This window comes from Thioalkalivibrio sp. ALE30, assembly GCF_000377465.1.
Classification (GTDB): Bacteria; Pseudomonadota; Gammaproteobacteria; order Ectothiorhodospirales; family Ectothiorhodospiraceae; genus Thioalkalivibrio.
The window spans coordinates 217171-273975 of the sequence record NZ_KB898169.1; the positions used below are offsets into that span (position 1 = coordinate 217171).

Below are 56805 nucleotides of genomic sequence, written 5' to 3' on the forward strand. Positions count from 1 at the left end.
ATGCGGGCGCTGGGTTTCCCCAATCCGAGTGTCACGCATGCGACGGCGCTGACCACTCGCACGATGCGCCAGTACGACTATGTATGCGGATGCGGTCCCCAGCCCCTGAGCGCTCGCCGACACTTTCTCATTAGCAAGCGCGGCTATCGGTACCAATGCCGCCAATGCGGCCAGTGGCTGCGACGCTCCGGCAGCGGTTGCAGCTGATACCGCGCGCACCCCCGATCAAGCACACGCATCCGGGCGCGCCGGGATCATATGAAAACCCGGCACCCCGCCGTCATCATCCCGGGAAGGAATGTCGGTTCAGATACTCCAGTAAACGCGCCGTTGCACCCTGATTCTCTGCAATAAAAACGGTTGCGCGCTGCCGAATAATCTCGCGTCGGGACTCATCCTCCCCCAGCCACGCAGCCATCCGCGCGACCGCCTCCTCGGCATTCCTTGAACGCCATAGCAGATCCGCGGCCTCCATGCGTTCCACCAGAAGTTCAAAGTTGTCGACATGCGGCCCCATGACGACCGGACAATTCCACAATGCGGCCTCCAGCGGGTTGTGGCCGCCAACACCGACCAGTGACCCCCCAACAAAGGCGACATCGGCCAGGCCAAAGAAACGTTTCAACTCCCCCAGCGTGTCCAGCAGCCAGAAATGCGTGGCGGCATCCGGCACACCTTCGCTACGGCGAACGAAGCTTTGCCCGGAACGTTCCAGCAAGTCTGCCACTTCGGGAAACCGCTGCGGATGGCGTGGTGCCACGATCACCAGAAGGCGTGGATACTCGGCGCGCAAGGCGTTCAGCCCCGGCAGCAATTGGGCCTCTTCGTCGGCATGGGTACTGGCGAGAATCACCACCGGGCGCCCGTCAACCACCGGACGCAGAGACCGGACCTCCTGGCGATCGTCCTCCTCGATGTGGATGTCGAACTTGATATCGCCATTGACCGTCACGCGATCGGGCACGGCCCCAAGGGCGACGAAGCGCTCCCGGTCCAGCGCATTGCGACAGGCAATCCAGTCAAATCCGCTCATGGCCGGCGCGATCAGCCGCGGGATCCGGGCATAGCGTCGGGCCGAACGTCCGGACATCCGGGCGTTCGCCAGCACGACCGGCACCGCGGCACGCCGCGCCTCCGCCAGCATGTTCGGCCAGATCTCGGTCTCCATGACCACGATGGCGCGCGGTCGCACGGCACGCAGGAATCGGCGCTGCAGCCAGGGCAGGTCCAGTGGCAGGAACCGATGCATGACCTGACCACCGAGCCGCTCCGCCAGCATGGCGGCCCCGGTCGGCGTCGTGGTCGTCACCAGGATGCGCCGCGGCCCGGCGTCCAGCAGCCGGCGAATCAGGGGTTCCGCCGCCAGCACCTCGCCGACCGATACCGCATGAATCCAGATCTCGGCCGGCTCCGGCGCGCGCGCCCAGCCCATGACCTCGCCCAGCCGGACACGCACCGAAGCCCGACGGCTGCGCAAGCCGTGGCGGATCAGCAACAAGGGGGTCAGCAACGCAAGCAGCGCCGTGTAGACTACGCGGGTCATTCGCAGGGAGACTCCGATCCGTGACGGCACGGCCCGAACCATCGAGCGCGACCGAACGCCCACCCCGCGGTCCCACCACCTGGCCCATGTGGGCGGTCATCGGCCTGGCACGGCTGGTCATCCGGCTGCCCATCCGCTGGCAGCAGGCACTCGGCCGCGGCATCGGGCGACTGTTCTACCGCTTCGGCCGCGAGCGTCGTGCGATCGCCCGCACCAACCTCGAACTGTGCTTTCCCGACCAGTCCACCGAGCAGCGCGAACAGTGGCTGCACGAGCACTTCGAGGCGGCCGGAATGGGGATCCTCGAGATGGCCATGGCCTGGTGGGGACGCGACACGCAACTCAAGGGACATTACACAATCCACGGGCTGGAACATCTGGACAGGGCACTGGAGCAGGGCAAAGGGGCCCTGCTGGTCAGCGCCCATTTCACCACACTCGAGCTCTGCGGGCGCCTGCTGGGCCTGCACCGGGACTTTGCCGCGATGTACCGGCCCAGCGAGCGCCCGCTGATCAATTACCTGTTCAAGGTCAACCGCGACCGGCACACGGCGGGCGTGATCGCCCGCGACGACGTGAAGGGCCTGCTGCGCACCCTGCGCAACAACATGCCCGTGTGGTACGCGCCCGACCAGGCCACCAGCGGGCGCCAGACCGAACTGGTCCCGTTCTTCGGCGAACCCGCGAACACGCAAACGGCCACCCATCGCATCGCCCGGGTCAGCGGCGCCCCGGTCCTGCCCTTCTTCGGCTACCGCCGGGACGACGGCCACTATGTCGTGACCATCCACCCCCCGGTGGAGGACTTCCCCACCGAGGACGCCTACGCCGACACCCTGCGCATCAACCACATCATCGAAGAAGCCGTGATGGACGCCCCGGGCCAGTACTTCTGGACCCACAAGCGCTTCAAGAAGCGCGCGGGCATGCCCGACCCTTACGCGGGCTGAGGCTCGCGCGCGATCAGTCTTCCAGACCCAATTCGCGGCGGATATGCGCAGCCACCTTCGGCGTGTCGTTGACCGGCGCGTAGGACCACTGATCGAGCGCCCCGGTGAACGGTCGGGTCACGCCTTCCGCCTCCAGGGCAGAGTGAAAGGCCTGCAGGCGACGGCCGAGCGGCCCCAGGGCCACCGTGTATACGGGGACACCGGTCGCCGCCGCCTCCGAGACCATTGACACGGAATCGGCACTGACCACGATATGGTCGGCTGTTGCCAGCATTTCCATAAAGGGGTTCTCGCCCTGCCCGTCCCAGACAAACCCGGGAACATCCGCCAGCCCCTCGACCAGTCGTCGCGTACTGGCCGCGCCCGTCCGCCGCGAGGGCGTGACCAGCACACTCCCCCCGGAGGCTTCTGCGGCCGAACGCAGGTCACGGATCAGGGCATCCAGTCGCTCCTGCCCCAGGTCACCGCGTTGGGTCGCGCCCCCGATCAGCACCGCGATCCAGGGCCGTGGAAACGCCGCCCATGCGGCCCCCAGATCCGTGCGCGCCGACTCCAGCCGCTCGATCGTCACCCGGTGCAGGGCGCCACGCGTCGCAATCACGTTGGGGCCGGCCAACCCATCGTGACGCGGCGGCACCACCCAGTCGAAATGGCGCGGAGAGATCTGCGGGTCCTGCACATGCACAGTCATGATGGCGCCACGACTGGCGCGCTTGAGGGCGACGGCAACCGTGGCGCTCCGCCGCCCGCAAGAGATCAGCAGGCGTGGCCAGGGGGGCTCCAGAGCATCACTGCCAGCGGTCAGGCCCCGCAGCACACCGGGGGCAAAGGAGCCGGGCATCCAGCGCCAGGGGCGTCGCAGCCCCACCGTCTTGTGCTCGTAGGGCAGCCCGACGGCCTCGGCCAGGCCACGGACCTGACTGGTCATCCCGGCCTCGCCGGTGGTCAGGGTCCAGCACGAGATCTCGTTCACAGCCAAGCGGCCCGCGTCCGGCTTTCGCTCAAGCGGGCACACCCCGCTGCACAGGGGTATCCGGCGAGGCCAGTTCATGGCGATTGCGCCACTCTTCGGTGACGTAGTTGATGATCAGGGACCGGCGTACACCTTCAAGCGGGCGCCGATGATAGCCGTGCCAAGTGTTGTCGGCCGGCACAAATACCAAGGCGCTGTTATACGTACCGGGGGCGGTCTCGTAGTGCGTCTCGGCGTCCACGTACACATCCGTGCCCCAGTTCTCGTAGCCCGGATCGGTGGACAGGTACAGCAGCATGGTGAATTTCTTCACACCCAGGTCCGTATGCGGTGCCAGCCAGAAACCCTCGGTATCCAGGCAGTGCTCGATACGCAAGTAGTTGCCGCTCACGTCCACGCCGCACACCTCAAAGATCGCATCCAGCACCTGCGGACTCTCGAAGGCCGCCGCAACGCTCTCGCAGACCTCGAAGGCCTTCCGATTCTCGGCGTCGAAGAAGCGCCGGGAACTGTTGTGCGTCTCGCGCTTGCCTTCGGTATCGCCGATCGCCGGCGGCTCGAACGGCAGCGCCTCCACCGCTCGCGCAGCCGCCTCCGGCAACACCGCCTGCGGATACCAACGCCGGTACGGGTATCCCTCCGACGATGCCCGCCGCAGCGATGCCTCGACCTGCTCTGCCACCTCTGCGACCGGGCTCATGCCTTTCCTCAAAAAATTCGGTATTAGAACTAGCGATTGTAAAGCAACGGGTACAGCAGCCAAAACTTCTGAACGTCCGAGCTGCTAGAATTCAGAGTCTTTACAAGCCGCCCACGCCGTGATGCGTGGCGCCCCGGACAAGGCGATCCATGACATCCAGACCCGACCCGAAGCCCTTCGCATTCGGCAACCATCGGCCCGAAAAGCGGGCGCTTCCATTCCTCTGGATCGTTCGCATCGGACTCGCTCGCGGCGAACTTTCGCGCGGGTTGCGCAGGTTGTGGATGCGCTGGTTCGACCACGTGGTAGATGTCGAGGCGAGGGGGATTCGCTATCGCCTGAACATCGGGGACAACGTTACCGATGCCAAGATCCTCCTGTCTTCCAAAAAATACGATCAGACCGAACTCGAGCATCTTGCGCGCGCATGTTCGGGGGGCACATTCGTCGATATAGGTGCCAACACGGGTTACTACAGCCTGCAGGTTGCTGCTTCCGGGGCACGGCAGGTCCTTGCAATCGAGCCCAACCCGCCCACCTTCGAGCGCCTGGCATTCAACATCAACTGCAATCCATTCGCGAAGACAGTTCGCGCCCTCAAACTTGCCATTGGGCCCAAGGGGCGTGCAGCCCTGCATCAGACGCAAACGCTCGGATCGGCCTCATTGATAAAGATGGATCCCCACGAAACGGGCGCGACCGAGGTCGAATCCAGCCCACTCCTCGATGTCCTCGGAGCCGAAGGCATCACCCAGATCGACGGGTTGAAGATCGACATCGAAGGATACGAATACCAGGCGCTCGAGCCCTTCTTCAGGGACGCGCCCCGCTCGCTGTACCCGCGCTGCATGGTCGTGGAAAAGTGCCACGAGCATACCTGGGAGCAGGACGTCATCGACCTTCTCCGGGCCCACGGCTACACGGTCACTGCACAGACGCGCTCCAACGCGATCCTGCACCGAGAAGAATCCAGCCCCACCAATGACTGACCCCAGGGCACGCCAGCACAGCAAATGATGCGTTCAATCCTGCAAGTAGTTCCGGCCCTTGAATCAGGAGGTGTCGAGCGCGGCACCCTGGAGATCGCCCGGGCAATCCACGCCGCTGGTCATCGGTCCATAGTGATGTCTGGGGGTGGACGACTTGTAACATCGCTGGAATCACAGGGAAGCGAACACATTACATGGCCCGTTGGCAGAAAATCGCTACGATCCCTCCGCCTCGTGCGGCCATTACGCAACTTCATACGCGCGCAACGCATTGATCTGATTCATGCTCGTTCCCGCGTTCCCGCCTGGATTGTCTGGCGAGCATTACAGGGGATGCGGCCTGATGAACGCCCCGCGTTTGTTACAACCTTCCATGGATTTTACAGCCCAGGACGCTACAGCTCGGTCATGACGCGAGGGGACGGCGTAATAGCAGTCTCCAACAGCATCTCGGAATACATCCGCAACAATTATCCGGCCTGCCCGCCGGAATGCGTTCACGTAATCCATCGTGGGGTCGACCCAACGGAATTCCCCCATGGTTATACACCTACAGACGATTGGAAGAATACATTTCTTCAGTCGCTTCCAGCGAACGCCAGAAACCAGGCATTAATCACCCTTCCCGGGCGCATCACTCGATGGAAAGGGCAACTGGATTTCATAGACGTGATGGACGGGCTCATACGAGAGGGCCATCCCGTACATGGCATCCTCGTTGGCGGGACCGAAGCACGCCGGCGGCGCTACGAACTAGAGATCCGTAGAGAAATATCGGAAAGGCAGCTTGATAGCCATATTACATGGCTGGGGCAACGCTCAGATTTGCGCGAAATCATGTCCGTTTCATTCGCCGTACTATCCCTCTCCCGAGACCCTGAAGCCTTCGGCCGGGTCTCCCTTGAAGCGTTGTCCCTCGGCCGGCCCGTCGCTGCCTATGCTCACGGAGGTGTTGGTGAGCAGATGTCAGCCCTGTTCCCGCAGGGCAGCGTCCCACCCCGCCATCCCAAAGAAGCTGTTCGCATACTGTCCGGCTGGCTGACGAATGCTCCGCCACCAACCCCGGCCCCACTAACCCGCTTCACCCTGCAGCAGATGCAACAGGAAACTCTCGGCGTGTACGCCAGCTTGCTGGCTCCAGAATAACACCGGCCGGGCGCCCACACCCGGATGAAACAGCACATCAAGAGGGCCGCCCCCGAACAACTTCCCGATGGTTTCCGTGTATTAGCGGCGCCAGGGCAAGTGCTAACACAAGCCAGAGAACCGCCGCGGTATACGAGCTATAGACTGTCCAATGGACATTCACTGGATTGAGAGCGGAAAAAATGGCTACCCCCGCAGTCACCAGCAGCGGAACATTCACCTCGGTGGCTCTAGCGTTACGCCACAACGCGAGGAGAACGCCGAGCAAGGCCGTCAAATAGGCAACAAGCCCAACCAAACCCGTGGAAACCCATACATCTAGAAAATACAGATGGACGTGCGAGAAGGGCATATCGGCATACCCCCTCTCTTTCGCAACTGGCTCCACGCCACGCACCCCCACCCCAAGTAGCGGCTCATCTTTGACCACCCGCCAGGAAGCCAGCCAGATGGTGCCCCGCTGAGCGGTCGCCGCATCCAGTCCCTCAACGCTCAGATCCGCCATGCCGGAGATCACGCCCAGACGATCACGGGTTTCGGGAGAAGCCCAAAGGGCGGCTGCCACACCTAGGGCCAGAGCCGCTAGCAACGCGAAAATCGTGCGCACTCGCAGGCGATAAAACCAGACCAGAAAAACTCCGTACGCAGACAGCGTAATAACCGCCGCCAACATGCTTGCGCGCGACCCCGAAAGCAGGATGGCGATCACGACCACCAGAGGCAGAAACGCTGCGAGCCGGTTGGACGAGGACAGCCGTCGAGACGCCTCCAGAACAAATGGCAGGAGATGTGCCAGCACAATCCCCAAGCGCATATTCGGATGGAACAGACCGTCAATGCGACGACCGTCGTATGGGTAGCCGAAGATGTTACTGCCTGAAAGGAATTGAAGAATCCCATCCAGGGACCAGAAAACCGCAAGTGCCAGCACTGCGTACAGAAGCGTGTTCGTCAAGTCGCAGCGGCGAGCCACCCAAAGGAGCGGGATGATGGAAATTGCAAAGAGGGGGTAAGTCATTGCGGTGCGCATAGCGCGATCAAAATCAACCGCAACAGTCAAAGCGAGTAACTGAGGTACCCAAAGAGCCAGCAAAAGCACCAGCGCCCATCGGACCCATCGATCCCGCCATAGCGCCCCAAGGTGCGTAACAAGCAGCCCCATGCCCGCAAGAGCAAGGATGGCCAGAGGAACAAATACCCCGGTACCAAACGGCAAAAGGAAAAATGCCAGCGCCACAAGTCCAACCACAGACACGAGGCGCCAGTCGCGCTGCCCAACTACTCCGTCCATACCCCGCGCATCCTTAGTCCAATCTGCAGGCAGCGACACACCATACCGGAAGATCCCCCATCCATCCTCTTGAAGGGCCTGACACCTAGCGGTCTTTAGGCGACAATTCGTGGCTGGACCTCACGAGCGGCAACAGCATAATCACTCGTCCCACAAGGATTTCCAATCCATGGAACAGAAAAGCCGAAGCCCCGATCCCTCCGCATCGCGCCCCAGACAGGTGCTCTGCATGAAATGGGGGACTATGTACGGCCCTGAATACGTAAACCGGCTGTATGCGAGTGTGCGTCGACAGGTGAGCGGCCCTCTGCGTTTCGTTTGCCTTACAGACGATTCGGAGGGCATACGCGAAGAGATCGAGACGCACCCGTGCCCCGAGATCGAAATTCCGGAACCATGGCGCAATACGACGTGGCGAAAAATGGCGCTTTACCTCGAGCCCGCGTCGCTCTCAGGTCTGGAAGGGGAGTGGTTATTCCTCGATCTGGATGTCGTTGTGACCGGGAGGCTCGACCCGTTGTTCGACTACGAAGCTGATCACCCGTTCGTGGTCATGCAAAACTGGACCCAGCGCGGCAAGGGCATCGGAAACACCTCGGTTTTTCGGTTCCGGATGAACACCCACGGCTATTTGCTCGAGAGGCTTCTTGACGACTTTCCACACTATCTCGAGCGTTACCGTAACGAGCAGACCTTCATCAGCCGCGAGATCGACTCGCTGCAGTTCTGGCCGGATGCCTGGTGTGTCCTGTTCAAGGTGCATTGCGTACCGGCCTGGCCCATGCGCCTTTGGCGCACGCCCGCGATCCCCGAAGGCGCAAGGGTGGTTGCATTCCCCGGTTCGCCGAACCCACCGGACGCGCTCCAGGGCAAGTGGCCAGAAAAGCGCTGGAGAAAAAGGCTCTACAAGAAGATTCGACCAGCCAGCTGGATCGACACCTACTGGACCCGGTCAGAAGAGCTCCTGGCCCAAGAATCCAGGGAATCGACTGAAGACTGACCACTAACCAAGGTGCGGCCCGGGTTTACGGCGCGCTTTTAGGCGAGGTCAATCGCCCGCCCTCATTCCAGCAGCCAGGCGACTGGATCAACCTGCCTGGGCGGCGCTTCGCCCGCGCGCTCGATAAATAGCCTGGACCAGATCGCGAACTGCACGAGCGCAGCCAGAGGCTCAACCAGTCGTCTGTCGAGCGGCCCCGGGACTTTCAGGCTGGATGCCAGGGCCTCGGGATCCAGTAGCGGCTGCAGAGCGACTGACCGGGTCAGGGCCTGCAGTAGCTGCTTACGATCCAGGGACTGCACCCAATCCACGACGGGCACCGAGAACCCCCGCTTGCGCCCCATCGAGTTCACGCCCGCGTGTGCCTGTAGCCAGGCACGGGGCACCTGCTTGCCGATACGCCTCTGAATCTTCATAGAGGCCGGCAGGGACAAACCGAACAAGACCAGCTCGTGGTCCAGGAAAGGTACGCGGCCCTCTACACCCTGCGCCATCAACATCCGGTCGGCCTTGGTAAGCAGATCGTCGGCCAGCCACGTCTGCATATCGGTGAGCTGCCGCTTTTGCAGGTCATCAAACCCCGGCGTCTCCCGCCACGCTTGCTTAAAAGGTGCTCGCCAGGATTTGTTCATCCGCCGCCCCCAGCCCTGCCTCAGCAAGGCCGCTGGCAACGCCTTGTCAAATCGCCCGCGTGTGCGAAAGCCGCCGCTTCCCGGGGCGCGAAGCGAATACAGCCAGCGCTGCAAGCGCGGCATCCGGTAGCGCCCATAGCCTGCGAAGACTTCATCCCCGCCTTCTCCGGTCAGCACAACCTTGTGTGACGACGAAGCCGCTTCGGCCGCCAGAAGCAAGGTCGGCAGGGAGGCGAAATCGCCCATCAGCTCGTCCGCCGCCCAGGTCGCGTACACCAGATGGTCGAACAGGGCGATCGGGTTCGCACGGACCAGCTTCAGCTCGATGCCGCAGGTCTGCGCGATTTCCATCGCGGCGACCGCCTCATCCTGTACCGACTGGGTCTCGAACCCCATGCTCCAGGCCTTCGGCCGACCGGCCTGAGCGGGCTGCCGCGCTAGCTGCATCGCCAGGATACTGGAATCGACACCCCCTGACAGAAACAGACCGACGGGAACGTCTGCACGCAAGTGCTCGGTCACAGCACGATGCATCAACTGGTCAAAGCACTCGACGGCATCGGTGAGTTGTCCGGTGAATGCAGACTGGAGAGCAACCTCGTCCGCCAGGCGCCACCAGGCCGAGAGCGCAACCTTCCCGTGGGAATCGACAGTCAGGCGCCCACCCGGGGGGACGCGCTTGATCCTGCGGAATGCGGTCTGGTCCCCACTTGCGAAGTTGACCTGAAGAAACCGCCCAACCGCGGGATCCTCGACTTCCGGAGCGCGCCCCAGCAGCGGCAAGAGGGCTTTCGTTTCCGAAGCAAACGCGATGCCGCCCGGCACCTCCATGTAGTACAAAGGCTTGATACCGAAACGATCCCTCACCAGCGTCAGACAGCGGGCCGTCTGATCAAACAACGCCAGCGCAAACATGCCTTTCAGGTGAGTGGCGAAGCCCTCCGGGTCTCGCTCGGCCAGCGGCAGAATCACCTCACAATCGGACTGGGTGGAAAACCTTACCCCTTCGGAACACAGAGACCGGCGTAGCTCCGGGTGGTTGTAGACCTCGCCATTGGCCACCAGGATGCGCTCGCGGCTCTGGCTGAACAGCGGCTGCCTGCCCTGTTCCAGATCGATGATCGACAAGCGCGCATGCAGCAGCGCGACATCCTTGTCGACAAAGTGGCCCTGCCCGTCGGGGCCTCGGTGCGCCAATGCCTGCAACATCGGCATGACAGCAGGCAACGAGACCGGACGACCTGGCGTATACACCCCGGCGATGCCACACATTCAGCGAAATTTCTCCAATAGCTTCTGATACAGGCCCCGATAGGCCTGCACAACGGCCCGTTCGCTAAAGCGCGTATCCAGCGTACGCAGGCCCTGCGCGATCAGCCCCTCACGCTGCGCAGGCGCAGCCTGCAAGAGGGTCTGCATTTGCGCGGTCATCTGCTCGGGATCGTCGATATCGCACAGCAGGCCAGAAACCCCGTCCTCGATGAGCTCCAGCGCACCATGGGTCCGGGTTGAGACGACCGGACAACGATGTGCCCAGGCCTCCAGCAGAACATTCCCCAGCGGCTCATGCCGCGAGGGGCACACCAAAAGATCCGCCAGATAAAAATAGGGGCTCGGATTTTGTTGCCAGCCCAGCCAATGGATCCGGCTGGCCGCCCCGGAATCTCTGGCCTGGGTCTGCAGTTCGGTCCTCAATGGCCCATCGCCCGCCAGCAACAGGTGAACCGGCCGCCCAGCCGCGGCGGACGGGAGACGTTCGATGGCACGAATGAGCGTATCGAAGCCCTTGTTTTCGTGCAGGCGACCAAGAGAAAACACAATCAGCGCATCAGCCGGAATACCCAGCTCGCGCCGCAACGCCAGCGACTGGGACTCACTGATCGGGGGAGGCATGGTCACGAAATTGCCAATGCAAGAGACCCGTGACGCCGGGATACCTGACTCGACCAGAAAATCACAGATCGCCCGGGTATTCCCGACGAGCGCGTGGGCATGACGGTATCGGTTCGGCTCGTAAAATCCGCCAAGCCGGGCCACATGCACGGGGAGCCGAGAAGGTTTCAGGCGCACGGACCGGGTCGCACGCCCCATCCAGGTCTGCACGACATCCGGCCGGGAACGCCGAATCAGACGCGCCAGGGCCAGGCGGGAAAAGGGGTCGTAGACGCTGCGCATGGCGCTGGTCTCGGCCGGAGGCGTCAAGCTCGCATTCAACGCACTGGCCGGGGGCGTGACCGCAACAGAAGACAGACCTGGGGCGCGATTGAAGGCATCATGCAAACGGATGAAAAACCCTTCCGCGCCGCCCAGCTTCTTACTGCCAATGATTTGCAGTGTGCGGATTTCCTGCATCGCCACGCAGCCTCATGCCGGTAGTGCCGCCATCCGAATGCCTCACGGAAACGAGCACCAGAAAATCTTACCTTTTGGTGTGCGAGCGCCAGACCGAAAAAATCACGGCAGCTACATCCATACCCTCGGGAGCGAGACAAACCCGGAGGGAGTGGAACAGTCACCAACGCTGGACAGGGGCAGACTCGTGATACGCACGCACCAACTGCGGCGCATTGCGCCGGCCCCAATCAGAACAGGACCCCACAGGCCGGCACCGGAGAATGAGCGCCTGAAATCTACTACGCACCAAACGGTACGCAACCGGCAACCGGTGGCTCAATCGTCCTTCAGGATGAACTGGGTGCCGCAGTAGGGGCACTGGAAGCGGCCGTCCGGAGTCTCGTCGATCGGGAGGAAGACACGCGGGTGCGAGGCCCACAGGGCCATCTTGGGCGTGGGGCAGTGCAGCGGCAGGTCCTTGCGCGTGACCGTGATCTCGGTCTGCGCGTTCGGTGTCTGGTACTGGTCCTGATGGTGGGCGGTATCGGGATTCACCATGATTCTTCTCGCTTCCGGTTGACGGAAAATTCGGGCGCCTCAGACGAAGGTCAGCCAGCCCTCGTGGCGGCTGTCGCGCCCCTGCACCACGTCGAAGTAGCGTGACTGCAGGCGCTCGGTGATCGGGCCGCGGGTGCCGGTGCCGATCGGGCGATCGTCGACCTCGCGGATCGGGGTCACCTCGGCGGCGGTGCCAGTGAAAAAGGCCTCGTCGGCAATGTACACCTCGTCGCGGGTGATTCGCTTCTCAATGACCTCCAGCCCCTCCTCACGCGCCAGCTCGATCACCGTGCGGCGGGTGATGCCGTCCAGCGCGGAGGTCAGGTCCGGGGTAAACAGCACGCCGTCGTGCACGATGAAGATGTTCTCGCCACTGCCCTCGGCCACGAAGCCCTCGGTATCCAGCAGCATGGCCTCGTCGTAGCCGCAGCGGGTGGCCTCCTGCAGGGCCATCATGGAGTTCATGTAGTTGCCGTTGGCCTTGGCCTTGCACATGGTCACGTTCACGTGGTGGCGGCTGTAGGAAGAGGTGCGGATGCGGATTCCCTTCTCGATCCCCTCGTCGCCCAGGTAGCTGCCCCAGTGCCAGGCCGCGACCATCGCGTGCACCAGCAGGTTGTCGGCGCGCAGCCCCATGCCCTCGGAGCCGAGAAAACACATCGGCCGCAGGTAGGCGCTTTCCAGTCCGTTGTCGCGCACGGACGCGATCTGCGCCTCGTTCAGCGCCTCGGCGGTGTAGGGGATGGTCATCCCGACGATCTTGGCCGAGTTGAACAGCCGTCGGGTGTGATCCTGCAGGCGGAAGATCGCCGGGCCCCGCGCGGTCTTGTAGGCGCGCACGCCCTCGAACACCCCCATGCCGTAGTGCAGGGTGTGGGTCAGTACGTGGGTCTGCGCCTCGCGCCAGGGCACCATCTGCCCGTCCAGCCAGATCACCCCGTCGCGGTCGGCCATCGACATCGTCTTGTTCCTCTATGCGTTCTGGTTCGCGGCCGTTTGCGGCTCGCCGAACAGGTCATTCCAGGCTTCGATCACGCGATCGCGCACGGCGCAGAGCGCGTCGTCGGGCGCCTCGACTCGGGCATCCGACCCCGCCAGCGTGAGGCGGTGGATGCGATTGCGCAGATCCCGGTAGGCATCCGCCAGCGCCGCGCTCAGGCTCGCGTCGATCACACCCTCGCGCCCGAGCGCCTCCAGCGTGCGGATCTTGTCCGGCCAGTCGCAGACGGCGGGGTGCTCGTGCGCGGATACCAAAACCCAGTATTGAACCATGAATTCAATATCAGTGATACCGCCACGGTCGCGCTTGAGATGGAAGCCCTGGCCCTTCTTCGAGGCGTGTTCCGCCAGCATGCGATCGCGCATCTCGACGACCTCGGCCCGCAGCGCCCCGGCGTCGCGCTCGCGGGTCAGGACCTCGCGGCGCAGGGCGTGAAAGCGCTCGCCCAGCTCGGCATCGCCGGTCACGAAGCGGGCCCGCACCAGCGCCTGGTGTTCCCAGGTCCAGGCGGACTCGTCCTGGTAGCGCCGGAACGCCTGCAGGCCACTGACCAGCAATCCCGCCGTGCCACTGGGCCGCAGCCGGGTATCCACCTCGTACAGGCGGCCCGCCGGGGTAAAGGCCCCCAGCAGGTGCACCACCCGCTGGGCCACCCGCGCGAAGAACTCGGTGTTGTCGATCACCTTCGGGCCCGCCGTCTGCGCTTCGTCCCCTTCACTGTCGTGCAGGAACACCACGTCCAGATCCGAACCGTAGCCCAGCTCGAAGCCGCCCAGCTTGCCGTAGCCAATCACCGCGAAGCGCGCCACCCGCCGCGCGTCCGACGCCCCGCACTGCGGCTCGCCGTGGCGCTCGACCATCTTCTCCCACGCCAGTTGCAGCACCCGCTCCAGCAGGACCTCGGCAAGCCAGGTCAGGTGATCGGAGACCTTCATCAGCGGCAGGAAGCCCATGATGTCGGCGGCCGCCACGCGCAGCGTCTGCACCTGCTTGAACTGCCGCAGGCGGTCCAGCATCTGTTCGTGGTCCTGCTCGGGAAACTGCGCCAGTTCGGCCTCCAGCTCCTCGCGCAGCCCGTCGCGATCCGGCGGTGCGTAGAGCGCACGCGGATCCAGCAGCTCGTCCAGCAGCACCGGATGCCGGGTCAGCTGTTCGTTGATCCACGGGCTGGCGGCCACCAGCTTCACCAACTGGGACAGCGCCAGCGGGTTTTCCACCAGCAGCGACAGGTAGACCGAACGCCGGGCAATGGTGCGCACCATCTGCAGGGCCCGGGGCAGCACCGCATCCGGGGCCTCCATCTCCGCGATGGCCCCGATCAGCAGCGGCATCAGGCGGTCCAGCCGCTGGCGCCCGGTCACGCTCATCGCACGCACGCCCGGGCTCTCGCGTAGATCGGCGATGCCGCGCAGGGCCTCGTCCGCATGCTGGAAGTCCATCGTCTCCAGTACCGCGCGGGCGTCATCCTCCGGGAGCGCGCCCTGCCAGAGACGATTCAGCTGCTGCTCGCGATCCGCCTCCGGCGAGGCCTCCATGGCCGCCCCGTCCGCGCGCTGCGGGGCGCTGAAGACCTGCTCGAAGTGGGCATGCACCCGCCGCTGCTCGCGCAGCAGCGCCATCTCGAACGCGGCCTCGTCGTCGAAACCCAGCGACAGCGCCAGGCGGTGGCGGTCATCCCCGTTGGAGGGCAGGCGGTGCGTCTGCTGATCATTCAGCATCTGCAGGCGATTCTCCACGCGGCGCAGGAAGCGATAGGAACGCTCCAGCTGCTCGACCGCGTAGGCCGGCAGGAGCTCGCGCTCGCGCAGCACCCCCATCACGCCCAGCAGGTCGCGACGCTGCAGCGCCTGGTCGCGTCCGCCCCGGATCAGCTGGAACGACTGCGCGATGAACTCGACCTCACGGATCCCGCCCTCGCCGTGCTTCACGTCCTCGAACCGGCCGCGCCGCGCCGACTCGTCGTTGATCATCTGCTTCAGCTCGCGCAGGTTGGCGAGGGTGCCGTAGTCCAGGTAACGCCGATAGATGAACGGGCGCAGCCGCCGCATCAGCCGCGCGCCGGCCTCGGGGTCGCCCGCCAGCGGGCTGGCCTTGATCAGGGCGTAGCGCTCCCACTCGCGCCCGTGTGCCTGGTAGTAGTCCTCCATGGCGTCGAAGTGCATCACCAGCGGGCCGGAATCGCCGAAGGGACGCAGGCGCATGTCCACGCGATAGCAGAAGCCATCCGCGGTCACATCCGACAGCACCGCGATCAACTGCCGCCCCAGGCGCTGGAAAAACGCCTGGTTCTCGATCACCCGTTCGCCATCGGTCTCGCCCGCCTCCTCGAAGGCGAAGATCAGATCGATGTCGGAGGAGAAATTGAGCTCGCCGCCCCCCAGCTTGCCCAGCCCCAGGACCACCATGGACTGGGCCTCGCCCGCCGGCCCGCGGGGCTGGCCGTAACGCTCCTGCAAGTGCCGGTCCAGCCACTGCAGCCCGCCCTCGATCAGGGATCGGGCCAGCCGGCTCAGGTCGTGCATCACCTCGTCGAGGCCTGCCTGGCCCGACAGATCGCGCCAGGCCACGCGGATCATCTCGCGATGCCGGGTCTCGCGCAGCACATGCCGCAGCGCGGCCTCGTCGGCGGCACCCTCCAGTCGCGCCTGGAGGGTGCGTTCGAAAGCGGCATCGTCACAGGCCGCCACCCGGCCCTCCGGGTCCAGGGCCTCGAGCAGGTATTCCGGGTGCTGGCGCACCGTCTGCGCCAGGTAATGGCTGAAGGCCAGCGCCACGGGCGTCGCCGCGAGGAAGGTATCCGGCCAGGCGCATTTCTCATCCAGCTCGGCCAGCAGGTCGCGAACCTCCTGCTGCAACGACGCGGGCAGGGACGCGGGGGATTCGGGCAGAGGCTTGTCCATGTGCCAAGCCTATCAGCGTTGCACCCGATTGGGTGCCCGGCCCAGCGCGCCGCCGACCCAATGGGTATTGACACGGGATGAGAACACAAATAACAATCGTTCTCGTCTACTAGATACCAATACCTGACCATTGTTCAATGAGGAACCGCACCATGACGCTTCGTCCACTTGCCTGGCTGATCGGCACCGCCGCGGCCATCGCCGTCAGCATGCCGCTGGTCGGCTGCAGCCCCGCCGATCAGGACGAGGTCAACCTCTATTCGGCGCGCCAGGAGAACCTGATCAAGCCGCTGCTCGACGACTTCACCGATCAGACCGGCATTCAGGTCAACCTGGTGACCGGCGGTGCGGACAGCCTGCTCCAGCGCCTGCGCCACGAGGGCCGCAACTCCCCGGCCGATGTCTTCATCACCGTGGATGCGGCGCGCCTGCATCAGGCCCGCGAGGCCGGCGTGCTGCAGGGAATCGAGTCCGAGGTGCTGCACGAGAACATCCCCGAACGTTATCGCGACCCCGACGGGCTGTGGTTCGGCCTGTCCTCGCGGGCCCGCCCGATCCTTTATCACAAGGATCGCGTCGACCCCTCCGAGCTGTCGACCTACGAGGCCCTGACCGATAGCCAATGGGAAGGCCGCATCTGCATCCGTTCCTCCAGCAACGTCTACAACCAGTCGCTGGTGGCCGCGATGATCGCGACCGAGGGCACCGACGCCGCCCAGGAGTGGGCCAACGGAATCGTCGCCAACATGGCGCGCCAGCCGCAGGGCGGAGATCGCGACCAGATCCGCGCGGTGGCCGACGGGGTCTGCGACATCGCGATCGCCAACACCTACTACCTGGGCCTGATGCTGGACGGCGAAGGGCGTGACCGCGAAGTCGCCGAACAGATCGGCGTCTTCTGGCCCAACCAGGACGACCGCGGTACGCACGTCAACATCAGCGGCGCCGGTGTCACCGCGCACGCCCCGAACCGGGACAACGCGATCCGCCTGCTGGAGTTCCTCTCCGCCACCGAGGCCCAGGAGTGGTACGCCGAGGTCAACCAGGAGTACCCGATCCGCGACGACGTCCCGGCGAGCGAGATCCTTCAGGGATTCGGCGACTTCAAGGCCGACAACATCGAGCTCTACCGGCTGGGCAACCACAACGCCGAGGCCGTGCGCGTGATGGATCGGGCCCGCTGGCGCTGAGTCTGCCCCATCACACTATGTACCCCCACTCGCCCCCGGCCCTCCGGGGGCGTTTTGTTTGCACTCCGGAAGACATCGGAGACTCGGATGCAAAGAGCCCGCCATCGCGCCGGCGTTAATCCGCCAGTCCTGAAGCGGCCATAGTGGTATTCGAAACAAGAACCTTTACTATTCGCACTCCATGAGCGCACAGACGACCAGTACGGCCGCCCCAGCGGCACCCCACGCGACCCGCCGGCGCCTGCCGTCGAGTCCGTGGACGGCGATTGCCCTCGTCGTGGCGCTGACCCTCGCCCTGCCGATCCTGGTCATCTTCGGGCACGTATTCATCCCCGCCGGGGAGGTCTGGACCCATCTGCGCGAGACTGTCCTCGCGGATTACGTGTTCAATTCCCTGGCGCTGCTGATCGGGGTCGGTATCGGGGTCCTGCTGATCGGGGTGCCGGTGGCCTGGCTGGTCAGCGTCTGCGACTTTCCCGGGCGCGGCATCTTCCAGTGGGCGCTGATGCTGCCGCTGGCCATGCCGGCCTACATCATTGCCTATACCTATACCGGCATGCTGGATTTCAGCGGCCCGGTACAGGTGCTGATCCGCGACCTGACCGGCCTGGGCTACGGCGAATACTGGTTCCCCGAGATCCGCTCGCTCGGCGGCGCCATGGCCATGCTCACACTGGTGCTGTACCCCTATGTCTACCTGCTCAGCCGGGCCGCCTTCCTGGAACAGTCGGTGTGCGTTCTGGAGGTCTCCCGCACCCTGGGCGCCGGCCCGTTCGGCGGTTTTCGCCGGGTCGCCCTGCCGCTCGCGCGCCCGGCCATCATCGCCGGACTGACCCTCGCCCTGATGGAGGTCCTGGCCGACTACGGCACGGTCGCCTACTTCGGCGTCAGCACCTTCACCACCGGGATCTTCCGCACCTGGTACGGCCTGGGCGACCCGGCCGCCGCCGCCCAGCTGTCGGCCGTACTGCTGACCTTCGTCTTCGTGCTGATCGTGCTGGAACGCTGGTCCCGGGCTCGGGCACGCTTCCATCACACCAGCCGCCGCTACTCCACCCTTCCGCGCTATCAACTGCGCGGCTGGAAGGGGGCCGCGGCCTTCGTCGGCTGCCTGCTGCCAGTGCTGCTGGGCTTCCTGCTGCCGGCCCTCCAGCTCGGCCTGTGGACCATGCAGACCACCGACCACTGGATGAACCCGGCCTTCGGGCGCCTGGTCTTCAACAGCTTCTGGCTGGCGATCGCGGCTGCCGTGATCGCCGTCGCCCTGGCCCTGCTCCTTGCCTATGCCCGGCGCATGGAAGGCGGTCGTTTCACGAACGCCGCTGTACGCGTCGCCGGGATGGGCTATGCGGTGCCCGGCATCGTGATCGCGATCGGGGTGATGATCCCGTTCGCCGCGTTCGACAACGCCCTGGACGGCTTCATGCGCGACACCTTCGGGCTGTCCACCGGATTGCTGCTGTCGGGTACCGTCTTCGCCCTGCTGTTCGCCTACACCGTGCGCTTCCTGGCGGTCTCGCTGCAGACGGTCGAGGCGGGGCTGGGCAAGATCCAGCCGAGCATGGATGACGCCGCCCGCTCGCTCGGGATGCGCCCCCTGCAGACCCTGACGCGGGTGCACCTGCCGATCATGCGCGGCACCCTGCTGACCGCGCTGCTGCTGGTGTTCGTCGACGTACTCAAGGAGCTGCCCGCCACGCTGATCCTGCGCCCGTTCGACTTCAACACCCTCGCGGTGCGCGCCTTCGAGCTGGCCGGCGACGAACGCCTGGCCGAATCCTCCTCCGCCGCACTGGCGATCGTGCTGGTGGGCCTGGTTCCCGTTATCCTGCTGTCCGTGACCATCGGCCGCTCGCGCCCCGGCCAGCAGGGCCCGACCCGCGCGGCGGACGAACAGCCGCCGCAGAAACCCCTCGCCATGCCCGCAGGCACGACGAATTCCCCATGACCCAGCCCGCCATGACCCAGCCCATCGACACCAGCCTGCAGGTGCCTCACACGCCGCTGATCGCCCTCGATCAGGTGGACATCGGCTACGACGGCACCGCCGTGGTACACCAGGTATCGCTGGCCCTGCCCAAGGGCCAGATCGGGTGCCTGCTGGGCCCCTCCGGCTGCGGCAAGACCACGCTCCTGCGCGCCATCGCCGGGTTCGAGCCGCTGATGGCCGGCAGCATCCAGCTGGACGGGCGCAGCGTCAGCGACGCCCGGGGCACGGTGCCGCCGGAGAAGCGCGGGGTCGGCATGGTGTTCCAGGACTTCGCCCTGTTCCCGCACTTGAGCGTGGCCGACAACATCGCCTTCGGCATTCGCCACTGGGGCCGCGAGGATCGCGACGAGCGCATCCGCTCGCTGCTCAAGCTGGTGGGCCTGTCGGGCTATGGCGAGTCCTTCCCGCATGCCCTGTCCGGCGGCCAGCAGCAGCGCATCGCGCTGGCCCGGGCCCTGGCCCCGCGGCCCAAACTGCTGTTGCTGGACGAGCCCTTCTCCAGCATGGACGTGGAGCTGCGCAGCGAGCTCGCGCGCGAAGTGCGGCGTATCCTGCGCGCGGAGAACACCACCGCCATCCTGGTCACCCATGACCAGCACGAGGCCTTCGCCTTCGCCGACCGCATCGCGGTCATCCACCAGGGCCGCGTGGCCCAGTGGGATACCGCCTACAACCTCTACCACCGCCCGGCGGATCGCTTCGTCGCCGACTTCGTCGGCGAGGGCACGCTGATCCCCGGCATGGTCTGCGCCGAGCATGTGGTGGATACCGCCTTCGGCGAGATCGAGGGGACTCTGTCGGAGCAGCTGCCGCCCGGCACGGCCGTGGATGTCCTGGTCCGCCCGGACGACATCGCGATCGACAACGAGGCCGGCACCATCCGCACCGAGATCCTCGACAAGGCCTTCCGCGGAGCGGACTTCCTCTACACCCTGCGTCTGCCGGACGGGCTCAGCGTGCTGTGCATGGCCCCGTCCCACGACAACTTCGTGATCGGCGAACACGTACGCCTGCGTCTCGATTTCACCCACCTGGTGGTGTTCTCGCGGGGCAGCGGGGTGGACTGCCCGGCGACCTGATCCGCCGCCGGCGTAACGCAACGGCCGGTCGGGCGGGCGGGAACTCGCGTGAGTTGGCGCGTTCCGATCCTCACACGCGCCCCGCTTCGCAACCGCTATCATCGTTCCATGACCCGTCTCCGCGCCCTGTTCATTCGCCGGTTAGCCCTGTCGCGCGTCGGCGGGGTCGCACTGGTAATGCTGGCGCTCGCGGGCCTGGCAAGCCCGGCCGCCGCCGAGAATGGCGCCACCCCGGGTCTGCAGATCGAGGGCGGAACCGACGCCCAGCGCGAGAACATCCGCAACAGCATCAACCTGGCGCGGCACCCCTGCGACCTGCCGGGGTTTCGCGAACGCCGGGTCCTGCGCGACACCGAGGAACGCGCCCGCAACGCCCTGCGCGCCATCGGCTTCTACGACGCCGAGCTGGAGCTGGACTTCGAGAGCGGCGAGGACTGCTGGGACGTCCGTATCACCCTGGACCCCGGGCCACCCACCACGGTCGAGCGGATCGATATCCAGATCACTGGCGAGGGGGCCGACGACCTGGGCTTCGAGGCCGTGCGCAGCCAGACCGAGATCCGCGTGGGTGACACCCTGCGCCACGACCGCTACGAGGCCCTGCGTAACCGCATGACGCGGATCGCCGCCGATCGCGGCTACTTCGACGCCGATCTCCACACCCGGCGCCTCGAGGTAGACCGCGACGCGCGCGCCGCCACCATCCGCCTGCACATGGAGACCGGGGATCGCTACCGCATGGGCCAGGTCCGTATCGATCAGGACATCCTCGCCGACGACTTCGTCCAGCGCATGGTGCCCTTCGAGGCCGGCGACCCGTACAGCTCGGCGCAGATCATCGCACTGCAACGCAACCTGAACGACAGCGGCTACTTCGGCGGCGTCCGCGTGCGCCCGCAGCGCGATGCGGCGGACGGGCTGGAAGTCCCGATCCTCGCGGAGCTGGAACCACGCAAACGCCACAGCTACGAGGCCGGCATCGGCTACTCCACCGATATCGGACCGCGCATCCGCCTGCGCTACGAACATCGCTACGCCAACACCCGGGGCCACCGCTACCAGGCCGAGATCGAGGCGTCCCCGGTGCGATCCGGCATCGGCTATAACTACGAGATCCCGCTGCGCGACCCGCTGCGTGAACGCCTGAACCTGTTCACCACCTACCGCACGGAAAAGACGGACACCCAGGAATCCGACCGCTTCCAGATCGGGGCCAACCGTATCCTGCAGCGCCGCAGTGGCTGGCAGACCACCGAGGGGCTGCGCTACGAATACGAGGACTACACCGCCGGCGAGGACGACAGCGGCCGCAGCCAGCTGCTGATCCCGTCCTACCGCATCAGCCGCATGGATGCGGACGATCCGATGACCCCGCGGCGCGGCTACCGCTTCGAGGCCACCGTGCAGGGCGCGCGCGAGGAGATCCTGTCCAGTACCTCGTTTGCGCAGGTACTGGCCAGCGGCAAGATCGTGCGCGGCCTCGGCCCCGGACGGGTACTGGCGCGCGCGGACGCCGGTTTCACCGAGGTCGACGCGGTGCAGGAGCTCCCCAGCTCCCTGCGCTTCTACGCCGGCGGTGACGCCAGTATCCGCGGCTACGGCTATCAGCGGGTCGGCCCGCGCAACGAGGACGGCGATGTGATCGGCGGGCGCCACAAGGTGGTTGGAAGCCTGGAGTACGACTACCCGGTCGTCGGCAACTGGAGCGCCGCGGCCTTCGTGGACGCCGGCAACGTGGTCAACGAGTGGGACGAATTCGACCCGGTCTACGGGGTCGGGATCGGCGTGCGCTGGCGCTCCCCGGTCGGTCCCATCCGCGTGGACCTGGCCCACGGCCCGGATTCGGAAGACGACTTCCGCATCCACTTCTCCATGGGGCCGGACCTGTGAAGTCCGTTCTGCGCGCCAGCCTGTGGGGGCTGTCCACGCTCCTGACCCTGGTGATCGTCCTGCTGGGGACCCTCGGCGCCCTGCTCGCCACCGATTCCGGTACCCGCTGGCTGGCCGCCCAGGGCGAGCGCCTGGCCCCGGTCGAGCTGCGCATCGACCGGGTCGAGGGAACGCTGTTTACCGAACTGCGGCTGCACGGCCTGTACCTGGCGCTCCCCGATGGCCCGGAGATCGATCTGCCCGCGGGCCGCATCGGCGTCAGTGCCCGCAGCCTGCTGCGCGGGGAACTGAACATCCAGGTGCTGGCCGCCACGGGCATGCGCGTCGATCTACCGTCGCCCGACCCCGAGGCGGCCTCCGACGATGAACCCTTCGCACTGCCCGAATCCATCCGGCTACCGCTGGCAGTGCGCCTGGGCCAGCTACTCGTCGAGGATCTGGAGATCCTTCAGACCGGTGAGCCACTGGCTACCATCACCCGCCTGACGGCCGGCGCCCGGGCGCGCGGTTCGCGGGTCGAGCTGCAGGCGCTGGAACTGGATATGCCAGAGATCCGCGCCCGACTGACCGGGGAGATAGAGACCGACGGGGACTATCCGCTCGAGCTGCGCGGCCAGTGGCAGGCCCCCCTGCCCGAGACGGCTGCCGAGGGCCTGGGAACCGACGAGGTACACGGCGAGCTGCGGGTCACCGGGGCCCTGCGGGAACGCGTACAGGTGGACCATGACCTGCGCGCCGGCATCGAGCTGCGCCTGCATGCCAGCGCCCGCGAACTGTTCGCCACGCCGGAGCTGGAACTGACCGCGCAGTGGCAGCCCTTCGCCTACCACCTCGATCCGGAACTGCACGTTGACATAGAAGCCGGGCGCCTTGAGGTGCACGGCACACCGGAGGCCTGGGCCCTGGAGATCGACACGGCCGCCGCCCTCGCACCCTGGCCACGCATCGCCGTGAGCACCCGTGCACGGGGAGACCTCGAATCGCTGCAGCTTGACGGCCTCGAGATCGCTTCCGAAGCCGGTGGGATCGCCCTGTCCGGCCCGGTCCGCTTCGACGACGCCCTGGACTGGGACCTGACCCTGGAGGCCCATCAGCTGACGCCGACGCCGCTGGGTCTGGACGTGGATGCCGGGATCGAGCATCTGAAGGCGCAGCTGCAGGGTCACCTGCCGCTGGGGACCGACGCCCCGCCCCTGGCCGCCCTGGAGGCACGCGCGAGCGTCACCGAACTGGAAGGACATTTCGAGGATCAGCCGCTCAGCGGGAGCCTGAACGCATGGGTGGCCGATGGCGAGGCCGGCATCGAGGACACCCGCCTGGCCATCCGCGACCTCGCGCGGCTGAATCTGGCGGGTGCGGCCACGGGCCTGGCCGGCGACCTGACCGATCCCGATCACCGCATCGCCTTCGACCTCGGGCTGGACCTCGCGGCCCCGGAACTGGCACGCCTGCACCCGGAGCTGGACGGCCGCATCGAACAACTGCGCGTGGCACTGGACGGCGACTACGCACCCGCCAGCGGTGGCCTCGCCGCGCAGCTCGAGCTGGCCCCGCTGCAGGCCCGCCTGCGCGGGATCGACATCACGGGTGACGCCCGGGTCGCGCTGAGCGAGACCGGTGGCCAGATCGAACGGCTGCAGCTCGCTGCCGACACGGGTGCGCGGCTGGCCCTGAGCGGCGACCTCGACTGGACCGAAGGCCTGGCGTGGGATCTCGCGCTGGACGGCGAGAGGCTGGACCCGTCACTGGTGGCCGCCGAGCTCCCCGGCCAGCTCACGCTGGCCCTGACCAGCGAGGGACACCTGGACGCCGACGGCCGCCCGCGCCTCCAGGCCCGACTACAGCGCCTGGAGGGCCGCCTGCGCGAACAGCCCGTTTCCGGTCAGGCGGAACTCGCGCTGGAGGGCGAACACCTGCGCGTGGACCGCCTGGACCTGGCACTGGGGCGCAACACGCTGAGCGCCCGCGGCGAGTGGACCGACGCCCTCGACTTCGAACTGCAACTGGATGCACCGGAGCTGGACCGGGCCTGGCCCGACCTTGGCGGCCGACTGGAACTGGATGCGCGTATCACGGGGGACCCCGAGCGTCCGCGCGTCGCGGCGCGCGGCAGCGGCGCCGGCCTGCGACTGGCGGACATCACCCTGGAACGGCTGGAATTGCAGGCCGATGCGAGCCTCGAGGTGGCCGCACCCGCCGAGATCGAGCTGCGCCTGAGCGGGCTCGAACCGGGCGACGGTACGCGGGTGGAGTCTTTGCGGCTGGACGCCTCCGGCCGCGTGGATGAACACCGCGTCACCCTCGCCGCAGATGCGACAGACCTGGGTTCACTGGAACTGGCGCTGCGCGGCGGCCTGGACCCCGAGACCCTGCACTGGAGCGGACAGCTCGCACGACTGGACCTGGACCAGCCCGCCGCCGGGGCCTGGCACCTGGCCGAGCCGGTCGCGCTGGAGGGCGGGCCCGAGCAGGCGCGGCTGGAGCGCCTGTGCCTGGCGCGGGACGACGCGCGCCTGTGTACCGAGGCCCGCTGGAGCGGCACCGCAGGGGCGGAATTCGATGCCGACATCCGGGCCCTGGACCTGGCGTGGCTGGAACCCTTCCTGCCGCCGGAACTGGCCATCGCCGGCGAGCTGAACGCCGACGCCAGCGGCCGCCTCGAGCCCGACGGCACCCTGGCGGCCGACCTGGCCGTGACGCCGACCGACGGCCACCTGATCGTGCGGGACGAGGACGGGGATCTCGAGGAAGTCCCCTACCGCGACGTACGCCTGAGCGCCCGGGTACGCGACCGCGACGTGGACGCCGCCCTGCGCCTTGACTTCCTGGAGGGCGGAACCGCCCGCAGCGACATCCGCCTGCGCCCGGACGGCGAGGACCTGCGCCTGGACGGTGACTTTGTCGCGCGCCTCGAGGACCTGGCGTGGCTGGCCGCCCTGAGCCCCGAGATCCAGCGCCTGAGAGGGTCGCTGGACGCCCGCCTGGACTTTGGTGGCCGCCTCGACGCACCGCTGGTGGAGGGTGAGGTGGCCTTCCGCGACGGGGGCGTGCTGATCCCGGACGCGGGTATCGACGTCGTGATCCCCGAGATCACGGCCCGCGTGGTGTCGGCCGAGGAGCTGACGCTCGCCGGGCGGCTGGAGTCGGGCGATGGCGGCATCGACCTCGACGGCCGGGTCGATCTCGGGGACGACGGCCCGCGCGCCGAACTGAATCTGGCCGGCACGGACTTCCTGGTGGTCAACCGGGTGGACGCGGAGGCCCGCATCACACCGGACCTGCAGCTGGTCTTCACCCCCGCTGACGGCATTCGCGTGCGCGGCGAGGTGTTCCTGCCCTGGGCGCGCATCCGCCCGCCGGACCTGCCGCCAGGCGCGATCCGGGTCTCCGGCGACGAGGTCATCCTCGGCGAGGAGATCCAGGAGGCCCAGGGGCTGAAGACCGACATCCGGATGCGGATCCGGCTGGGCGACGACGTGCGCTTCGACGGCTTCGGCCTGACCGCGCGCTTCGCCGGCGAGGTGGATGTCGAGGAGATCACCGGGCAGCCCACCCAGCTCTTTGGCGAGATCACCATCCCCGAGGGGCAATACAGCGACTACGGCCAGGATCTGCGGGTGGAACGCGGCAGCCTTGTCTTCCAGGGGCCGGCGGAAACCCCGGAACTGGACCTGCGCGCGGTGCGCACCGTGCGCGAGTACAACGTGACGGTCGGCCTGGAGATCCGCGGCACGCCGGACAACCTGCGCTCGCGGGTGATCTCCGACCCGCCGATGGACGAGACCGAGGCGATGGCGTTCCTGCTGACCGGTCGCCCCCTGTCGGGCGCATCACAATCGGACGGCAACATGATCGCCGCCGCCGCGGCGGCCTACGGCCTGGAACAGGGTGCGGTCATCACCGAGCGCATCGGCCGCGAACTGGGCCTGGACGAGGTGGAACTGGATACCGAGGGCGGGCTGGACGAGAGCGCGCTGACGCTGGGTCTGTACCTCTCGCCAAGACTCCTGCTGCGCTACTCCATCGGGTTGTTCGACAACACCTCGAAGGTTTTGCTGCGCTATGAGCTGACCCGCAACCTGAGCGTGGAAACCGCCTCCGGCACCACGGAACAGTCCGTCGACCTGATCTACCGCATCGAACGCTAGGGCACTGTGGATTGGGAACCCGAGGTGTTGTTCACCACGAAGCACACGAAGGCACGAAGAAAAAGCGGTTCGGATGCAGGCATTAGCACACCAAGCTCACCGAAACACCGCGCTTTCTCGCAACGGCTGACCGACACTCGAATCACGACTACTCCCCGAGAATCTTCTCGAGGCCGGCGCTGACCGCCGGTCATCGCGAGGAGCGAAGCGACGTGGCGATCGGTGAGGCATCCACTCCAACGCGCCCACGTCACGACGCCGAACCGACACGGTGGGCGTCCAGAGTTCTCTGTTAGCCCGAGGCGTCGCGGGCCCCGTTGCGCGCCGCCTCGATGCGGGTGCGGATCTGGCTACGGTAGAGCTGCTCGTTGGGGATGCCCACCAGCGGCGTGCCGGCCGGACGACCCTCGGCATCGAAGGCCATGATGGTCGGCACGACACGCACCCCGTAATTCCGGCCGAGGCGATTCCCGGGCAGCGTCTCGCCATCAAAGTCGCGGACCTCGTCCCGGTCCAGCATCACCTTACGGATATGCACTCCGGAAAAGGCCGGATCCTCGGCCATCGGGCCCAGGTGCTGTTGTTCCGCCCGGTCACAGTAGGGGCAGCTACTGGACGCGAACATGATCACGGTCGGCCGACCATCACCGTTACCGGCCAGGGCCCGCAGATCGGTCGCGCGCTCCACGCCGCCGGCGGCCGCGGGGGTCGTCAGCAGCAAGCCCGCCATCAGGGTAACGCCCCCCAGCAGGGCCGCGAACGTATTGCGTCTCGGGATTCGATGGATCGTCATGATGATCGGCCTCTCCAGATGTCTGGACCCAGTCTAGGGACGCAAGATTAATGCAGGCTGAAGGTCCTGTCGCCCAATCCCACTGGCACCAAGAGCCAGGAAAGGGTTGTCCGTTACCTGGCAGGGGAGCACCCACAAAAAAGCCCCGCCGAGGCGGGGCCCTGTGCCGACGCGCCGGAAAACCGGCGGTCGGGGTGTTGCGAGTGACCTTAGTTGGCGCGTTGGCGCACGTCGGAGGTCACTTCCACGCGGCGGTTGGCCTCACGGCCGGCCTGGGTGGAGTTGTCGGCGGTCGGGCGGTCTTCGCCATAGCCAACGGTACGGATCGCATCCGGACGTACGCCTTCGGAGGCGAGGAACTCGGCCACGGACTCAGCGCGACGCTCGGACAGGCCCTGGTTGTAGTCGGCCGGGCCGATAGTGCAAGTGTGACCTTCGACCAGCACGGCGCTGTACTGCACGTCGGTCGAGGTCAGGCTGCGGGCCAGGTCACGCAGGGCGGAACGGCCTTCGGAGCGCAGCTCGGCGCTGTCGAAGTCGAACAGCGCCTGGGCGCTCAGCGTGGTAGTGGTGAATTCCGGCTCCGGCTCCGGCTGCGGGGCAGCGGCGGGCTCGGGCTCGGGGGCTTCGGCGGTTTCCTGGATGTAGCCCGCGCACTGTTCGAACTTCACGTTTTCCGGGGCCCAGGAACGCGTGCGCACGCACTCACCAGAGCGATCGACCACGACCTTGCCGCTGCGGTCGGTGACGTTCGCGGCCGGCGGTTCCTGCGCAACGACCTGCCCGGCGGCGCCCAGCACCAGCGAAGCCACGGACGCGGCCAGAAGATTCTTAACGAGCTTATGATTCATTGCATAGCCTCCATGTAAAAACAATCGACGTCGGACCCCGTTTGCGGTCGTGCGGAAACCAGTGTCGCACGCGCATACGTAATCCAAAGCAGCGAGCTCCTTGCGCCAAGCCCTCTACAGTACCCTGATACTGGCACACAAGTTCGGGTTTTGCACGCAACGAGACGCAATTTTTGTATCGGCATCACAACGCCGTCACATTCCGCAAACTGGCCGGGATCCAGCCACTTTCGGCGGGACTGTCACGTCATTGCAACAGCCCCTGCGGGGATCCCGCGTATCTCAAGGGACACACAGTCGCATTAAGGGTTCCCTGACGCGGCGCCGACCCACGAGACCACACTGGGGCCGATCGTCTCGCCAGACAAAAAGACCCCGCCGAAGCGGGGTCCCGGGTACATCGGCGATGTACGGAGAAGGCGCGGCTTACATCATGCCGCCCATGCCTCCCATTCCGCCCATGCCACCCATACCGCCCATGTCGTCGCCACCGGCGCCGCCACCGTCATCCTTCTTCGGGATGTCGGCGATCATGGCCTCGGTGGTGATCAGCAGGGCTGCCACGGACGCGGCGTTCTGCAGTGCGGAACGGGTCACCTTGGTCGGATCCAGGATGCCCATGTCGATCATGTCGCCGAACTCGCCAGTGGCGGCGTTGTAGCCGTAGTTGCCCTTGCCTTCCAGGACCTGGTTCAGGACCACGGACGGCTCGTCACCGGAGTTGTAGACGATCTGGCGCAGCGGCTCTTCCATCGCACGGCGGCAGATATTGATACCCGCGGTCTGCTCTTCGTTGTCGCCCTTGAGCTTGGTGATCGCGGCGCAGGCACGCAGCAGGGCCACGCCACCGCCGGGGACCACGCCTTCTTCCACCGCCGCACGCGTGGCGTGCAGGGCGTCCTCGACGCGGGCCTTCTTCTCTTTCATCTCGACCTCGGTGGCGGCACCGACCTTGATCACCGCAACACCGCCGGCCAGCTTGGCCACGCGTTCCTGCAGCTTCTCCTTGTCGTAGTCGGAGGTCGCTTCCTCGATCTGCGCACGGATCTGGTCAACACGGCCCTTGATGTCCTTGTTGGTGCCCATGCCGTCGATGATCGTGGTGTTTTCCTTGGTCACCTGCACCTTCTTGGCGCGGCCCAGGTCTTCCACCGTGGTCTTCTCCAGCGACAGGCCGACCTCTTCCGAGATCACCTGGCCACCGGTCAGCACGGCGATGTCCTGCAGCATGGCCTTGCGGCGATCGCCGAAGCCCGGGGCCTTCACGGCGGCGACCTTCACGATGCCGCGCATGGAGTTCACCACCAGCGTGGCCAGGGCCTCGCCCTCGATGTCCTCGGCGATGATCAGCAGCGGCTTGTTGGCCTTGGCGACGCCTTCCAGGATCGGCAGCAGATCACGGATGTTCGAGATCTTCTTGTCGAACAGCAGGATGTAGGCATCCTCCAGCTCGGCGCTCATGTTCTGCTGGTTGTTGATGAAGTAGGGCGACAGGTAGCCGCGATCGAACTGCATGCCTTCCACGACATCCAGCTCGTTTTCCAGCGAGGAACCTTCCTCGACGGTGATCACGCCTTCCTTGCCGACCTTGTCCATCGCATCGGCAATGATCTCGCCGATGGCGGTATCGGAGTTCGCGGAGATCGAACCGACCTGCGCGATCGCCTTGTGCTCGGTGCACGGCTTGGACAGCTTCTTCAGCTCTTCGGTCGCGGACTTGACGGCCTTGTCGATACCGCGCTTGAGGTCCATCGGGTTCATGCCGGCGGTGACCGCCTTCATGCCTTCGCGGACGATGGACTGGGCCAGCACGGTCGCGGTGGTGGTGCCGTCACCGGCGGCGTCGGAGGTCTGCGAGGAGACTTCCTTGACCAGCTGCGCGCCCATGTTCTCGAACTTGTCTTCCAGTTCGATCTCCTTGGCCACGGACACACCGTCCTTGGTCACGGTCGGGGCGCCGAAGGCCTTGTCCAGTACCACGTTGCGGCCCTTGGGACCGAGGGTGACCTTCACGGCGTTGGCCAGGGTGTTCACGCCCTTGGCCATGCGGGTACGGGCGTCGGTACCAAAGCGTACTTCTTTAGCGCTCATGATTCGTTCTACTCCTGAAAATTCGTGTTAGACGGACGCGGGACGGGGCCTCAGCCCTCGATGACGGCCATGATGTCGTCTTCGCGCATCACCAGGACGTCTTCGCCCTCGACCTTGACCTCGGTGCCGGAGTACTTGCCGAACAGGACCTTGTCACCGGCCTTCACGTCCAGCGGACGGGACTCGCCGTTATCCAGGATCTTGCCGTTGCCCACCGCCAGGACCTCGCCGCGGATCGGCTTTTCGGCCGCGGAATCCGGGATCACGATGCCGCCGGGGGTGGTGCGCTCTTCTTCCATACGCTTCACGATGACTCGATCGTGCAAAGGCCGCAGGTTCATGGTGCGAACTCCTTATAAAGTGTCTGCAACAGGAAAGTTGGGGTGTCGGACGGGCACCCTGTTAGCACCCGCCCCTGACGAGTGCTAATAATAGGGGCACACAAAGGCGAGTCAAGGGCGCGCGTTACAAATCCGGAGACCGCGGGGAGATCAGCGACGGTCGTCGTGATCGAGCCGGTCGTCAGGCGGCTCGCCACCGTCCTCGTGACGGCGGAACTCGCCCTCGATGGTGTCGCTGCCCTGTGCGCCGCCAGGGCCAGCCCCACGTGCGCGGACCATGCCGCGACGCAGGATGCCGTCCGCCGCCCAGCGCCGCAGCGGCGGGATCAACAGCACGAAGCCGGCGGCATCGGTGAAAAAACCCGGCAGCAACAGCAACACGGCGGCGCTCATCAGCAGCCAGCCTTCGACCAGACCCCGCGCCGGCACCTCCCCGCGCGCCAGGCTCTGCTGCAGACGGCGCCAGTGGTAGAAACCCTGCAACCGGAACAGCAGCAGCCCGGCCGCGGCCGTGATAATCACCAGCGCCACCGTCATCAGGGCGCCCACGGCGTCGCCCACCCAGGCAAAGCCGAAGATCTCGAGCAGTACCAGACCGAGAAAGACGAACAGGGGAAAGAGGGGGTTGCGCATCGAGGGGGTTCCGCAGATCAGGCCCGATTATTGGAACATGCCCCCCGGGTGCTGTCGATTGGAACCCCGGTGCGACGCGGATACTCCAAAAACCATTGACACCGGGACGCGCTGGCCGCGACCCGTTTTGTCCTTGCAAGGGGAAGGGAATTAAGCCAGTCTTCCGCACGTCTTTGGTGCATACGCCTGACGAGATATTCCGGAGAGCAAACGAACCATGCTGCGCACACCGATCCTGATGCTGGCCCTGCTGGCCTTCCTCGTCCCGGCCCTGACGACCGCCGCCGTGGAAGACCCGCGCGATCCGGAACACCACTTCTTCGACCCGACCTTCGGCGAGTTCCCCGAGGAGCTGGAGGAGGCGCGCGCGGCCGGCAAGAAGGGCATCCTGATCTTCTTCGAGATGGCCGACTGCCCGTTCTGCCACCGCATGAAGAACCAGGTGCTGAACCAGCCCGAGGTTCAGGAATACTTCAGCGAGCACTTTCTCGTATTCAGCGTCGACGTCGAGGGCGCCATCGAGATCGTCACCTTCGAGGGCGAGACCAAGACCCAAATGGACTGGGCCACCCGTGACTACCGGGTGCGCGCCACGCCCGTGTTCCAGTTCTTCAACCTCGAGGGCGAACCCATCGCCCGGTTCACCGGGGCCACGCGCGACGTCCGCGAGTTCCTCCAGCTGGGCGAGTTCGTAGCCGAGGGGCATTACAAGGACCAGAACTTCACGCGCTTCAAGCGCGAACAAGACGGCCGCTGAGCCCCATCCGCTCAACCCGCGAGGATCGACGCCTGATGTCGCCGATGCACCCCCGCTCGTCCGGCCCCCACCACCGGCGCCGACTGGCCCGCCTGCTGCTGGCCGGCCTGCTCCTGTGGCCGCTGGCCGGAGCGGTAATGGCACAGGACAGCGTCGGCGCGGCCGATGCCGGGCCCTTGCCCAACCCCATGCGGGTCGGTGACGCACTGGAACGCGTCGACGCCCTGCACCCACGGGTGCGCGCAGCACGCGCCGAACGCGAGCAGGCCCGCGCGGAGCTGGAAGCGACCCGTGCCGAACGCGACGTCAGCGTAAACGCCCGGCTCGAGGCCCGCTGGATCGAACCCAACGACCAGATCGAGGACCGCAGCCGCAACGACTCACGCGCCGCCATCGTGGCGCGCAAGCTGCTGAGCGACTTCGGCCAGTCCCACGCGCGCGAATCGGCCAGCGAGCAGCGTCTGGTTGCCGCCCGCCAGCACGAGGAACTGGCCCACGCCCGCCACCGCATCCACGTCCTCGAGCGCTACTTCGATGTGCTGCTGGCCGATCTGGCCTTTGCCCGCGACACCGAGGCAATGGCCGCGGCCTACGTCTCCAAGGAACGCGCCGAGGAGCGCAACCAGCGCGGTCAGGTGTCGGATATCGAGGTCTTTCGCCTTGAATCCGAATATCAGACCCTGCGCGTTCAGCGCACCCGCGCCCTGCAGAACCAGGCCCGCACCCGCGCCGCCCTGGCCGAGGCCCTGAACCGCCCGGACCGGCGTGTGCGCACCGTGCTCGCTCCCATGCTGCCGCTGGACCTGCCGGAACTGCCGGATCTGGACACCCTGCTGGCCGAGCTCGACAACACCAGCCCGCGCCTGCTGGCCGAACGCCGCCAGGTCGAGGCCGCCAGCCGCGAGGTGGCCGCCTCGCGCGTCCAGCGCCGTCCGCGCCTATATGCGGAGGCCGAATCCGGCTGGTGGAACCGCGACCTCGGCGGCGGAGACCGCAACCCGTTCGCCGCCGGCCTGGTGCTGGAGATCCCGCTGTACGAAGGCCGTCGCCACGACAGCCGCGTCGGCCAGGCCGTCGCCGCCCGTCACCGCGCCGAGGCCGAACTGGGCCAGGCACGCATCGAGGCCCGCAACCGCCTGCGCGAACTGCACGACGAGATCCGCGCCCTGCGCACCCAGCGCGACGAGGCCGCCTGGCGCATGGACTACCGCGAGCTCTACATCGACCGCGCGCGCTACCTCTACGACATCGAGGACCAGGCCGATCTGGGCGACTCGATGGTGCAGCAAAGCGCCGCGGCGCATTTCAATGCCAGCACCGAATACCAACTGGCCCTGGCCTACGAGCGCCTGGCCCTGCTAAGCGGCCGTGACGAGTTGAGCCCGTTCCGCGCCACCCAGGAAACCCCTTGAGCCGCCGGCCCACTGGCGACCGGACGGGAGAACTGCCCATGTCCCGCGTATTCACGAGCCCATCCCTGCTGACCACGGCCAGCCTGCTGGCCCTGCTCGCCGTCACCCCTGCGCCCTTGCTGGCCGAGGACGGCTTCGCGGCCCAGCTCGACTGGGGCGAGCGCTACCGCATCACCGCCCCGGTTGCCGGCCGCATCGAGTCGATCGAGGCCCGCGCCGGCGATCAGGTCGAAGCCGATGCCGTGCTGTTCCGCCTGGACACTCGACGCACCGATGCCGACCTGCGGGCCGCCCGGGCCACGCTGGAGCGCCTGCAGATGGAACTGGACGAGGCCGAACGCGAACGCGACAAGGCCGAGGACCTCTACGACCAGACCCTGATCGCCGCGCGCGAGCTGGAACTGGCCCGCATCGACTACGCGACGGTCGCCGCGCGCCTGGCCGAGGCCCGCGCCCAGCGTGACCGCATCCGCGCCGATCTTGACGACGCCACCATCCGCGCCCCGGCCAGCGGGCGCCTGGTGCGCGTCGAGGCCAACCCCGGCCAGTACGTGAACCCGGCCCTGCTGCCGCCGGTGCTCGCGATCCTCGGCACCACCGACCCGATGCGTGCCACGGCGACCGTCCCGGCCGACACGGCCACGACCCTGGAACCCGGGACCGAGGTTACGGTCGTAGTCGGCGACCAGCGCCTGCCCGGCACCATCGCGCGTGTGGGCTGGGAGCCGACCGGCGAGGAGCCCGAACGCGGCTACCGCGTCGAGGTCGAGTTCTCCCCGGCGGACGGTGTGCCGCTGCGGCCGGGCCAGACGGCGCGCATCGAACGGGATTCCTGAACCATGAGTACCACCCGGCAAGCCACCGAAGCCCGCGCCTGGCTGGTGATCACCACCCTGGATGACACGGCCGCGGCCGAGACCCTGGCCGGCACCCTGGTGGAACAGGGCCTGGCGGCCTGCGTGCACATCCTGCCGCCCGGACGCTCGGTCTACCTGTGGAAAGGGAATATCGAGAGCGACGCGGAAGTCACTCTACTGATCAAGACCTCGCCCGCACGTCTGGACGAACTCCAGACGCGCCTGGCGGACCAACACCCCTACGAGACACCCGAGATCATCGCCCTGCCGATCGAACACGGGCTGCCCGATTACCTGGACTGGATTACACAATGCACCTCCTGAACCCGCGCACCTGGCTGGCGAGCCTGCTCCTCGCCCTGACGCTGCTGCCCGCCCTGGCCCAGGCCGTCTTCGAGGACGACCTGCTGGACCCGGACGACGCCTTTGCCCTCAGTGCCGAGGCGATCGACGCCGACACTGTGCGCCTCACCTGGGACATCGCGGACGAGTACTACATGTACCGCGAGCAATTCGAGTTCACGCCGGAGAGCGACGGACTCGAACTGGGCGAAGCCCGGATCCCGGACGGCGAGGTCAAGGAAGACGAGTTCTTCGGCCGGGTCGAGACCTATCGTGGCCAGGTGCAGGTCGAGCTGCCGATCGTGGCGGCCGAGAGCACAACCATCGAACTGACCGCGCGCTCGCAGGGCTGCGCGGATCTCGGCGTGTGCTATCCGCCGCATTTCCAGACCGTCTCCATCGAGCTGCCCGGCCTGCCGGGCGGGAACGGCGAGGCCGACGCGGACGAAGAACCCCGCGACGAGCCCGCGGAGGAACGCAGCGCGCTGGGCGACCTTGGCGAACTGTCCGGTGATCTGGGCGCCGCCGATGACCTGCTGGAACCGGAAAAGGCCTTCGCCGCATCGCTGGAGGCCATCAGCCAGAACGCGGTGATCCTGCGCTTCGATATCGCCGAGGGCTACTACCTCTACCGCGAACAGCTGGATGTGCGCATCGCCGAGGGCGACGGCATCGAACTGGGCCCGGTCAACCCGCCGGACGGCGAGCTGCAGGAAGACGAATTCTTCGGCGAGAGCCAGGTGTTTCGCGACCAGGTCGAGATCCTCGTCCCGGTGCTGCGTGACGCGGACGACGTCGCCGACATCACCCTGGCGATCGATTACCAGGGCTGCGCCGACGCCGGCGTGTGCTACCCGCCGCTGACCCAGGAGGTGTCGGTCACCTTCGCCTCCGACCTGGCCGCCGAGGCCGACACCGATGCCCTGCCGGAGACCGGCGACGAGCCGCGCGAGGACGACGAGGCCGCCGCGCCCGTCACCCAGCAGGACCGCATCGCGGCCCAGCTGGCCGACGGCCAGATCTGGCTGGTGGCGCTGGCGTTCTTCGGCTTCGGGCTGCTGCTGACGTTCACGCCCTGCGTGTTCCCGATGATCCCGATCCTGTCGAACATCATCATCGGGCAGAAGAACCTGACCACGCGCAAGGCGTTCCTGATCTCGCTGGTGTTCGTGCTGGCGATGGCGGTGACCTACACCGTGGCCGGGGTGTTCGCGGGCCTGGCGGGTGCCAACCTGCAGGCCGCGTTCCAGAACCCCTGGATCATCGGCACCTTCGTCGCCATCTTCATCGCGCTGGCGATGTCGATGTTCGGCTTCTACGACCTGCAGATGCCGGCCGGGGTACAGAGCAAGCTGTCGCAGATCAGCAACAAGCAGGAAGGCGGCACCTACGTCGGCGCCGGGATCATGGGCTTTCTCTCCGCCCTGATCGTCGGCCCCTGCGTGACCGCGCCGCTGATCGGGGCCCTGCTCTATATCAGCCACACCGGTGACGCGGTGCTGGGCGGTATCGCCCTGTTCTCGCTGAGCATGGGCATGGGCGCCCCGCTGCTGGCCATCGGCACCTCCGCCGGACGCCTGCTGCCGAAGGCCGGCCCGTGGATGGACACCATCAAGGCGGCCTTCGGGGTCGGCCTGCTGGCCATCGGCATCTGGCTGCTCGAACGGGTCATCCCGGGCGAGATCGCGATGTTCCTGTGGGCCATCCTGCTGATCGTGACCGCGGTCTATATGGGTGCACTCAAGACCCTGCCGGAGGGCACCTCCGGCTGGCACACCCTGTGGAAAGGCCTGGGCGTGGTGCTCCTGATCTACGGCGTGCTGCTGATGCTGGGCGCGGCCACCGGCGGCAAGGACATCTTCCGCCCGCTGGCCACGCTCAATCAGCCCGCGGTGACCGCCAGCGGCGAACAGGCCGGGCCGACGGAGATGCAGTTCACCTACATCGACAGCCTCGAAGATCTCGAACGCGAGCTGGAGCAGGCACAGGGCAATAACCAGCCGGTGTTTCTGGACTTCTACGCCGACTGGTGCGTGGACTGCGTGCGCCTGGACCGCACCACCTTCCAGGACCAGCGCGTCATCAACGCGATGGCGGACGTGCACCTGCTCAAGGCCGATGTCACCGACAACACCTCGGAGCACCGCAACCTGATGCGCGAGTTCAACCTGTTCGGGCCCCCGGCCATGATCTTCTGGGACGCTGACGGCAATGAACTGCGCAACTACCGCAACGTCGGGTACCTGAATGCCGACCGTTTCCTGGCGCATGTGGAAAGCGCCATCGGGGTGACACCATGAGGCATCACACGCACGCGCTCCCCGGGCTGGCACTCGCCACGGCCGGCGCCTTCATGCTGGCCGCCTGCGGCGATCCGGAACCGGAGATGGATACCGCTGGCGCCACCACCGACGCGGCCCCCGAGGTCGCAGCCGAGGAGGCCTCGGGTAACCAGCGCATCGACTTCACCCTGCCCGATCTCGCGGGGGACGAACGCCAGCTCAGCGAATGGGACGGCGACCTGATCGTGCTGAACTTCTGGGCCACCTGGTGTCCGCCCTGCAAGAAGGAAATGCCGCTGTTCCAGGACACCTACGAGGCGCACCGGGACGACGGCTTCACCATCGTCGCGGTGGCGGTGGACGAACAGACAGCCACCCAGCACTTCGTGGACGACTTCGGGATCGAATTCCCGGTCCTGATCGGTCAGGACGAGGCGGTCGCCGTGGGCCGCGAATACGGCAACCGCATTGGCGCCCTGCCCTACACCGTGCTGATCGCCCGCGATGGCACCATCCTCGACACCCATCGCGGCGAGGTGGAACCGGAAGACCTGGACGGGTGGCTGGAGGCGCACCTGTAGCATCCCCAAGTGCCGGAGTGGCGCGCCCGGCGCCCTTGCGCCACAAGGCTGGTAAGTTAGGGAGACACTGATTGGATTGCACGCTCGCGTTGGTACCCCCTGTTTCTCGAGACAAGGCGCGGTGCGCAGCCGGTAGTGGTTCTACCGGCAAGGGCCGCAACGCAGGATCGGGGAACAGGGGGTGCCACCCCCACAATTTATTTCACGAAGGGGCTCGGCCGCTTTTGCGTGGGAACGGCGTTACGGTTCCCTTGTGCAGAATGACTGCACGGCAGTCACCGTGCCTTGTTCGCACGCAAAAGCGACTCGAGCGCGAGCGTGCAATCCAATCAGTGTCTCCCTAAGCCGCCATGACCGAGCGCGAACGCCTGTGGGAACTCGCCCGCCTGATCCGACTGGATCGCCCGGTGGGCATCTACCTGCTACTGTGGCCCACCTTCTGGGCCCTGTGGGTAGCGGCCGACGGCTGGCCGCCCGCCTATCTGATCTTCATCTTCACCGCCGGCGTGGTCCTGATGCGCTCGGCCGGCTGCGCGATCAACGACTACGCCGACCGTGACTTCGACGCCCACGTGGCCCGTACCCGCGACCGTCCGCTGGCGATCGGCACGATCACCCCGCGCGAGGCCCTGGGCACCTTCGTGGCGCTCAGCGTGGTCGCCTTCGTGCTGGTGCTGTTCACCAATGTGCTGACCATCCTGTATTCCCTGGTGGCCGTTGCGCTGGCCGGCACCTATCCGTTCTCCAAGCGCTTCCACCACTTCCCGCAGGTCCATCTGGGCGCGGCCTTTGCCTGGGCCGTGCCAATGGCCTTCACCGCGGTCACCGGCGAGCATCCACCGCCCGTCGCCTGGCTGCTGTTCGTGACGGTTCTGGCCTGGACCGTGGTGTACGACACCTTCTACGGCATGGTGGATCGCGAGGACGATCTGAAGATCGGCGTGAAGTCCACCGCGATCGCCTTCGGCGAGCTGGACCGCCTGATCACCGCCGGGCTGCAGGTCCTGGTCTGGTACGGGCTCTACCTGGTCGGCCAGCACGCCGGGTTCGGGGGCTACTACACGGCCGGGCTGGTGATCGTGGCGATGCTGATGTTCTACCAGCAGTTCCTGATCTTCGAGCGCGAGCCTGCCGACTGCCTGCGGGCCTTCAAAAACAACCACTACCTGGGCGCCGTGGTCCTGCTGGCGATGATCGCCGACCATCACCTCGGCGCCTGACGCGCCCCCTGGGCGGCTCAGGCACGCGCCAGTACCAGCCCCTCCACTCGCTCGGCACCCGCCCGCCGCAGCACGCCGGCCAGCGCCGACAGCGTCGCCCCGGTGGTGGCCACATCATCCACCAGCAGCACATGCCGCCCCGCGAGATCCTCGCCGCGCCAGGCAAAGGCCCCCTTCACATTGCTCCGGCGGGCCTTGCGGCCCAGCGCCTGTTGCGACGCGGTGGCCCGAATGCGCCGCAACGCCCGGGTCTCCAGCGCCGCCCCCAATTCCGCCGCCACGCGCCGGGCCAGGACATCCGACTGATTGAAACCGCGCTCGCGCAGCCGCCGCCCGTGCAGCGGCACCGGCAGCACCGTATCGGGCGAGGACCGACGTCCCTGGCCGCCACCGTCAAAGGCCACCCGGGCGACATGGCCCGCCAGCGCCGCCGGGGCCCGCTCGGCCCGAACATTGCCGCCATGCTTGTAGGCGAGGATCAACTGGTCCAGCGGCCAGGCATAGGCCCATCCGGCGTGCAGCGCGTCCAGCGCCGGGGGCTGGCGCACGCAGGCCGGGCACACCCCGGCCGGCGGCAAGGGGAGCGCACAGGTGGGACACGGGCGCTCCAGCGGTGGCAGATCGCCCCGGCAGCCCGCGCAGACCGCCGGTCCGGGCGCCAGGCACAGGCCGCAATGGGACGGGTACAGGGCCTCCGCCAGCCACTCGGCGCAGGCAGCGGACCAGGCCGTCCAGCGCGCGGCCACGGCATGCACAGGGCCCGGTTGCGATGAAGGGGTCAGGGGCATGATGGTATGCTCTGCGTTTTGCATGCAGGGTAGACCATGGCCACCAGGACCGTCTCCGGGCGCAGCTCTCGGCGCGCCGCGTCGATGTTCGACATCGGCAACCTGATCAGCGTGTCGATCGCCGGCATCCCGCTGTTCGTGGTCAGCAGCGAGGGCGTCGGGGTCGGTTTCATCATCGCCGCGATCATGGGGATCGTCCCGCTGGTCCTGTGGTTCGGCGGCTCCATGCTGGTCTACGCCCTGAACAAGCACCACCCCGATCCGCGCGTCGGCCATCACACCCAGTGGGCCGCGTACCGCTACTACGCCCTGATGGGCGCGCTGATCGTGGTCGCCACCTTCTTCCCGCCGGATCTCGACTACTACCGCGCCTACTGGGCGATCGCCGCGGCCATCCTGCTGCCCTGGACGATCTACGCGCTGTTCACCATCTACCGCGAGCCCTGGGCGGATGTCGAGATCCCCGCCGAATCCGACGAGGACCACCACCTATGAGCACGCCCCGCCACGACTGGAATACCAACGAGGTCGAGGCCCTGCTCGACCTGCCGCTGAACGACCTGATCTTCCGTGCACAGACGGTGCACCGCGAGCACTTCGACCCGAACGCGGTGCAGGTGAGCACGCTGCTGTCGATCAAGACCGGGGCCTGCCCGGAGGACTGCGCCTACTGCCCGCAGAGCGCGCACCATGACGTGGAACTGGAGCGCGAGCGCCTGCTGCCGCTGGAGGAAGTGCTCGAGGCCGCGCGCAACGCCCGCGCCCAGGGCGCGACCCGCTTCTGCATGGGCGCGGCCTGGCGCAACCCCACCGACAAGAACCTGGAGCGCGTGATCGAGATGGTACGCGCCGTCAAGGACGAGGGGCTGGAGACCTGCATGACCCTCGGCATGCTGAAGGCCGAACAGGCGAAGCGCCTGTCCGAGGCGGGGCTGGACTACTACAACCACAACCTCGACACCTCGCCGGAGTTCTACGGCCACATCATCTCCACGCGCACCTACGAGGACCGCCTGGAGACCCTGGAGCACGTGCGCGAGGCCGGCATGAACGTCTGCTGCGGCGGCATCCTCGGCATGGGCGAGTCGCGGCGCGACCGCGCGCGCCTGCTGCAGCAGATGGCCAACCTGCCGAAGCACCCGGAATCGGTCCCGATCAACCAGCTGATCCAGGTCGAGGGCACGCCGCTGCACGGGATCGAGGACCTCGACCCGCTGGAGTTCGTGCGCACCATCGCCGCGACCCGCATCCTGATGCCGGCCTCCTACGTGCGCCTCTCCGCCGGGCGCACCGAGATGTCCGACGAGATGCAGGCCCTGTGCTTCCTGGCCGGCGCCAACTCGCTGTTCTACGGCGACACCCTGCTGACCACGCCGAACCCCGGCGAGAACCACGACCTCGCGCTGTTCGAACGCCTGGGCCTGCGCCCGGAGACCGGGCCGGAAGCCCCTGCGGAATCGGACCGGCCCGCCTCCGCATCGGCCTGAGCCAAGCGGCCGGTGGCGGGCGACTTTCCCGATCATTTCTCGGCGGTGGCGGCGGCGTATGCCCGCCACCGCCCGGACTACCCCGCCGAGCTGTTTGACTGGCTGGCCGCGCACACCCCGCGCCACGAACGGGCCTGGGACTGCGCCAGCGGCAACGGCCAGGCCGCGCAGGGCCTGCAGCCGCACTTCCCGCAGGTCGTGGCGACAGACGCCGCCCCGGCCCTGCTGGCCGCCCTGCCGGCGACCACCGGGATCGACCGCATCGCCTGCGCCGCCGAGGCCTGCGCGCTGGCCGACGCCTCGGTAGATCTCGCCTGTGTCGCCCAGGCCGCACACTGGTTTCGCCACTCCGAGTTCCATGACGAGGTTGCACGCGTCCTGCGCCCGGGCGGCCTGCTGGCGATCTGGGGCTACGGCATCCTGCGCGCCGAGGATCCGGCGCTGGACCGCCTGCTGACCGACTTCCACGACACCACCTTGGCGCCCTGGTGGCCGGAAGAGCGCAGCCACATCCGCAGCCACTACCGCGACCTGCCGTTCCCCTGGCCGGAGATCGAGACGCCCGAGTTTCGGATCGACCGCGACTGGGACCGCGACACCCTGCTCGGCTATCTCGGCACCTGGTCGGCCATCCGCCGCGCGCAGGCCGCCGGGCAGGATCCACTGGCCGCACTGGAGCCGGCCCTGCGCGCGCTGTGGCCGAACGCGGACATCACCGTCCGCGTGCACTGGCCGATCTTCCTGCGTGCCGGGCTGCGGCCGTGAGCGACTCACCATGAGCAAGTCACTGCAGGCCTTCCTGCAGGCCCGCCTCGACGGGGTACGGGCGGACGGACGCTGGCGCCGTCTGCGCACGCTGGACGGTCCGCAGCAGCCGGAACAGGTCATCGACGGCCAGCCAGTCGTCGCCTTCTGCTCCAACGACTACCTGGGCCTGGCGGCCGATCCGGCCGTCACCGCCGCCGCCCGCGAGGCCCTCGACCGCTGCGGGGTCGGGGCCGGCGCGGCCCATCTGATCAACGGCCACACCCGCGCCCATGTGGAACTGGAGCAGGCGCTGGCGCGCTTTACCGGGCGCGAGCGCGCGCTGCTGTTCTCCACCGGCTACATGGCCAACCTGGCGCTGGTACAGACGCTGGCCGGCCGCCACGACACGGTGTTCGAGGACCGCTGGAACCATGCCTCGCTGATCGACGCGGTACGCCTGGCCGGCGCGCGCAGCCAGCGCTATCACCATGCCGATCCCGGGCACCTGCGCGAACGTCTGGAGCAGGCCCCCGATCGTGGTCACCGGCTGATCGTGACCGACGGGGTGTTCTCCATGGACGGCGACATCGCCCCGCTGCCGGAACTGGCCGCGCTGGCACGCGAGTTCGACGCCTGGCTGATGGTGGATGATGCCCACGGCCTGTCGGTGCTGGGCACGACCGGCGGCGGCAGCTGCCAGCACCACGGCCTCGGCGCGGACGACGTCCCGATCCTGATGGGCACGCTGGGCAAGGGCTTCGGCACCGCCGGGGCCTTCGTCGCCGGCTCCGAGGCCCTGATCGAGGCCCTGATCCAGACCGCGCGCCCCTACATCTATACCACCGCGATGCCGGCCGCCCTGGCCGCCGCCACGCTCGCCTCCGTGCGCATCGCCGAGGCCGCCGAGGATCGCCGTGCGCACCTGCAGGGCCTGCTGCAGCGCCTGGGGGCAGGCCTGGACCGGCTCGGCCTGCAGCACCCGCCGCCCCTGACCCCGATCCAGCCGGTCCACATCGGTGACGCCCGCCGCGCGAGCGCCGTGGCCGAGAGGCTGCTGGCCGCCGGCTTCCTGGTCCCGGCCATCCGCCCGCCGACGGTCCCCGAGGGCCAGGCGCGGCTGCGCATCACCCTGTCCGCCAGCCACACCGAGTCTCAAGTGGATACGCTGCTACGGGCGCTGGAGCACGCGCTCGCCGCCACCACCACGTGAAACCGCGCACAGTCCCGACACGCAGCCGTTCACGCTTCCACAAAACACCCCGTCACGTTAAACAACCGTTCAGCAAAACAACGCCAAGCTGGGCCCATATCCGATCAAAAGGAGACGGACCATGGCACGGAAACGCACCCAACCCCGTCGCGGCCTGCCCGCGCACCTGAAGGTACTGGCCGCCGCACTGCTGTTCGGATTTGCCGCCGATACCCTGGCCTCGCCACCGCCCTGGGCACCGGCTCACGGCTGGCGCGCACAGAACGACCCGGGCTATCACGGCTACCACGGTCACAGTTATGAACGCTGGGAGCGGGATTACGGCGTGATGGACGGGCGCTGCAACCGCGACGCGATCGGGGCCGCCATCGGTGGCGGCGCGGGGGCCGTGATCGGCCATCGGGTCGGCGATGGCGACCCGGTCGCGATCCTGATCGGCGCGGCCGGGGGCGCGGTTTTGGGCGGCATGATCGGCCGCCAGATGGATCGCAACGACCAGGCCTGCATGGGACACGCCCTGGAACTGGCCGAGACCGGCCAGACCGTGCACTGGCGCAATGCCCATGACCAGCCGGTACAGCTGACCCCGCGCCGCAACCGCGACAGTGGCTGCCGCGACTTCGAGATGACCATCGACGGCCAGCGTCACACCGGCACCGCCTGTCCGTCGGAGCCCGGGCATTGGGAGATCCGCGGCTGACCGGCGGGGCCCGCCAGGGACAAGGCGCTACAACTCGCCGCGCTCGGCCAGGGACACGCTCTCGTCGGCGATGATCACATGATCGAGGACCCGGACGTCCACGAGCCCAAGGGCATCGGCCAGGCGGCGGGTGATGGCGACATCCGAGCGCGACGGCTCGGCCACGCCCGAGGGGTGGTTGTGCGCCAGGATCACCGCCGCCGCGTTGTGCCGCAGGGCACGCCGCACCACCTCGCGCGGGTGTACGGAGGCGCCGTCGATGGTGCCGCGAAAGAGCTCCTCGAAGGCGATCACCCGGTGGCGGTTATCCAGGAACAGGACCGCGAAGACCTCGAAGGGATAGTCGCGCAGGCGCGCCGCGAGGAACTGGCGGGTCGCGGTCGGCGAGGTCAGCGCATCGCCGCGCTCCAGATCGGCGGCCAGGTGCCGCCGCCCCATCTCGAGCACCGCCTGGAGCTGGGCGTACTTGGCGTCGCCCAGCCCCGGCGCCGCGCAGAACCCCGCCTGATCGGCCTGTAAAAGCGGCCGCAGCCCGCCGAAGCGGCCGAGCAGGTCGCGCGCGACATCGACCGCGCTCTTGCCGGCCACGCCGGTGCGCAGAAAGATCGCCAGCAGCTCCGCATCGGAAAGCGCGGCCGCGCCGCGCTCGATCAGCTTCTCCCGCGGGCGTTCGGCCGCGGGCCAGTCGGTAATCGCCATCCCCACCTCCCTGTGGTTCGGTCGTTTGGTTTTTCGGTCCAGGGCGCCGCTCAAGACATCCTGCAAGCCCGCCTGTTGCCCTCGGTCAGTCCTCGAAGCGGGAGATGTCGCGCACCGCGCCGAAGGCGGCGGAGGTCGTCATCAGGGCGTAGGCGCGCAGGGCCTGGGTGACCGGACGGGTCCGCGACTCGGGCTTCCAGGCCTTCGCGCCGCGGGCCTCCATCGCCTCGCGCCGGGCCGCCAGGATGGCGTCGTCGACGTCGATGCGGATCTCGCGCCCGGGGATGTCGATCACGATGGTGTCGCCCTCCTCGATCAGGCCGATCGCGCCGCCCTGCGCGGCCTCCGGCGAGACGTGCCCGATGGACAGCCCGGAGGTGCCGCCGGAGAAGCGCCCGTCGGTGATCAGCGCGCATTCCTTGCCCAGCCCCTTGGACTTCAGATACGAGGTCGGGTAGAGCATCTCCTGCATGCCGGGGCCGCCCTTCGGGCCCTCGTAGCGGATGATCACGACGTCACCCGCCTGGATGCGGTCGCCGAGGATTGCCTCGACGGCCGCGTCCTGGCTCTCGAACACCCGCGCGGGGCCGGAGAACTTCAGGATGCTCTCGTCGACCCCCGCGGTCTTCACGATGCAGCCGTCCGGGGCCATGTTGCCGTAGAGCACGGCCAGGCCGCCGTCCTGCGAGTAGGCATGTTCGATATCGCGGATACAGCCGTTCTCGCGGTCGATATCCAGGCTGTCCCAGGTCTTGTCCTGGCTGAACGCGACTTGGGTGGGCACACCGCCCGGCGCGGCCTTGTACAGAGTCTCGGATTCGGCGGCGTGGCGCATCACGTCCCACTGTTCCAGGGCCTGGCCCATGGTGTCGGCGTGGACCGTCGGGATGTCGCGGTGGATCAGCCCGCCACGATCCAGCTCGGCGAGGATGCCGACCACGCCACCGGCGCGATGCACGTCCTCCATGTGGTAGAGCTGAGTGGCCGGGGCCACCTTGCACAGGTTCGGGACCTTGCGCGACAGGCGGTCGATGTCGGCCATGGTGAAGTCGACCTCGCCCTCGCGCGCGGCCGCCAGCAGGTGGAGCACGGTGTTGGTGGAGCCGCCCATGGCGATGTCCAGGCTCATCGCGTTCTCGAAGGCCTCGAAGGTGGCGATCGAACGCGGCAGCACGGATGCGTCGTCCTGCTCGTAGTAGCGCTTCGCGAGCTCGACCACGCGCCGACCGGCCTGTTCGAACAGCGACTTGCGCCCGGCGTGGGTGGCCAGCAGCGAGCCGTTGCCCGGCAGCGACAGGCCCAGGGCCTCGGTCAGGCAGTTCATCGAGTTGGCGGTGAACATGCCGGAGCAGGAGCCGCAGGTCGGGCAGGCGGAGCGCTCGATGGACTCCACCTCCTCGTCGCTGGCGCTGGAGTCGGCGGCCTTGACCATCGCGTCCACCAGGTCCAGATGGATGACCTTGTCGCTACCCGGCGCCTGCACCTTGCCGGCCTCCATCGGGCCGCCGGAGACAAACACCACCGGGATGTTCAGGCGCATCGCGGCCATCAGCATCCCGGGGGTGATCTTGTCGCAGTTGGAGATGCACACCAGCGCGTCGGCGCAGTGGGCATTGACCATGTACTCGACTGAGTCGGCGATGATCTCGCGCGAGGGCAGCGAATAGAGCATCCCGCCGTGACCCATCGCGATGCCGTCATCCACCGCAATGGTGTTGAACTCCTTGGCCACGCCACCGGCCTTCTCCACCTCGCCGGCCACCAGTTGGCCCAGATCCTTCAGATGCACGTGCCCGGGCACGAACTGGGTGAAGGAGTTGGCAATGGCGATGATTGGCTTGCCGAAGTCGCCATCCTTCATGCCAGTGGCGCGCCACAGGGCGCGGGCGCCGGCCATGTTGCGGCCGTGGGTGGTGGTGCGGGAGCGATAGGCGGGCATGGTCGGGTCTCGTGAACGTTTACGCAGAAGCGGAATCGTACATAATGAGTCGTACAAACCCCAGTATCCCGAGGTCCCGGCAATGAAAATCGAGGTCGAGAACATTAAGTGCGGCGGCTGCGCCAGCTCCATCCGCAAGGGCCTGCTGCAGGTCGAAGGCGTCACTGAGGCCGAGGTCGACGTGGAAGGCGGCGCCGTCGAGGTCCAGGCCCCGGACAGCGCCCGCGAAGCGGTCGCCGCCAAGCTCGCCAGCATGGGCTACCCCGAGGTGGGATCGGTCTCCGGCTGGCGTTCCACCAGTGCCAAGGCCAAGTCCTTCGCCAGCTGCGCTGTGGGGCGCATGAGCGGCGATTAGGCCGTGCCACTCCGATCGCCGGGCCGGGCCTGGGCCGGGCTGGCCTGGCTGATCCTGTTCGTCGGCTTTGGCGCGGGGTGCGCGCAGGCCGAAAACGGGCTCCCGACGGCCGACCTGGACATCGGTGAACAGACCCTTACCGTCGAGATCGCCGCGACGGACCGCGCCCGCCGGATCGGCCTGATGCACCGCGACCACCTGCCGGACGACCACGGCATGCTGTTCATATGGCCGCGTCCGGCGCAGTACGGCATGTGGATGCAGAACACCCGCATCCCGCTGGATGTGGCCTTTATCGATGCCGATTACACCATCACCAACATCGCATCCATGACACCCCACTCCACCCGCATCCATGAGGCGAAACGCCCCGTGCGCTACGCGCTGGAGGTCAATGCCGGCTGGTTCGAGCGGCACGGCGTCGCGGCCGGCGATCGCGTACCCGACCTGGAGCGAATCGTCGGCGGGAACGACTGACACCTTTCCAGCACAACGCGGCCTGGGCTGCCGACGCGCAAATTGATCCGTGTTTCCCTAGACTGTCGGCTCAGGACATCCGAAGGAAACGGAACGCGCCGTGGCTACCGCCCCCCCAACACCCGCAGGCCAGCACACACCGTCGCGGCGAGCCCCGCAGCCCGGGGAACTCGCGTGGTTCCGCGATGCCGTGCCGTATATCGCGGCCCACCGCGGACGCACCATGGTGATCGCGCTGGCGGGCGAGGCCGCCCAGGCGCCGGAATTCCCGGCGCTGATGCGCGACATCGCCAAGCTCAATGCCCTCGGCATCCGGGTGGTGCTGGTCTACGGCGCCCGGCCGCAGATCGAGGCCCGCATGGGCGAGCGCGGGCTGACCCCGGCCTATGCCAATGGCCTGCGCGTGACCGACGCCCCGGCGCTGGAGGCCGTGCTGGATGCGGTCGGCCGACTGCGCCTGCAGATCGAGGGGCTGCTGTCCCGCAGCCTGGGCCAGCCGGGTACCGGCAACGCGCGGCTGCGTGTGGCCAGCGGCAACTTCGTCACCGCCCGCCCGCTGGGCGTGCGCGACGGGGTGGACTTCCATTACACCGGCGAGGTCCGCGGGGTGGATACCAACGCGCTCGCGGCCTTGCTGGAGCGCGAGCAGGTCGCCCTGGTGTCACCGCTGGGCTACTCCCCCACCGGCGAGGTCTTCAATCTCTCCGGGGAAGACGTCGCCACCCAGGTGGCGATCGCGCTGAATGCCGACAAGCTGATCTTCCTGACCGAGGCCGGCGTGCTGCGTGATCCGGAACACGGCGTGCTCGACCAGCTCACCGTACCGGCCGCTCAGGAGTTGCTGGAGACCAGCCCCGACCTGCCGGAGGAACTGGCGAACCACCTGAGAAGCGCAATCGATGCCTGCCACCAGCGCGCGATGCGGGTGCACCTGGTGGATCGGCACGACGACGGCGGGCTGCTGACCGAACTCTTTACCCGTCAGGGGATCGGGACCCTGGTTTCGCGCGAGCCGCTGGAACGCCTGCGCCCGGCGACGCTCGACGACGTGGGTGGCATCCACGCGCTGCTGGAACCGCTGGAGGCCGAAGGCATCCTGGTGCATCGCGCGCGTGAACACCTGGAGCTGGAGATCGACCGCTTTCAGGTGCTGGAGGCGGACGGCCTGATCATTGGCACGGCCGCGCTGTATCCGTTCGAGGCGGATGCGGCGGAGATCGCCTGCCTGGCCCTTCACGGCGACTACCGCGGCAGCGGCCGCGGCGACCGACTACTGCAGGCGATGGAACAGCTGGCGCGGGAGCAAGGGATCCGGCGGGTGTTCGTGCTGACCACGCGCACCGCGCAGTGGTTCCAGGAGCGTGGCTACACCCCGGGCCAGGTGGATGACCTCCCCGCGAGCCGCCAGACCCGGTACAACCAGGCGCGCAACTCGCGGGTCTTCACCCGCAACCTGACCGAAGCATAGCCAGGGACTACTGCGCGTAGCGGGCCTCGTCGCGCTCGTGGGCCTCCTGGGCGGCAACGCTCAGGGTGGCGATGGGCCGCGCCTCCAGTCGGGCAATCCCGATCGGCTCGCCGGTCTCCTCGCAGTAGCCGTATTCGCCGCGGTCGATGCGCGCCAGCGCCGCGTCGATCTTGTTCAGCAGCTTGCGGTAGCGATCCCGCGTGCGCAGCTCCAAGCCGGCATCCGTTTCGTGACTGGCCCGGTCGTTGGGGTCGGGCTCCTGCCAGCTCTCGCTGCGCAGGTGCTCCAGGGTCTGTTCCGATTCCTCGATCAGCTCGGCACGCCAGGCCTCGAGCTTGGCGCGAAAGTAGTCCAGCTGACGCGGATTCATGTAGGGTTCGTCCTCGGACGGGCGGTACCCGGAATCCGGGCGGGTCTTGGCATCTTGGCTCATCTCGGGCCCCTCGCCAGGCCCCTTGCCGCCCCATGCGGAAAGGCCCCGGCGCGATACGCGGTACACCCGATCGAGTATAGGGCAATCCCCCCGTCGGGCGGCAAACAGAAAAACCCGCCCCGATGCACATCCCTGGAACCACGGACACCGACACAGCCCGCATGCAGCGCATCCTCCAGATCAGCGACACCCACCTGGGCCGGGAGCCAGGCCCGATCCGGGCCGGCTACCCCGACAGCGACCGCCAGCTCGCACGGGTCCTCGAGGCACTGGCCCGGAACGAGGATCGCCCGGGCCTGCTCTGGCTGACCGGCGACCTGGCCGAAGATCCCGCGCCGGCCGCCTATGCGCGTCTGCTGGGCCTGCTCGACCAGTACGTAAAGGGCTGGCCCGTCGCCGGGCTGGCCGGCAATCACGACGACTGGCACACCCTGCACCGCGCGTTCGACGCGGCCGGGTATCCCCTGGACGGCCATCGCACACTGGGCGGCTGGCTCCTGATCGGCGTCAATTCGGCGGTCGCGGGCCAGGCGGCCGGCCGTATCGAACCCGCCGAGCTGGATCGACTGGATCAGGTGCTGACCACCCATCCGGACCACTGGGGCCTGATCGCGATTCATCACCCGGTCGTCCCGATTGGCAGCGCATGGATGGACCGGATCGGCCTGTCGAATCCGGACGACCTGTTCGCGGTGCTGGATCGCCACCCGCGTGTGCGCGCCTGCCTGTTCGGCCACATCCACCAGGACTTCCGCGGCAAACGCCAGGGCATCGAGCTGCTCGGCTGCCCCTCCACCTGTATCCAGTTCGCCCCCGAATCCGAACGCTTCGCGCTGGATACCGAGGCCGCCGGCTATCGGGTGCTGGACCTGCACCCGGACGGGCGGATCGACACCCGCATCCAGCGCGTGAGCGAGGAGGCTCGCACATGATCCCGGATGACGCCCGCAGCCATCAGCTCCAGGCCTGGCTCGCGCGCCAACCAGGCGATTTCACGGACCTTGCCCTGTTGCGTGCGGATGCCAGTTTCCGCCGTTATTTCCGCCTGCACCGCGATGGCGAGCCGGTGGTGCTGATGGACGCCCCGCCGGAGCGCGAGGCCACCGAACCGTTCGTGCAGATCGCGGGGCTGCTGGAGTCGCTGGGTCTGCGCCCGCCGCGCGTGCTGGCGCACGACCCGGCAGCCGGATTCGTCCTGCTCGAGGATCTGGGTGACCGGACCTTTACCCGGGCACTGGCCGAGGGGTCCACAGAAGGCCCGCTGTACGACCGCGCCATCGACACCCTGCTCCAGCTCCACAGCGCCTGGCCGGCCAGGGCCGCGACGGCCCCGGCCCTGCCCGCCTACGACATGCCGCGTCTGCTCGACGAGGTCGCCCTGTTTGTCGACTGGTACTGGCCGGAACAGCGGGGAGCGCCGCTGGCGACGGCCCGGCGCGACGCCTTCCTGCAGGCCTGGCGATCGGCGCTGGACGGGCGCCCGAGCCTGGACGGGACCCTGGTCCTGCGCGATTTCCACGTCGACAACCTGATGCTGCCCCCCGGCGAGGACCGGGCCTGCGCCGTGCTGGATTTTCAGGACGCAGTCATCGGCAGCCCGGCCTACGATGTCGTCTCGCTGCTGGAGGATGCCCGCCGCGAGGTGTCGCCGGACACCGTGGCGCAGGGCCTGGAGCGCTACCTCGCGGCTGCATCCTGGGACCGCGCGGCATTCATGCACCACTACCGGGTCCTCGGCGTCCAGCGCACCACCAAGATCCTCGGGATCTTCGTGCGCCTCGCGCGGCGCGATGCCAAGCCCCGCTACCTGGAGCACCTGCCCCGCCTGCACCGCTTGCTGGCGCAGGGGCTGATGCATCCGGAGCTGGAGCCGGTCGCTGCCTGGTTCCGTACCGACATGCCCGAACGCTTGCAGGACAACTAGACCATGGGGACACACGGATCCATGCGCGCGATGATCCTGGCCGCCGGCCGCGGCGAACGCATGCGCCCGCTGACCGACCACTGCCCGAAACCCCTGCTGCCAGTCGGCGGGCGCCCACTGATCACCTACACCCTGGACCGCCTGGCGGCCGCGGGCTACCGCGAGGTGGTGATCAACCTGGCGCACCTGGGCGAGCAGATCCGCACGACGCTGGGCGCGCAGCACGCCGGTCTGGCGATCCACTACTCACCAGAGCCCGAGGAGGCCCTGGAGACCGCGGGCGGCATCCGCAAGGCGCTGCCGCTGCTGGGCGACGCGCCGTTCCTGGTCGTCAACGGCGATGTCTGGTGCGACCATCCGCTGACCCCGCCGGAGACCCTGCGCCGGTCCACCAACCGGCCCCTCGCGCACCTTGTGCTGGTGGACAACCCGGAGCATCACCCGCGGGGCGACTTCACCCTGAAGGACGCACAGATCGGACTCGACGACGGCGAGGCCCTGACCTTCAGCGGCATCGGCTGGTACGACCCGACCCTGTTCCGCGATCTGCCGCCCGGCCGCCATGCGCTCGCCCCCCTGCTGCGCCCGGCCATCGCCGCCGGCCGTGTCACCGGGGAGTACCACACTGGAGACTGGCGCGACATCGGTACCCCGGAGCGCCTGGCGGCTCTGGACGCCGAGCTGGGGAAACGCTGAGCGCCCGCCGTCACGAAGTGAACGGCACCCGCGCCATCGCCCCGATCAGGGCTTGATGTAGGTATACCCGGCGCGCTGCAACCGGGTCAGTTCCACGATGCCGCTGGGCACCACATCCTGCTCCGCCACCTCGTGCAGATCCTCGCGCTCCAGCCCGCGCGAGGCCATCGTGTTGCCGCACACCAGAAAACGGACATCCTGCAGTTTCAGGGTATTCACCGTACTGCGCAGATCCGGATCGCTGCGCGCGTGCTGCAGCAGGGTGATGCCACTGCCATGCATCAGCACCTTGATCTCCAGCGGTGAGCCATCAGGGCTGCCATCGATGTGATTCTGCAGATTACGCAGGGCATTCAGGTGGAGCTCCGGGTCATCGGAATTGATGTGATAAACCACCCGGAGCGGCTCATCGGCGGCCGGGGCGTCGGCGACCGTGCCAAACAACAATGCCGTCGCGCCGCCCGCGATCAGCATCAACAGAAACGCCCCGGCCAGAAACCAGCCGGGGCGTCTTGTGCGGTTCGCGGGCGACATGCGGGGTGCCGGCAAGGCCGGATCAGACCTTGATGTAGATCCAGCCCTCGGCCTGACGGCGGGCCGCCTCGGCGACGCCAGAATCGATCAGCTCGGCCTGCGGCAGGATGTCGACCGTCTTGCCCTCCTCGCGCGCCAGGCGGTTCAGGGTCTGGGCACAGGCGGTGAAGCGCAGCGTGGGGTAATCCTGCGCCATGCTGGCAACCCGCTCCGGATACGGGGCGCTGTCGGTACGCAGCAGGTCCATCGCATTGTTGTGCACCACGACCTGCACGTTCAGATCGCGCCCGACGGCGGCCGCCTCGCGGTACATGCTCTCGATGTCATCCAGGAGCTCCGCCATCGCGCGGCGATCGGCTTCATTGATATGCAGCAGGATCTGGTCGGTCTCGGTGGCGGAAAACACCTGCTGTGGTGCCGCCGCGCCGCCCGCGACGTCATCGCTGGCGGCCATCTGCGCCATGGCCCCGGCGTCCTGATCGATCGCGGCCGACGGCTCGCCGCCGAAGAAACCGGCATCCCGGGTAATCTCGTAGCCGCCCAGCGAGCCCACGACCAGCGCGAGCACCCCGGCGGCCACCGACGGGAACCAGGCCGAACGACCGCCGCGCGACAGCCGGCAGCGCCCGCCGGGAGCCCCGGTGCGACCGGCCGGCACGTCCTCGTACGCCATGTTCACCAGCTCCTTGAGCTGGTGCATGTCGCAGACTTCGCGGCTCAGGTGCTCGCTGGAGGCAATCGTCTTCAGGGTGTAGAGACGATCCTCGGGCGAGAATTCGCCGTCCACGAAGGCGTTGAGGATCTCCTCGCTGGGCCGGTTCCTTGCACTCAGTCGTTCATTCGACATGCCGATTCCTCACTACCTTGAGATAGGGTGTATCGGCCGCTTTCCCCGTGTCGGCCTGCTGCTCCAGCAGCACCTTCTTCAACTGTGCCCGAGCCCGGCTCAGGCGACTCATCACGGTGCCGATGGGTACATCCAGCACCTCCGAGACCTCGGAGTAGGCAAAGCCTTCGAGGTCCACCAGCGCAACCACCTGCCGGTGATCGGTGCTCAGTTCGGCCATCGCCCGGTGAACGTCCGCCACCATGCGGTTGCGTTCGGTCTGCTGCTCCGGGCAGTCCTCGCAGGGCAGCTCCATGCTGTCCACGTCCACCGTGTCCTTCTGCCGCCGCCCCCAGTCCCGGTAGCAGTTGGTCATGATCCGGAACACCCACGCCTTCAGGGCGCTCTCGTCCTGCAGCGACTTCAGCCGGGTCAGGGCCTTCATCATCGCCTCCTGCACCAGATCATCCGCGAGCGCGGCATCGTGACACCACGCAAAGGCCATGCGGTACATCTGGGGCCGCAGGTCGCATACCTTCTGGCGCAGCCTGCGCTGCGCGAACCAGGTTGCCATGTTGTGTTTCCTCCATCCGCAGGCCGTACATGCGGCCTTGCTTGTTCTTGTACCCTGTAGGACGCTACCGGGCGCGGGGCTATTCCGATACTCCGGCCTTGCGACCGCACAAATCGCGCATCCCCGATTCCGTCGATCAGGATACCCAATGCCATTCGATCCGCAACAACTGGAGCGCGCGTTCGCGTTCGACCCCGATACCGTGCAGGACCTGCGCGAACGCTGGTCACGGCTGATCACCGACGCGGTCTGGGGCGAACTCAAGACCGGCACCATCGGGGCCGTCCCGCGCCTGCGCAAGCGCCTGCTGGAGCTGGGCGAGAACCTGCGCTCCATGCTGTCGGACCGCGCCTGGATCCCGCACGAACGCGAACGCGTGAAGGGCGCGATGGCCGCCAGCCTCAACCTGCGCGACAGCCTGCAGCAGACCGACCGCGCCGCCAAGCTACTGAACGGTGGTGCCGATTTCGAGACCTTCGAGGCCGACTACCTCGCCTTCCGCAAGCACCTGCTGGCCTTCATCGAACACCACGAACAGATCTGGGGTGATCTCCTGGAGAGCCTCTACGACGAGGCCCCGGACACCGACGACCGGGACGAGGACTAGATCTTGGGCCGGGAAATCCGCGAGGAGCACTTCGGCGCGGCGGATTTCGACCGTTTTCACCAGGCTCTGGCCGACGAGACGGCCCGGCTGCTGGACTGGCTGCGCACACAGGCGGCCGCCGACCCCGCGCCGCCGCCGCGACTCGGCTTCGAGATCGAGGCCTGGCTGTGCGACGCACAAGGGCGCCCGCTGCCGGTCAACGAGGCCTTTCTCGCGGCGATGGACAGCCCGCTGGCCACCCGGGAGCTGGCCCAGTTCAATGTCGAACTGAACAGCAGCGTCTTCCGCGCCGGCCCCGGCTGCTTCGGCGGGATCCTCGAGGAGCTGCGCGAGACCCTGCGCCAGGCACGGCGAGCCGCCCGTCATGCCGGAGCCGACCTGCTGATGGCCGGGAGCCTGCCGACCCTGGAGCCAGCCGATCTCGGGCTCCACCACATGTCCCGGCAGGCCCGCTACCGGGCGCTGAACAGCGCCATCCTGGAACAGCGCGCCCAGCGCCCGCTGGAGGTGGATATCGTCGGCCACGAACACCTGCGGCACCGCCACGCGGATGTGATGCTGGAGGCCGCGGCGACCTCCTTCCAGGTGCATATCGAGACCCGGCCCGATCGCGCCCATCGGGCCTACAACGCCTCGCTGGTGGCGGCCGCTCCGGTCCTCGCCGCCGCCGGGAACACGCCCTACATCTTCGGCCACGACCTGTGGGCCGAGAGCCGCATCCCGCTGTTCGAGCAGTCCGTGGAGGTAGGCGGATTCGCCAACTCGGCACGCGGCCCGATCCGGCGCGTGACCTTCGGCACCGGCTATCTGCATGACTCGATCGGCGAGCTGTTCACCGAGAACCTGGAGCACTTCCCGGTCCTGTTGCCGGTGGCACTGGACGAACCGGCCGACCAGCTGGCTCACCTCGCCTTCCACAACGGGACCATCTGGCGCTGGAACCGCCCCATCGTCGGCTGCGATGCCGATGGCCACCGCAGTCTGCGCCTGGAGTTCCGCTGCCTGCCCGCAGGCCCCTCACTGATCGACATGCTGGCCAACACGGCCTTCGCCCTGGGCCTGATCGAGCACCTGGTCGCCGAATCGCCGGACGGCACGCTGGAGACCCCGTTTTCCGAGGCCCGCGACAACTTCTACAATGCAGCCCGACACGGACTGGACGCGCGCCTGCGCTGGGGCCACCGCGAACCGGCCCCGGCGCCCCGCCTGATCACCCGCGACCTGCTGCCCCGAGCAGCCGAAGGCCTGGAGCGCCTGGACATCGAGCGCAGCGAACGCGACGCCCTGCTCGGGATCATCGCCGCGCGCGTGGCCAGCCGCCAGACCGGCGCACGCTGGCAGCGGGACTGGGTCGCACGCCACGGGCGCGACTGGCCCGGGCTGGTTCGCGCCTATCGTGGCTGGCAGAACACCGGCGCGCCGGTCCACACCTGGGGACTCTGAGGAAACCCGTGACGCAATCCATCATCGAACACTTCGAACTCCCCGACGGCTTCCTCGAGGCCACGCCCGAGACGTTGCACCAGTGCGTGCCCGGCCCGGCCCTGATCCACCTGGAAGGCCAGCGCGAACCCGCGGTGGCCGTGGTCCTGTTGCTGCACGGCAACGAACCGGTGGGCCTGCATGCGGTACAGCAGCTCCTGCGTCATTACACCGGGCGGCCGCTGCCACGCGCCCTGACGCTGATCGTGGGCAACCCGCAGGCGGCGGCGGTCAATCAGCGCCACCTGGACGACCAGCCGGACTTCAATCGCATCTGGCCGGGCACCGAACAGGCCGGTTCGCGCGAGGCCGATGTCTTTGCCGAGCTCTGCCGCCGCCTGGAGGGACGCGGCCTGTTCGCCGCGATCGACCTGCACAACAACACCGGGCGCAACCCCCATTACGCCTGCATTAATCGCCTGGAGTCCCCGTTTCTGAACCTGGCCGCGCTGTTCGGGCGCACCTTGGTCTACTTCACCCGGCCGCGCGGGGTTGCCTCCATGGCCCTGGCCCGCATCGCGCCGGCCGTCACTCTGGAGTGCGGCCACCCCGGTGACGCCGCCGGCGTGGACCACGCCCGGGAGATGATCGACGCGGTGCTGCACCTGGACCACTTCGCGCCCGAGCCGCCACGCGAGGGCGCCATCGAGCTCTTCCACACCGTCGCGCAGGTCCGGGTGCGCCCCGGCTTGCAGGCCGGGCTGGAGGCACAGCACGACGTGCGCCTGGAACCCGATCTCGACGGCCTGAACTTCCAGCTGCTGCCCGCCGGTTCCCGTCTGGTACAGGTGCACGAAGATGCCGACGAGCCGCTGGTCGCGATCGCCGAGGACGGCTCCGAGGTCACCGGGGATTATCTGGAGCGCGCCGGCCAGGAGATCCGGCTCAAGCGCCCGGCCATGCCGTCCATGCTCACACTGGACACCCGGGTCATCGCCCAGGACTGCCTCTGCTACCTGATGGAGCCGCTGTCCCTTCCCTGACGCGCCCCAGCGGCTGCCGTTGCGGCGGCCGCCACCCTACTTCTTGCTGCTGGCGCGGCGCTTCGACGCCGCCGTAGCCGCCTTGCCGCCGTCGTTCAGGCTGATGATCTGCGTCTTGCTCGTGCGGTGACGGTAGATCTCGCGCAGGTAACGGATCGCCTGCTTGACGTTCTCGCGGCTCAGACGGATGTCGTTGATCGAGACAAAGCTCTTCTCGTTGCTGCACATCTCGCGGTATTTCTTCTCGTACATCGGCTTGATCGCGTACCAGTTGGTATCGAGGATGCGCGTGGGGTTCTCGTGTTCGTTCAGCATCTCGTCGATGCGCGCCTCGTCGAACTCCTCGGCCCGGATGAGATCCAGCACCGCATGGTCCAGGGTGTCGTCGAAGCGCGTCTTGTCG

The 56805-nt window shown here is 67.4% G+C and carries 53 protein-coding genes (2 of these 53 cut by a window edge); 31 read left to right on the plus strand and 22 right to left on the minus strand.

Going from position 1 to position 56805, the window contains the following annotated elements:
• Window positions 1–207 carry the 3' end of a SprT-like domain-containing protein gene (locus tag D107_RS13615; protein WP_231373766.1) on the plus strand. The gene continues 357 nt to the left of window position 1, outside the view, so the window shows 207 of its 564 coding nt (coding positions 358–564); the start codon falls outside the window, past its left edge; its stop codon occupies window positions 205–207.
• A 76-nt stretch (window positions 208–283) separates the two neighbouring features.
• Here the strand turns inward: D107_RS13615 and D107_RS0104135 are convergent, their stop codons facing one another.
• Window positions 284–1543, minus strand: coding sequence for a 3-deoxy-D-manno-octulosonic acid transferase (locus D107_RS0104135; RefSeq protein WP_018880839.1), 1260 nt, complete (start codon window positions 1541–1543; stop codon window positions 284–286).
• Between the two features lie 20 nt (window positions 1544–1563).
• Between D107_RS0104135 and lpxL the strand changes: the two genes are divergently transcribed.
• A complete protein-coding gene (gene lpxL / locus D107_RS0104140; RefSeq protein ID WP_255349386.1) occupies window positions 1564–2493 on the plus strand; it encodes an LpxL/LpxP family Kdo(2)-lipid IV(A) lauroyl/palmitoleoyl acyltransferase in 930 nt (309 codons plus the stop codon).
• A gap of 13 nt (window positions 2494–2506) precedes the next feature.
• On the opposite strand, the gene D107_RS0104145 is transcribed toward lpxL, so the two are convergent.
• Both D107_RS0104145 and D107_RS0104150 read right to left on the minus strand, forming a co-directional pair.
• Entirely contained in the window at window positions 2507–3466 is a 960-nt protein-coding gene (locus D107_RS0104145) for a mitochondrial fission ELM1 family protein (protein WP_018880841.1), read from the minus strand.
• 28 nt (window positions 3467–3494) lie between these two features.
• Window positions 3495–4166 carry a 2OG-Fe(II) oxygenase gene (locus D107_RS0104150; RefSeq protein ID WP_018880842.1) on the minus strand — a complete coding sequence of 224 codons (672 nt, stop codon included), beginning with the start codon at window positions 4164–4166 and terminating at the stop codon, window positions 3495–3497.
• A 149-nt stretch (window positions 4167–4315) separates the two neighbouring features.
• Between D107_RS0104150 and D107_RS0104155 the strand changes: the two genes are divergently transcribed.
• Both D107_RS0104155 and D107_RS13620 read left to right on the plus strand, forming a co-directional pair.
• Window positions 4316–5155 (plus strand): FkbM family methyltransferase, encoded by an 840-nt coding sequence (locus D107_RS0104155; protein ID WP_018880843.1) that lies wholly within the window; start codon window positions 4316–4318, stop codon window positions 5153–5155.
• 27 nt (window positions 5156–5182) lie between these two features.
• The gene (locus D107_RS13620) at window positions 5183–6301 is read left to right on the plus strand and encodes a glycosyltransferase family 4 protein (RefSeq protein ID WP_081619358.1); all 1119 of its coding nucleotides are present in this window, start codon (window positions 5183–5185) and stop codon (window positions 6299–6301) included.
• A 37-nt stretch (window positions 6302–6338) separates the two neighbouring features.
• Here D107_RS13620 and D107_RS0104165 read toward each other — a convergent pair whose 3' ends face one another.
• Window positions 6339–7592, minus strand: a complete 1254-nt coding sequence (locus tag D107_RS0104165; protein WP_018880845.1) for an O-antigen ligase — start codon at window positions 7590–7592, stop codon at window positions 6339–6341.
• A gap of 169 nt (window positions 7593–7761) precedes the next feature.
• On the opposite strand from D107_RS0104165, the gene D107_RS0104170 reads away from it, so the two are divergent.
• A complete protein-coding gene (locus D107_RS0104170; RefSeq protein ID WP_231373768.1) occupies window positions 7762–8592 on the plus strand; it encodes a hypothetical protein in 831 nt (276 codons plus the stop codon).
• A 62-nt stretch (window positions 8593–8654) separates the two neighbouring features.
• On the opposite strand, the gene asnB is transcribed toward D107_RS0104170, so the two are convergent.
• From asnB to glnE, 5 genes are all read right to left on the minus strand, one after another.
• Window positions 8655–10496, minus strand: coding sequence for an asparagine synthase (glutamine-hydrolyzing) (gene asnB / locus D107_RS0104175; RefSeq protein WP_026280740.1), 1842 nt, complete (start codon window positions 10494–10496; stop codon window positions 8655–8657).
• Entirely contained in the window at window positions 10497–11576 is a 1080-nt protein-coding gene (locus tag D107_RS0104180) for a glycosyltransferase (protein WP_018880848.1), read from the minus strand. It lies immediately after the preceding gene.
• 318 nt (window positions 11577–11894) lie between these two features.
• Window positions 11895–12116 (minus strand): zinc-finger domain-containing protein, encoded by a 222-nt coding sequence (locus D107_RS0104185; protein WP_018876015.1) that lies wholly within the window; start codon window positions 12114–12116, stop codon window positions 11895–11897.
• 39 nt (window positions 12117–12155) lie between these two features.
• Window positions 12156–13076: a branched-chain amino acid transaminase gene (locus D107_RS0104190; RefSeq protein ID WP_018865877.1), complete on the minus strand. Its 921-nt coding sequence runs from the start codon at window positions 13074–13076 to the stop codon at window positions 12156–12158.
• Between the two features lie 12 nt (window positions 13077–13088).
• A complete protein-coding gene (glnE, locus tag D107_RS0104195; protein ID WP_026280741.1) occupies window positions 13089–16016 on the minus strand; it encodes a bifunctional [glutamate--ammonia ligase]-adenylyl-L-tyrosine phosphorylase/[glutamate--ammonia-ligase] adenylyltransferase in 2928 nt (975 codons plus the stop codon).
• 152 nt (window positions 16017–16168) lie between these two features.
• Here glnE and D107_RS0104200 point away from each other — a divergent pair, with 152 nt between their 5' ends.
• From D107_RS0104200 to D107_RS0104220, 5 genes are all read left to right on the plus strand, one after another.
• Window positions 16169–17206: a Fe(3+) ABC transporter substrate-binding protein gene (locus D107_RS0104200; RefSeq protein ID WP_018876013.1), complete on the plus strand. Its 1038-nt coding sequence runs from the start codon at window positions 16169–16171 to the stop codon at window positions 17204–17206.
• 181 nt (window positions 17207–17387) lie between these two features.
• Entirely contained in the window at window positions 17388–19154 is a 1767-nt protein-coding gene (locus tag D107_RS0104205; RefSeq protein ID WP_038028299.1) for an iron ABC transporter permease, read from the plus strand.
• An 11-nt stretch (window positions 19155–19165) separates the two neighbouring features.
• Window positions 19166–20275: an ABC transporter ATP-binding protein gene (locus D107_RS0104210; protein ID WP_038028334.1), complete on the plus strand. Its 1110-nt coding sequence runs from the start codon at window positions 19166–19168 to the stop codon at window positions 20273–20275.
• A 66-nt stretch (window positions 20276–20341) separates the two neighbouring features.
• Window positions 20342–22165: an autotransporter assembly complex family protein gene (locus D107_RS0104215; protein WP_038035156.1), complete on the plus strand. Its 1824-nt coding sequence runs from the start codon at window positions 20342–20344 to the stop codon at window positions 22163–22165.
• 8 nt (window positions 22166–22173) lie between these two features.
• Window positions 22174–26313: a translocation/assembly module TamB domain-containing protein gene (locus tag D107_RS0104220; RefSeq protein ID WP_026280742.1), complete on the plus strand. Its 4140-nt coding sequence runs from the start codon at window positions 22174–22176 to the stop codon at window positions 26311–26313.
• A gap of 292 nt (window positions 26314–26605) precedes the next feature.
• On the opposite strand, the gene D107_RS0104225 is transcribed toward D107_RS0104220, so the two are convergent.
• From D107_RS0104225 to D107_RS0104245, 5 genes are all read right to left on the minus strand, one after another.
• Entirely contained in the window at window positions 26606–27106 is a 501-nt protein-coding gene (locus D107_RS0104225) for a thioredoxin fold domain-containing protein (protein ID WP_018880852.1), read from the minus strand.
• 209 nt (window positions 27107–27315) lie between these two features.
• Complete coding sequence (locus tag D107_RS0104230) at window positions 27316–27957, minus strand: OmpA family protein (RefSeq protein ID WP_018880853.1); 642 nt, start codon at window positions 27955–27957, stop codon at window positions 27316–27318.
• Between the two features lie 426 nt (window positions 27958–28383).
• Window positions 28384–30048 carry a chaperonin GroEL gene (gene groL, locus D107_RS0104235; protein ID WP_018865886.1) on the minus strand — a complete coding sequence of 555 codons (1665 nt, stop codon included), beginning with the start codon at window positions 30046–30048 and terminating at the stop codon, window positions 28384–28386.
• Between the two features lie 50 nt (window positions 30049–30098).
• Entirely contained in the window at window positions 30099–30389 is a 291-nt protein-coding gene (gene groES, locus D107_RS0104240; protein ID WP_017942807.1) for a co-chaperone GroES, read from the minus strand.
• A gap of 150 nt (window positions 30390–30539) precedes the next feature.
• Window positions 30540–31022 carry an FxsA family protein gene (locus D107_RS0104245; RefSeq protein ID WP_018865887.1) on the minus strand — a complete coding sequence of 161 codons (483 nt, stop codon included), beginning with the start codon at window positions 31020–31022 and terminating at the stop codon, window positions 30540–30542.
• A 217-nt stretch (window positions 31023–31239) separates the two neighbouring features.
• On the opposite strand from D107_RS0104245, the gene D107_RS0104250 reads away from it, so the two are divergent.
• The 7 genes from D107_RS0104250 (at window position 31240) to ubiA (ending at window position 38473) form a co-directional block, all read left to right on the plus strand.
• Entirely contained in the window at window positions 31240–31779 is a 540-nt protein-coding gene (locus D107_RS0104250) for a thioredoxin family protein (RefSeq protein ID WP_018865888.1), read from the plus strand.
• A 35-nt stretch (window positions 31780–31814) separates the two neighbouring features.
• A complete protein-coding gene (locus D107_RS0104255) occupies window positions 31815–33191 on the plus strand; it encodes a TolC family protein (protein ID WP_018880854.1) in 1377 nt (458 codons plus the stop codon).
• 38 nt (window positions 33192–33229) lie between these two features.
• A complete protein-coding gene (locus D107_RS0104260) occupies window positions 33230–34027 on the plus strand; it encodes an efflux RND transporter periplasmic adaptor subunit (RefSeq protein ID WP_018865890.1) in 798 nt (265 codons plus the stop codon).
• Between the two features lie 3 nt (window positions 34028–34030).
• A complete protein-coding gene (gene cutA / locus D107_RS0104265) occupies window positions 34031–34372 on the plus strand; it encodes a divalent-cation tolerance protein CutA (protein ID WP_018865891.1) in 342 nt (113 codons plus the stop codon).
• A complete protein-coding gene (gene dsbD / locus D107_RS0104270; protein ID WP_018877246.1) occupies window positions 34360–36690 on the plus strand; it encodes a protein-disulfide reductase DsbD in 2331 nt (776 codons plus the stop codon). Before cutA ends, dsbD begins: the two co-directional genes overlap by 13 nt.
• Window positions 36687–37253, plus strand: a complete 567-nt coding sequence (locus D107_RS0104275) for a peroxiredoxin (protein ID WP_018865893.1) — start codon at window positions 36687–36689, stop codon at window positions 37251–37253. The genes dsbD and D107_RS0104275 overlap by 4 nt, the downstream gene beginning before the upstream one ends.
• 350 nt (window positions 37254–37603) lie before the next feature.
• On the plus strand, window positions 37604–38473 hold the full coding sequence (ubiA, locus tag D107_RS0104280; RefSeq protein ID WP_018865894.1) for a 4-hydroxybenzoate octaprenyltransferase: 870 nt from the start codon (window positions 37604–37606) through the stop codon (window positions 38471–38473).
• Window positions 38474–38490: 17 nt separating this feature from the next.
• On the opposite strand, the gene D107_RS0104285 is transcribed toward ubiA, so the two are convergent.
• On the minus strand, window positions 38491–39051 hold the full coding sequence (locus D107_RS0104285) for a ComF family protein (RefSeq protein WP_018880855.1): 561 nt from the start codon (window positions 39049–39051) through the stop codon (window positions 38491–38493).
• A gap of 246 nt (window positions 39052–39297) precedes the next feature.
• On the opposite strand from D107_RS0104285, the gene D107_RS0104290 reads away from it, so the two are divergent.
• The 5 genes from D107_RS0104290 to D107_RS0104310 all read left to right on the plus strand — a co-directional run bounded on the left by D107_RS0104290 (window position 39298) and on the right by D107_RS0104310 (window position 43405).
• The gene (locus tag D107_RS0104290) at window positions 39298–39756 is read left to right on the plus strand and encodes a hypothetical protein (protein WP_026279170.1); all 459 of its coding nucleotides are present in this window, start codon (window positions 39298–39300) and stop codon (window positions 39754–39756) included.
• A complete protein-coding gene (gene bioB / locus D107_RS0104295; protein ID WP_018879382.1) occupies window positions 39753–40748 on the plus strand; it encodes a biotin synthase BioB in 996 nt (331 codons plus the stop codon). The genes D107_RS0104290 and bioB overlap by 4 nt, the downstream gene beginning before the upstream one ends.
• Before the next feature lie 12 nt (window positions 40749–40760).
• The gene (locus D107_RS0104300) at window positions 40761–41513 is read left to right on the plus strand and encodes a methyltransferase domain-containing protein (protein WP_018880856.1); all 753 of its coding nucleotides are present in this window, start codon (window positions 40761–40763) and stop codon (window positions 41511–41513) included.
• Between the two features lie 10 nt (window positions 41514–41523).
• A complete protein-coding gene (bioF, locus tag D107_RS0104305) occupies window positions 41524–42705 on the plus strand; it encodes an 8-amino-7-oxononanoate synthase (RefSeq protein ID WP_018880857.1) in 1182 nt (393 codons plus the stop codon).
• Window positions 42706–42826: 121 nt separating this feature from the next.
• Window positions 42827–43405, plus strand: a complete 579-nt coding sequence (locus tag D107_RS0104310; RefSeq protein ID WP_018880858.1) for a glycine zipper domain-containing protein — start codon at window positions 42827–42829, stop codon at window positions 43403–43405.
• 27 nt (window positions 43406–43432) lie between these two features.
• Here D107_RS0104310 and radC read toward each other — a convergent pair whose 3' ends face one another.
• Both radC and ilvD read right to left on the minus strand, forming a co-directional pair.
• Complete coding sequence (gene radC, locus D107_RS0104315) at window positions 43433–44104, minus strand: DNA repair protein RadC (RefSeq protein WP_018880859.1); 672 nt, start codon at window positions 44102–44104, stop codon at window positions 43433–43435.
• 85 nt (window positions 44105–44189) lie between these two features.
• Window positions 44190–46043: a dihydroxy-acid dehydratase gene (gene ilvD / locus D107_RS0104320; protein ID WP_018880860.1), complete on the minus strand. Its 1854-nt coding sequence runs from the start codon at window positions 46041–46043 to the stop codon at window positions 44190–44192.
• Window positions 46044–46125: 82 nt separating this feature from the next.
• On the opposite strand from ilvD, the gene D107_RS0104325 reads away from it, so the two are divergent.
• The 3 genes from D107_RS0104325 to argA all read left to right on the plus strand — a co-directional run bounded on the left by D107_RS0104325 (window position 46126) and on the right by argA (window position 48343).
• The gene (locus tag D107_RS0104325) at window positions 46126–46398 is read left to right on the plus strand and encodes a heavy-metal-associated domain-containing protein (RefSeq protein ID WP_018865903.1); all 273 of its coding nucleotides are present in this window, start codon (window positions 46126–46128) and stop codon (window positions 46396–46398) included.
• Between the two features lie 3 nt (window positions 46399–46401).
• A complete protein-coding gene (locus tag D107_RS0104330) occupies window positions 46402–46875 on the plus strand; it encodes a DUF192 domain-containing protein (protein WP_018880861.1) in 474 nt (157 codons plus the stop codon).
• Window positions 46876–46975: 100 nt separating this feature from the next.
• A complete protein-coding gene (gene argA / locus D107_RS0104335) occupies window positions 46976–48343 on the plus strand; it encodes an amino-acid N-acetyltransferase (protein WP_081619355.1) in 1368 nt (455 codons plus the stop codon).
• A gap of 7 nt (window positions 48344–48350) precedes the next feature.
• On the opposite strand, the gene dksA is transcribed toward argA, so the two are convergent.
• Complete coding sequence (dksA, locus tag D107_RS0104340) at window positions 48351–48776, minus strand: RNA polymerase-binding protein DksA (RefSeq protein ID WP_018865906.1); 426 nt, start codon at window positions 48774–48776, stop codon at window positions 48351–48353.
• Between the two features lie 161 nt (window positions 48777–48937).
• Between dksA and D107_RS0104345 the strand changes: the two genes are divergently transcribed.
• Genes D107_RS0104345 through murU form a run of 3 tightly spaced genes read left to right on the plus strand, consistent with a single transcriptional unit; the run spans window position 48938 to window position 51396 of the window.
• Window positions 48938–49708 (plus strand): phosphodiesterase, encoded by a 771-nt coding sequence (locus D107_RS0104345; RefSeq protein WP_018880862.1) that lies wholly within the window; start codon window positions 48938–48940, stop codon window positions 49706–49708.
• A complete protein-coding gene (locus D107_RS0104350) occupies window positions 49705–50700 on the plus strand; it encodes an aminoglycoside phosphotransferase family protein (protein ID WP_018880863.1) in 996 nt (331 codons plus the stop codon). The genes D107_RS0104345 and D107_RS0104350 overlap by 4 nt, the downstream gene beginning before the upstream one ends.
• Window positions 50701–50721: 21 nt before the next feature.
• Window positions 50722–51396, plus strand: coding sequence for an N-acetylmuramate alpha-1-phosphate uridylyltransferase MurU (murU, locus tag D107_RS0104355; protein ID WP_018880864.1), 675 nt, complete (start codon window positions 50722–50724; stop codon window positions 51394–51396).
• A 45-nt stretch (window positions 51397–51441) separates the two neighbouring features.
• Here the strand turns inward: murU and D107_RS0104360 are convergent, their stop codons facing one another.
• From D107_RS0104360 to D107_RS0104370, 3 genes are read right to left on the minus strand one after another with little or no spacing between them, the layout of a single operon-like run.
• A complete protein-coding gene (locus tag D107_RS0104360) occupies window positions 51442–51930 on the minus strand; it encodes a DsrE family protein (RefSeq protein WP_018865910.1) in 489 nt (162 codons plus the stop codon).
• A 22-nt stretch (window positions 51931–51952) separates the two neighbouring features.
• Entirely contained in the window at window positions 51953–52777 is an 825-nt protein-coding gene (locus D107_RS0104365; RefSeq protein WP_018865911.1) for a hypothetical protein, read from the minus strand.
• Entirely contained in the window at window positions 52767–53330 is a 564-nt protein-coding gene (locus tag D107_RS0104370; protein WP_017942834.1) for an RNA polymerase sigma factor, read from the minus strand. The genes D107_RS0104365 and D107_RS0104370 overlap by 11 nt, the downstream gene beginning before the upstream one ends.
• A 148-nt stretch (window positions 53331–53478) precedes the next feature.
• On the opposite strand from D107_RS0104370, the gene D107_RS0104375 reads away from it, so the two are divergent.
• The 3 genes from D107_RS0104375 to D107_RS0104385 are packed head-to-tail and all read left to right on the plus strand — an operon-like array spanning window position 53479 to window position 56402.
• Window positions 53479–53937: a hypothetical protein gene (locus tag D107_RS0104375; RefSeq protein ID WP_018875992.1), complete on the plus strand. Its 459-nt coding sequence runs from the start codon at window positions 53479–53481 to the stop codon at window positions 53935–53937.
• 3 nt (window positions 53938–53940) lie between these two features.
• A complete protein-coding gene (locus D107_RS0104380; RefSeq protein ID WP_018880865.1) occupies window positions 53941–55380 on the plus strand; it encodes a glutamate-cysteine ligase family protein in 1440 nt (479 codons plus the stop codon).
• Window positions 55381–55388: 8 nt separating this feature from the next.
• On the plus strand, window positions 55389–56402 hold the full coding sequence (locus tag D107_RS0104385; RefSeq protein WP_018880866.1) for a M14 family metallopeptidase: 1014 nt from the start codon (window positions 55389–55391) through the stop codon (window positions 56400–56402).
• A 36-nt stretch (window positions 56403–56438) separates the two neighbouring features.
• Here the strand turns inward: D107_RS0104385 and D107_RS0104390 are convergent, their stop codons facing one another.
• Window positions 56439–56805: the final stretch of a hypothetical protein gene (locus tag D107_RS0104390; protein WP_018875990.1), read on the minus strand. The gene runs 1883 nt beyond the window's last position; only the last 367 of its 2250 coding nucleotides appear in the window; the start codon falls outside the window, past its right edge — the gene reads right to left on this strand; it ends in the stop codon at window positions 56439–56441.

Excerpts from the sequence above, each read along its gene's own strand:
- D107_RS0104210 (WP_038028334.1), top strand. The coding sequence starts at position 19,166 with ATGACCCAGCCCATCGACACCAGCCTGCAGGTGCCTCACACGCCGCTG.
- D107_RS0104290 (WP_026279170.1), top strand. The coding sequence starts at position 39,298 with ATGGCCACCAGGACCGTCTCCGGGCGCAGCTCTCGGCGCGCCGCGTCG.
- D107_RS0104275 (WP_018865893.1), top strand. The coding sequence starts at position 36,687 with ATGAGGCATCACACGCACGCGCTCCCCGGGCTGGCACTCGCCACGGCC.
- bioF (WP_018880857.1), top strand. The coding sequence starts at position 41,524 with ATGAGCAAGTCACTGCAGGCCTTCCTGCAGGCCCGCCTCGACGGGGTA.
- D107_RS0104260 (WP_018865890.1), top strand. The coding sequence starts at position 33,230 with ATGTCCCGCGTATTCACGAGCCCATCCCTGCTGACCACGGCCAGCCTG.
- D107_RS0104360 (WP_018865910.1), bottom strand. The coding sequence starts at position 51,930 with ATGTCGCCCGCGAACCGCACAAGACGCCCCGGCTGGTTTCTGGCCGGG.
- D107_RS0104250 (WP_018865888.1), top strand. The coding sequence starts at position 31,240 with ATGCTGCGCACACCGATCCTGATGCTGGCCCTGCTGGCCTTCCTCGTC.
- D107_RS0104225 (WP_018880852.1), bottom strand. The coding sequence starts at position 27,106 with ATGACGATCCATCGAATCCCGAGACGCAATACGTTCGCGGCCCTGCTG.
- cutA (WP_018865891.1), top strand. The coding sequence starts at position 34,031 with ATGAGTACCACCCGGCAAGCCACCGAAGCCCGCGCCTGGCTGGTGATC.
- murU (WP_018880864.1), top strand. The coding sequence starts at position 50,722 with ATGCGCGCGATGATCCTGGCCGCCGGCCGCGGCGAACGCATGCGCCCG.
- D107_RS0104375 (WP_018875992.1), top strand. The coding sequence starts at position 53,479 with ATGCCATTCGATCCGCAACAACTGGAGCGCGCGTTCGCGTTCGACCCC.
- D107_RS0104155 (WP_018880843.1), top strand. The coding sequence starts at position 4,316 with ATGACATCCAGACCCGACCCGAAGCCCTTCGCATTCGGCAACCATCGG.
- glnE (WP_026280741.1), bottom strand. The coding sequence starts at position 16,016 with ATGGACAAGCCTCTGCCCGAATCCCCCGCGTCCCTGCCCGCGTCGTTG.
- D107_RS0104165 (WP_018880845.1), bottom strand. The coding sequence starts at position 7,592 with ATGGACGGAGTAGTTGGGCAGCGCGACTGGCGCCTCGTGTCTGTGGTT.
- D107_RS0104365 (WP_018865911.1), bottom strand. The coding sequence starts at position 52,777 with ATGTCGAATGAACGACTGAGTGCAAGGAACCGGCCCAGCGAGGAGATC.
- D107_RS0104370 (WP_017942834.1), bottom strand. The coding sequence starts at position 53,330 with ATGGCAACCTGGTTCGCGCAGCGCAGGCTGCGCCAGAAGGTATGCGAC.
- ubiA (WP_018865894.1), top strand. The coding sequence starts at position 37,604 with ATGACCGAGCGCGAACGCCTGTGGGAACTCGCCCGCCTGATCCGACTG.
- dksA (WP_018865906.1), bottom strand. The coding sequence starts at position 48,776 with ATGAGCCAAGATGCCAAGACCCGCCCGGATTCCGGGTACCGCCCGTCC.
- D107_RS0104205 (WP_038028299.1), top strand. The coding sequence starts at position 17,388 with ATGAGCGCACAGACGACCAGTACGGCCGCCCCAGCGGCACCCCACGCG.
- D107_RS0104325 (WP_018865903.1), top strand. The coding sequence starts at position 46,126 with ATGAAAATCGAGGTCGAGAACATTAAGTGCGGCGGCTGCGCCAGCTCC.
- D107_RS0104150 (WP_018880842.1), bottom strand. The coding sequence starts at position 4,166 with ATGAGCCCGGTCGCAGAGGTGGCAGAGCAGGTCGAGGCATCGCTGCGG.
- radC (WP_018880859.1), bottom strand. The coding sequence starts at position 44,104 with ATGGCGATTACCGACTGGCCCGCGGCCGAACGCCCGCGGGAGAAGCTG.
- ilvD (WP_018880860.1), bottom strand. The coding sequence starts at position 46,043 with ATGCCCGCCTATCGCTCCCGCACCACCACCCACGGCCGCAACATGGCC.
- D107_RS0104230 (WP_018880853.1), bottom strand. The coding sequence starts at position 27,957 with ATGAATCATAAGCTCGTTAAGAATCTTCTGGCCGCGTCCGTGGCTTCG.
- dsbD (WP_018877246.1), top strand. The coding sequence starts at position 34,360 with ATGCACCTCCTGAACCCGCGCACCTGGCTGGCGAGCCTGCTCCTCGCC.
- D107_RS0104200 (WP_018876013.1), top strand. The coding sequence starts at position 16,169 with ATGACGCTTCGTCCACTTGCCTGGCTGATCGGCACCGCCGCGGCCATC.
- D107_RS0104135 (WP_018880839.1), bottom strand. The coding sequence starts at position 1,543 with ATGACCCGCGTAGTCTACACGGCGCTGCTTGCGTTGCTGACCCCCTTG.
- D107_RS0104350 (WP_018880863.1), top strand. The coding sequence starts at position 49,705 with ATGATCCCGGATGACGCCCGCAGCCATCAGCTCCAGGCCTGGCTCGCG.
- asnB (WP_026280740.1), bottom strand. The coding sequence starts at position 10,496 with ATGTGTGGCATCGCCGGGGTGTATACGCCAGGTCGTCCGGTCTCGTTG.
- D107_RS13620 (WP_081619358.1), top strand. The coding sequence starts at position 5,183 with ATGCGTTCAATCCTGCAAGTAGTTCCGGCCCTTGAATCAGGAGGTGTC.
- D107_RS0104170 (WP_231373768.1), top strand. The coding sequence starts at position 7,762 with ATGGAACAGAAAAGCCGAAGCCCCGATCCCTCCGCATCGCGCCCCAGA.
- D107_RS0104180 (WP_018880848.1), bottom strand. The coding sequence starts at position 11,576 with ATGCAGGAAATCCGCACACTGCAAATCATTGGCAGTAAGAAGCTGGGC.
- groES (WP_017942807.1), bottom strand. The coding sequence starts at position 30,389 with ATGAACCTGCGGCCTTTGCACGATCGAGTCATCGTGAAGCGTATGGAA.
- D107_RS0104245 (WP_018865887.1), bottom strand. The coding sequence starts at position 31,022 with ATGCGCAACCCCCTCTTTCCCCTGTTCGTCTTTCTCGGTCTGGTACTG.
- D107_RS0104310 (WP_018880858.1), top strand. The coding sequence starts at position 42,827 with ATGGCACGGAAACGCACCCAACCCCGTCGCGGCCTGCCCGCGCACCTG.
- D107_RS0104190 (WP_018865877.1), bottom strand. The coding sequence starts at position 13,076 with ATGTCGATGGCCGACCGCGACGGGGTGATCTGGCTGGACGGGCAGATG.
- D107_RS0104345 (WP_018880862.1), top strand. The coding sequence starts at position 48,938 with ATGCAGCGCATCCTCCAGATCAGCGACACCCACCTGGGCCGGGAGCCA.
- D107_RS0104255 (WP_018880854.1), top strand. The coding sequence starts at position 31,815 with ATGTCGCCGATGCACCCCCGCTCGTCCGGCCCCCACCACCGGCGCCGA.
- bioB (WP_018879382.1), top strand. The coding sequence starts at position 39,753 with ATGAGCACGCCCCGCCACGACTGGAATACCAACGAGGTCGAGGCCCTG.
- D107_RS0104185 (WP_018876015.1), bottom strand. The coding sequence starts at position 12,116 with ATGGTGAATCCCGATACCGCCCACCATCAGGACCAGTACCAGACACCG.
- groL (WP_018865886.1), bottom strand. The coding sequence starts at position 30,048 with ATGAGCGCTAAAGAAGTACGCTTTGGTACCGACGCCCGTACCCGCATG.